General features: G+C 65.8%; 45 protein-coding genes and 1 pseudogene (2 of these 46 cut by a window edge). 35 read left to right on the top strand and 11 right to left on the bottom strand.

Going from position 1 to position 57,671, the window contains the following annotated elements; translation table 11 throughout:
• The 5 genes from ACQP1G_RS41900 to ACQP1G_RS41880 all read left to right on the top strand — a co-directional run.
• A protein-coding gene (locus ACQP1G_RS41900; RefSeq protein WP_433195616.1) for an amino acid adenylation domain-containing protein crosses the window boundary here: on the top strand, positions 1–2,922 show its 3' portion. 1,635 nt of this gene lie to the left of the window's left edge; only the last 2,922 of its 4,557 coding nucleotides appear in the window; its start codon lies beyond the left edge, outside the window; it ends in the stop codon at positions 2,920–2,922.
• A complete protein-coding gene (locus ACQP1G_RS41895; protein WP_433195614.1) occupies positions 2,919–3,878 on the top strand; it encodes an ATP-binding cassette domain-containing protein in 960 nt (319 codons plus the stop codon). The genes ACQP1G_RS41900 and ACQP1G_RS41895 overlap by 4 nt, the downstream gene beginning before the upstream one ends.
• Entirely contained in the window at positions 3,875–4,639 is a 765-nt protein-coding gene (locus ACQP1G_RS41890) for an ABC transporter permease (protein WP_433195612.1), read from the top strand. The genes ACQP1G_RS41895 and ACQP1G_RS41890 overlap by 4 nt, the downstream gene beginning before the upstream one ends.
• On the top strand, positions 4,636–5,400 hold the full coding sequence (locus tag ACQP1G_RS41885; RefSeq protein ID WP_433195610.1) for an ABC transporter permease: 765 nt from the start codon (positions 4,636–4,638) through the stop codon (positions 5,398–5,400). Before ACQP1G_RS41890 ends, ACQP1G_RS41885 begins: the two co-directional genes overlap by 4 nt.
• Before the next feature lie 86 nt (positions 5,401–5,486).
• Complete coding sequence (locus tag ACQP1G_RS41880; protein ID WP_433195608.1) at positions 5,487–7,256, top strand: MFS transporter; 1,770 nt, start codon at positions 5,487–5,489, stop codon at positions 7,254–7,256.
• 64 nt (positions 7,257–7,320) lie between these two features.
• Here the strand turns inward: ACQP1G_RS41880 and ACQP1G_RS41875 are convergent, their stop codons facing one another.
• Both ACQP1G_RS41875 and ACQP1G_RS41870 read right to left on the bottom strand, forming a co-directional pair.
• Positions 7,321–7,668 (bottom strand): hypothetical protein, encoded by a 348-nt coding sequence (locus tag ACQP1G_RS41875; protein WP_433195606.1) that lies wholly within the window; start codon positions 7,666–7,668, stop codon positions 7,321–7,323.
• 163 nt (positions 7,669–7,831) lie between these two features.
• Complete coding sequence (locus ACQP1G_RS41870; RefSeq protein WP_433195604.1) at positions 7,832–8,572, bottom strand: TauD/TfdA family dioxygenase; 741 nt, start codon at positions 8,570–8,572, stop codon at positions 7,832–7,834.
• A 99-nt stretch (positions 8,573–8,671) separates the two neighbouring features.
• Here ACQP1G_RS41870 and ACQP1G_RS41865 point away from each other — a divergent pair, with 99 nt between their 5' ends.
• From ACQP1G_RS41865 to ACQP1G_RS41850, 4 genes and pseudogenes are all read left to right on the top strand, one after another.
• Complete coding sequence (locus ACQP1G_RS41865; RefSeq protein ID WP_433195602.1) at positions 8,672–9,100, top strand: NUDIX hydrolase; 429 nt, start codon at positions 8,672–8,674, stop codon at positions 9,098–9,100.
• Between the two features lie 9 nt (positions 9,101–9,109).
• A complete protein-coding gene (locus ACQP1G_RS41860; protein ID WP_433195600.1) occupies positions 9,110–10,375 on the top strand; it encodes a helix-turn-helix domain-containing protein in 1,266 nt (421 codons plus the stop codon).
• 138 nt (positions 10,376–10,513) lie between these two features.
• Positions 10,514–11,038 (top strand): annotated as a pseudogene (locus tag ACQP1G_RS41855) (MFS transporter); the annotation flags it as partial.
• 42 nt (positions 11,039–11,080) lie between these two features.
• A complete protein-coding gene (locus tag ACQP1G_RS41850; RefSeq protein ID WP_433195598.1) occupies positions 11,081–12,181 on the top strand; it encodes a DUF6545 domain-containing protein in 1,101 nt (366 codons plus the stop codon).
• 1 nt (position 12,182) lies between these two features.
• Here ACQP1G_RS41850 and ACQP1G_RS41845 read toward each other — a convergent pair whose 3' ends face one another.
• Positions 12,183–13,166 (bottom strand): ABC transporter substrate-binding protein, encoded by a 984-nt coding sequence (locus ACQP1G_RS41845; RefSeq protein ID WP_433195596.1) that lies wholly within the window; start codon positions 13,164–13,166, stop codon positions 12,183–12,185.
• Between the two features lie 273 nt (positions 13,167–13,439).
• On the opposite strand from ACQP1G_RS41845, the gene ACQP1G_RS41840 reads away from it, so the two are divergent.
• The gene (locus ACQP1G_RS41840) at positions 13,440–13,778 is read left to right on the top strand and encodes a hypothetical protein (protein ID WP_433195594.1); all 339 of its coding nucleotides are present in this window, start codon (positions 13,440–13,442) and stop codon (positions 13,776–13,778) included.
• Between the two features lie 199 nt (positions 13,779–13,977).
• Complete coding sequence (locus tag ACQP1G_RS41835) at positions 13,978–14,559, top strand: Uma2 family endonuclease (protein WP_433195592.1); 582 nt, start codon at positions 13,978–13,980, stop codon at positions 14,557–14,559.
• A 44-nt stretch (positions 14,560–14,603) separates the two neighbouring features.
• Here the strand turns inward: ACQP1G_RS41835 and ACQP1G_RS41830 are convergent, their stop codons facing one another.
• Entirely contained in the window at positions 14,604–16,640 is a 2,037-nt protein-coding gene (locus ACQP1G_RS41830; protein ID WP_433195590.1) for a M13 family metallopeptidase, read from the bottom strand.
• A gap of 96 nt (positions 16,641–16,736) precedes the next feature.
• Entirely contained in the window at positions 16,737–18,782 is a 2,046-nt protein-coding gene (locus ACQP1G_RS41825) for a M13 family metallopeptidase (protein WP_433195588.1), read from the bottom strand.
• Positions 18,783–19,127: 345 nt separating this feature from the next.
• On the opposite strand from ACQP1G_RS41825, the gene rplN reads away from it, so the two are divergent.
• Genes rplN through ACQP1G_RS41805 form a run of 4 tightly spaced genes read left to right on the top strand, consistent with a single transcriptional unit; the run spans position 19,128 to position 20,568 of the window.
• Positions 19,128–19,496 carry a 50S ribosomal protein L14 gene (gene rplN / locus ACQP1G_RS41820; protein ID WP_209884040.1) on the top strand — a complete coding sequence of 123 codons (369 nt, stop codon included), beginning with the start codon at positions 19,128–19,130 and terminating at the stop codon, positions 19,494–19,496.
• A gap of 1 nt (position 19,497) precedes the next feature.
• Positions 19,498–19,815 (top strand): 50S ribosomal protein L24, encoded by a 318-nt coding sequence (rplX, locus tag ACQP1G_RS41815; protein ID WP_433195586.1) that lies wholly within the window; start codon positions 19,498–19,500, stop codon positions 19,813–19,815.
• 1 nt (position 19,816) lies between these two features.
• Positions 19,817–20,380 (top strand): 50S ribosomal protein L5, encoded by a 564-nt coding sequence (rplE, locus tag ACQP1G_RS41810; protein WP_433195584.1) that lies wholly within the window; start codon positions 19,817–19,819, stop codon positions 20,378–20,380.
• A 2-nt stretch (positions 20,381–20,382) separates the two neighbouring features.
• The gene (locus ACQP1G_RS41805; protein WP_188829844.1) at positions 20,383–20,568 is read left to right on the top strand and encodes a type Z 30S ribosomal protein S14; all 186 of its coding nucleotides are present in this window, start codon (positions 20,383–20,385) and stop codon (positions 20,566–20,568) included.
• Between the two features lie 203 nt (positions 20,569–20,771).
• On the opposite strand, the gene ACQP1G_RS41800 is transcribed toward ACQP1G_RS41805, so the two are convergent.
• Together ACQP1G_RS41800 and ACQP1G_RS41795 are read right to left on the bottom strand one after the other, a co-directional pair.
• The gene (locus ACQP1G_RS41800; protein WP_433195582.1) at positions 20,772–21,425 is read right to left on the bottom strand and encodes a Uma2 family endonuclease; all 654 of its coding nucleotides are present in this window, start codon (positions 21,423–21,425) and stop codon (positions 20,772–20,774) included.
• 150 nt (positions 21,426–21,575) lie between these two features.
• On the bottom strand, positions 21,576–24,383 hold the full coding sequence (locus ACQP1G_RS41795) for an AAA family ATPase (protein ID WP_433195580.1): 2,808 nt from the start codon (positions 24,381–24,383) through the stop codon (positions 21,576–21,578).
• 275 nt (positions 24,384–24,658) lie between these two features.
• Between ACQP1G_RS41795 and rpsH the strand changes: the two genes are divergently transcribed.
• The 9 genes from rpsH to map all read left to right on the top strand — a co-directional run bounded on the left by rpsH (position 24,659) and on the right by map (position 30,219).
• Entirely contained in the window at positions 24,659–25,057 is a 399-nt protein-coding gene (rpsH, locus tag ACQP1G_RS41790) for a 30S ribosomal protein S8 (RefSeq protein WP_327095437.1), read from the top strand.
• A gap of 14 nt (positions 25,058–25,071) precedes the next feature.
• A complete protein-coding gene (rplF, locus tag ACQP1G_RS41785; protein WP_433195578.1) occupies positions 25,072–25,611 on the top strand; it encodes a 50S ribosomal protein L6 in 540 nt (179 codons plus the stop codon).
• 2 nt (positions 25,612–25,613) lie between these two features.
• On the top strand, positions 25,614–26,021 hold the full coding sequence (rplR, locus tag ACQP1G_RS41780) for a 50S ribosomal protein L18 (RefSeq protein WP_433195576.1): 408 nt from the start codon (positions 25,614–25,616) through the stop codon (positions 26,019–26,021).
• 31 nt (positions 26,022–26,052) lie between these two features.
• Positions 26,053–26,715: a 30S ribosomal protein S5 gene (gene rpsE / locus ACQP1G_RS41775; protein WP_040686598.1), complete on the top strand. Its 663-nt coding sequence runs from the start codon at positions 26,053–26,055 to the stop codon at positions 26,713–26,715.
• Entirely contained in the window at positions 26,716–26,895 is a 180-nt protein-coding gene (rpmD, locus tag ACQP1G_RS41770) for a 50S ribosomal protein L30 (RefSeq protein WP_062983142.1), read from the top strand.
• Position 26,896: 1 nt separating this feature from the next.
• On the top strand, positions 26,897–27,340 hold the full coding sequence (gene rplO / locus ACQP1G_RS41765) for a 50S ribosomal protein L15 (RefSeq protein WP_354952717.1): 444 nt from the start codon (positions 26,897–26,899) through the stop codon (positions 27,338–27,340).
• 138 nt (positions 27,341–27,478) lie between these two features.
• The gene (gene secY / locus ACQP1G_RS41760; protein ID WP_433195574.1) at positions 27,479–28,801 is read left to right on the top strand and encodes a preprotein translocase subunit SecY; all 1,323 of its coding nucleotides are present in this window, start codon (positions 27,479–27,481) and stop codon (positions 28,799–28,801) included.
• The gene (locus ACQP1G_RS41755) at positions 28,798–29,343 is read left to right on the top strand and encodes an adenylate kinase (protein WP_433195572.1); all 546 of its coding nucleotides are present in this window, start codon (positions 28,798–28,800) and stop codon (positions 29,341–29,343) included. Before secY ends, ACQP1G_RS41755 begins: the two co-directional genes overlap by 4 nt.
• A gap of 78 nt (positions 29,344–29,421) precedes the next feature.
• Positions 29,422–30,219, top strand: a complete 798-nt coding sequence (gene map / locus ACQP1G_RS41750; RefSeq protein ID WP_433195570.1) for a type I methionyl aminopeptidase — start codon at positions 29,422–29,424, stop codon at positions 30,217–30,219.
• 1,317 nt (positions 30,220–31,536) lie between these two features.
• On the opposite strand, the gene ACQP1G_RS41745 is transcribed toward map, so the two are convergent.
• On the bottom strand, positions 31,537–32,355 hold the full coding sequence (locus ACQP1G_RS41745) for a class I SAM-dependent methyltransferase (RefSeq protein WP_433195568.1): 819 nt from the start codon (positions 32,353–32,355) through the stop codon (positions 31,537–31,539).
• A gap of 83 nt (positions 32,356–32,438) precedes the next feature.
• On the opposite strand from ACQP1G_RS41745, the gene ACQP1G_RS41740 reads away from it, so the two are divergent.
• The 3 genes from ACQP1G_RS41740 (at position 32,439) to ACQP1G_RS41730 (ending at position 35,673) form a co-directional block, all read left to right on the top strand.
• Positions 32,439–32,933: an alpha/beta fold hydrolase gene (locus ACQP1G_RS41740; protein ID WP_433195566.1), complete on the top strand. Its 495-nt coding sequence runs from the start codon at positions 32,439–32,441 to the stop codon at positions 32,931–32,933.
• A gap of 68 nt (positions 32,934–33,001) precedes the next feature.
• Positions 33,002–34,882, top strand: a complete 1,881-nt coding sequence (locus ACQP1G_RS41735; protein WP_433195564.1) for a hypothetical protein — start codon at positions 33,002–33,004, stop codon at positions 34,880–34,882.
• Positions 34,879–35,673, top strand: coding sequence for an ESX secretion-associated protein EspG (locus ACQP1G_RS41730; protein WP_433195562.1), 795 nt, complete (start codon positions 34,879–34,881; stop codon positions 35,671–35,673). The genes ACQP1G_RS41735 and ACQP1G_RS41730 overlap by 4 nt, the downstream gene beginning before the upstream one ends.
• A gap of 4 nt (positions 35,674–35,677) precedes the next feature.
• On the opposite strand, the gene ACQP1G_RS41725 is transcribed toward ACQP1G_RS41730, so the two are convergent.
• From ACQP1G_RS41725 to ACQP1G_RS41715, 3 genes are all read right to left on the bottom strand, one after another.
• Positions 35,678–37,180, bottom strand: coding sequence for a hypothetical protein (locus tag ACQP1G_RS41725; RefSeq protein WP_433195560.1), 1,503 nt, complete (start codon positions 37,178–37,180; stop codon positions 35,678–35,680).
• 254 nt (positions 37,181–37,434) lie between these two features.
• Positions 37,435–37,866, bottom strand: a complete 432-nt coding sequence (dtd, locus tag ACQP1G_RS41720; protein WP_433195558.1) for a D-aminoacyl-tRNA deacylase — start codon at positions 37,864–37,866, stop codon at positions 37,435–37,437.
• 59 nt (positions 37,867–37,925) lie between these two features.
• Positions 37,926–39,701, bottom strand: a complete 1,776-nt coding sequence (locus tag ACQP1G_RS41715) for a hypothetical protein (protein ID WP_433195556.1) — start codon at positions 39,699–39,701, stop codon at positions 37,926–37,928.
• 165 nt (positions 39,702–39,866) lie between these two features.
• On the opposite strand from ACQP1G_RS41715, the gene ACQP1G_RS41710 reads away from it, so the two are divergent.
• From ACQP1G_RS41710 to ACQP1G_RS41675, 8 genes are all read left to right on the top strand, one after another.
• Positions 39,867–40,661 carry a DUF6585 family protein gene (locus ACQP1G_RS41710; RefSeq protein WP_433195554.1) on the top strand — a complete coding sequence of 265 codons (795 nt, stop codon included), beginning with the start codon at positions 39,867–39,869 and terminating at the stop codon, positions 40,659–40,661.
• Between the two features lie 210 nt (positions 40,662–40,871).
• Entirely contained in the window at positions 40,872–41,171 is a 300-nt protein-coding gene (locus ACQP1G_RS41705) for a WXG100 family type VII secretion target (protein WP_433195552.1), read from the top strand.
• Between the two features lie 12 nt (positions 41,172–41,183).
• The gene (locus ACQP1G_RS41700) at positions 41,184–44,912 is read left to right on the top strand and encodes a hypothetical protein (RefSeq protein WP_433195550.1); all 3,729 of its coding nucleotides are present in this window, start codon (positions 41,184–41,186) and stop codon (positions 44,910–44,912) included.
• A gap of 26 nt (positions 44,913–44,938) precedes the next feature.
• Positions 44,939–45,355, top strand: coding sequence for a hypothetical protein (locus ACQP1G_RS41695; RefSeq protein WP_433195548.1), 417 nt, complete (start codon positions 44,939–44,941; stop codon positions 45,353–45,355).
• Complete coding sequence (locus ACQP1G_RS41690; RefSeq protein ID WP_433195546.1) at positions 45,352–45,849, top strand: YbaB/EbfC family nucleoid-associated protein; 498 nt, start codon at positions 45,352–45,354, stop codon at positions 45,847–45,849. The genes ACQP1G_RS41695 and ACQP1G_RS41690 overlap by 4 nt, the downstream gene beginning before the upstream one ends.
• Positions 45,850–45,994: 145 nt before the next feature.
• Positions 45,995–46,309 carry a hypothetical protein gene (locus ACQP1G_RS41685; protein WP_433195544.1) on the top strand — a complete coding sequence of 105 codons (315 nt, stop codon included), beginning with the start codon at positions 45,995–45,997 and terminating at the stop codon, positions 46,307–46,309.
• 18 nt (positions 46,310–46,327) lie between these two features.
• A complete protein-coding gene (locus ACQP1G_RS41680; RefSeq protein WP_433195542.1) occupies positions 46,328–46,843 on the top strand; it encodes a YbaB/EbfC family nucleoid-associated protein in 516 nt (171 codons plus the stop codon).
• Between the two features lie 17 nt (positions 46,844–46,860).
• Positions 46,861–57,671: the 5' portion of a hypothetical protein gene (locus ACQP1G_RS41675; RefSeq protein ID WP_433195540.1), read on the top strand. It continues 15,964 nt past the right edge of the window; only the first 10,811 of its 26,775 coding nucleotides appear in the window; its start codon is at positions 46,861–46,863; its stop codon lies beyond the right edge, outside the window.

Here is a 57,671-nt window from a genome sequence, read left to right as displayed (position 1 = left end):
ATCTCGGCACCGGCGGCACGTATCGAGTCCATCCTGCGTCAGGCGAGCCCGAAACTCATTCTGACGGTGCGGGAGTGCGCACAACTGCTCGGGCCGAACGAGCGCCCGCTGTTGGTACTCGACGATCCCGTCACGGCCGAGCGGATCGCGCGCCACCCCGTCACGCACTACCGACCGGTTCACCCACAGACGTCCGCCTACCTCATCTTCACCTCCGGTTCCACCGGAGAACCCAAGGGCGTCATAGGCACCCACGCCGCCCTCACCAGCTATTTCGCCGATCACCGCGACCGCGTGTACCGCCCGGCGGTGGCCCGCCTCGGCCGCCGACTGCGGATCGCGCACGCCTGGTCACTGAGCTTCGACGCCTCTTGGCAGCCCATGATCGGACTGTTCGACGGCCACGTGGTGCACCTGTTCGACGAGACCGAAATGCGTGATGCGCAGGGCCTGGTCGACGGTATCGTCCGGCACGAGATCGATATGATCGACACCTCGCCGTCGATGTTCACCCAGCTCGCCGCCGCCGGTCTGGTGGACGGCGCGCGGCTGACCGTGCTCGCCCTCGGCGGCGAGGCCATCGGTGCGCCCCTGTGGGAGCGGCTGCGCGCGCTGCCCGGCACCGCCGTCTACAACTGCTACGGCCCCACCGAGACCACGGTCGAGGCGGTGGTCGCGACGGTGAACACCGGCCGTGACGAACCCGGCACTGCGCAGCCGACCATCGGCGGACCGGTGGATCGCATGTCCGCCTACGTCTTCGACGCCATGCTGCGGCCGGTGCCGCACGGCGTTATCGGCGAACTGTATTTGTCCGGTGCTCAGGTGGCGCGCGGCTATATCGGTAAGGCCGCCAGCACGGCCGACCGCTTCGTCGCGGACCCCTTCCGACCAGGTGCGCGCATGTATCGCACCGGTGATCTGGTGCGGCAGTTGCCGAACGGCGATCTCGCCTATCTGGGTCGCGCGGACGACCAGGTCAAAATTCGCGGCTACCGGATCGAAATCGGCGATATCGAAACGGCTTTGCTACAGCTGCCGCAGGTGCGTGCGGGCGCGGTCGTTGTGGTGCAGCGGCCGAGCGGACCGAGCCTCGTCGCCTTCGCGGTGAGTGAGGCAGCCGATGCGGCCACGCTGCGCGCCGATCTGGCCGAGCGTCTGCCCGGGTATATGGTTCCGGCACGCGTCATCTTGCTGCCGGAGCTTCCGGTCACCCCCAATGCAAAGCTCGATGTCCGCGCGCTGAACGCACTCGGGCTGGCGGCACTGACGGGCTCCGCCGGTCGTACCCCGCCGAATACCGATACCGAGCGGACGCTGTGCCGGGCTCTCGCCGAGACATTGGGTGGGACGACGCCCGGTATCGATGACGACTTCATCGCGCTCGGCATGGACAGCATTGTCGCCATCTCATTGGTGAACGCGGTGCGCCGTGCCGGACTGTCCGTCAGCCCGGCCATGGTCATGTCCAACCCCACCGTCCGCGACCTGGCCGCGGCCATCGATTCCCGTGTGGTGCAACAGGAATCGGTGCCCACCCCGGCCGAAGTCGGCGAGGTGCGGCCGACGCCGATCATGTCCTGGATGTACGAGTACGGCGGCTTCCGCAGACTCGCACTCTCGACGCTGGTATCGCTGCCCGCCGAGGCGGACCGGCCGCAATTGGAATCGGTCTTGCAGGCGCTGCTCGACGGTCACGACATGCTGCGCGCCACACTGTCGACGACCGCGGACGGGCATCGGCTCGAAACCAGAGCACCGGGCACTGTTCGCGCCGCCGATATCCTGCACGAGGTCGCAGTATTCGGCGACTTCGATGCGGTGCTCGCGGAGCATGCGCGCGCAGCGATCGACCGTATCGATCCGTTGACGGGCACCATGATTCAGGCCGTCCGCTTCGAGGGCGCCGACGTACTGCTGCTGTCGGTCCACCACCTAGCGGTGGATCCTGTCTCGTGGCACATCATCCTCGCGGATCTTGCCGAGGCATGGTCGCAGCTCACCGAAGGCCGAAACCCCACCGTCGCACCGGAATTCACCGGCTACCGCGGCTGGGCCGAACTGCTGCACGAACGCAACACCGCGCCGGAAGTACTGGCCCAACGCGACTTCTGGACCGAACAGCTGGCCGGCCCCGACCCGGAACTCGGCCTACGCCGCCCGGATCCGACCCGCGACACCTGGTCCTCCTACCGGATCACCCCATCGTTCGCGCCGACCGACATCACCGGTCATATCCTCGACGGTCTCGGCGCCGACATCGGCATGCACGAATTCCTGCTCACCGCACTGACGATCGCACTCACGACCTGGCGGTCCGAGCGGAACCAGGACGCTTCGACCGGCGCACTGGTGGCCTTGGAAGGGCACGGCCGCGAAGACGCCACCGTCGGTGCTGTCGACACCTCCCGCACCGTCGGCTGGTTCACCACCGTCTACCCGCTGCGCGTCGGCGCGGGCTCGGCACTCGACATCAGCCGCGCCGAATCCGATCCGACCGAGGTTGCGAGTCTGCTGAAAGCCATTGTGGCCCAGGTGGACAACGTCCCCAACAAGGGCTTGGACTACGGCCTGCTCCGCTACCGCGATGCCGCGCCGCAGACGGATCCGCAAGTGATGCTCGACTACCTCGGCCGCATGGACCTGGCCGCCCGCACATCGGGACCATGGTCCCCGATCACCGATCTCGGCCTGCACCAACGGCTTCCGATCGCCCCCGAGCCGGATATGCCGTTGCGCTACGCATTGGACCTCGTCACCGCCGTCTACCCCGGTACCGAAGGACCCCAGCTGGCCACCCTGTTCCGGTGGAGCGACGCACTTTTCGACATTACCGATATCGACCGTTTCGCCGGCATCTGGCAGCGCTGCATCATCGCGGTCGCTGCCGCCATGCCCAACGCAGTACCGGGAGAACGATGAACGCGATTGATAACGCCATCGTGGTCGAGGACGTCCGCAAGTCCTTCGGCGACGTCCACGCCGTGCGCGGCCTCACCTTCACGGCGCCCGCCGGCAGCGTGCTCGGCGTACTCGGTCCGAACGGCGCGGGCAAGACCACCACGGTCTCCATCCTGTCCACGCTGACCAAACCCGATGCGGGCCGCGCGGTGGTGGCCGGATACGACGTGGTGCGCGCGGCCGCGGCCGTGCGGGCGTCCATCATGCTCACCGGCCAATACGCGGCGCTCGACGAGGTGCTGACCGGCCGGGAGAATCTCGTCCTGTTCGGCCGCCTGATGGGCCTGCGCCCGAAATCGGCCAAGGTCCGCGCCACCGAACTGCTCGAACAATTCGATCTGACCGAGGCCGCCGACCGTCGTGTCGGCGGCTACTCCGGCGGTATGCGCAGGCGCATTGATATCGCCTGCGGCCTGGTGCGCCCGCCCAAGGTCGTCTTCCTCGACGAACCGACCACCGGCCTGGACCCGGTGAGCAGGCAGGGCGTCTGGTCGCTCGTCCGCTCGCTCAAGGAGCAGGGCGTGACCATCCTGCTCACCACGCAGTACCTCGAGGAGGCGGATGCGTTGAGCGACAACATAATCGTCATCGATAAGGGCCGGGTGATCGCCGAGGGCACCGCCGACGAACTCAAGGCCCGTTCGGGTTCGAGCTACTGTGAGGTGGTTCCGGTTGACGCGGGTGACGTGCCCGCTGTCGTGACCGCGCTGTACGGCCTCGGCACGGTCACCGTCGCCGAATCCAAGGACCGGGTCTCGCTGCCAGCGCCCGACGGCGCGGCCACGCTGGCCGAGGCATTGCGTCGCATCACCGACGCCCGCATCGAACTCATCGATATCGCCTTGCGCAGACCATCTCTGGACGAGGTCTTCATCAAGCTCACCGTCGACGAACCGGCGGTGGTGACCACCGCATGACCGAAATATCGCCGGTACCAGCCGGAATGCAATGGAGCGCGCTGAGCGGCCGCACCGTGCGCGCCGCACTCCGCGAGGGCGATCTGGCCTTCGGATTCCTCGCCCCGATGATCTTCTTCCTCTGCTTCTATGTTCCGCTGCGCAAGTCGATGGAGCAGGCCGGTGCGGACTACGCGCAGTACCTGCTACCGGTGATCGTGCTGCAGAGCATGTTCTTCACCGCCATGTCGGCGGGTGATCGCGCGGCCCGAGACACCTTCAGCGGTATGGGAACTCGCCTGCGCTCCATGCCGGTGCGTCCCTGGATCCCGCTGGCTGCCCGGATGTCGGCGAACCTGGTCCGCGCGCTGGCGGGACTGGCCGGAGCGCTGGTGATCGGTATCGCCTTCGGCTTCCGATTCCACGGCGGGGCGGCGGCGCTCGTATTCGCCGCACTGTCCCTGGCATTCGGCGTGGCGCTGGTAATCGGCGCCGACGCGCTCGGCGCCGCCACCGGCACGCCGGAGATCGGCGCATCGGCACTGCTCGCCCCGCAACTGCTGCTGATCATGATGTCGACGGGTTTCGTTCCGGCGGACGGCTTTCCGGGGTGGATCCAGCCCTTTGTCCGCAATCAGCCGGTCTCCGAGGCGGCAGCCGCATTGCGCGATCTCGCCGGAGGCGATTACACCTCGGCCGTCGCGATCGCGCTGGCCTGGATCCTCGGTCTGATCGTGGCGTTCACCGCGATCGCGGTCTTGGTGGAAAGGCGGCGGCCGTGAAGACGCTGATCGACCAGAGTCTCGTGGAAACGGGCCGACTGCTGCGGCGCTGGCCGCGCGAGCAGGAGGTGCTGACCTCGACACTGATCCTGCCGGTGCTACTGCTGTTGATGTACCAACTGGTGCTCAACAAATTCCTCAGCGCATCCTCCGGTGTGGACGCCATCTACGGTTTCGTCCCGATGATCGCGGTCACGGGCGCGATGTACGGCGCGATGGGCACCGGACTCTCGCTCTACGCCGAGCGGGAAAGCGGGCTGCTGCGGCGCTTCTGGGTGCTGCCGGTGCACCGCGCAGCCGGACTGATCGGCCGACTGCTCGCCGAATGCGGGCGCACGCTGATCGCCACGATCATCGTGGTCGTACTCGGTGTCGCGCTCGGATTGCGTTTCCAGCAGGGCTGGCCGGGTGTGTTCGGCGCGCTCGCCGTTCCGGTGCTGCTCATCCCCGGCTTCGCCACCATGGTGATCACGGTCGGTGTCAGCAAAGCCGGAAATAAGGTCGTGCAACTGTTCTCGGCGCTCGTATTGCTCGGCATGTTCTTCAACTCCGGTTTCGTTCCGGTGCAGAACTATCCCGGCTGGTTGCAGCCGATAGTCCGGGTTCAGCCGATGAGCTGCGCCATCGAGGCGATGCGCGGCGCTACGCTCGGCGGCCCCGTCGCTACGCCGCTGCTGCAGACGATTGCCTGGTCCGTTGGGCTCGCCCTGGTCTTCGGCGCGTTCGCGGTGCGCGGCTACCGCACGGCCGCCGATAGCTGAAACATCCCAGTGGGTGGGCCCTTGACTTGTTCGTTACATCAGCTAACTATATAGTTTGCTGAGGTAACAATCAGCAAGGGGCTACCGTGACGATTCCATCCGCCGATCTCGATCTGGGTGATGTCCAGACCATCCGCCGTCGCCTGCGCTACGACCGGGATCACCCGCACTACAAGTGGATCGTCCTGACCAACACCACCCTGGGTGTGCTGCTCAGCGCGGTCAACGCCTCGATCGTGTTGATCTCGCTGCCCGCGATCTTCCGCGGCGTCGGGCTGAACCCGCTGGAAGCGGGCAATGTCGGCTACCTGCTGTGGATGCTGATGGGCTATCTGCTCGCCACCGCCGTACTCGTGGTGATGTTCGGGCGGCTCGGCGATATCTTCGGCCGCGTCAAGATCTACAACCTCGGCTTCGCGGCCTTCGCGGTGACCTCGGTCGCGCTGTCCTTCGATCCGTTCCACGGCGGATCGGGCGCGATGTGGATCATCAGCTGGCGCGTGCTGCAGGGCATCGGCGGCGCTATGCTGATGGCCAACTCGACGGCCATCCTGACCGACGCCTTCCCCGCCAAACAGCGCGGCACCGCGCTCGGCATCAATATGGTCGCCGCGGTCGCCGGCTCATTCCTCGGACTGATCATCGGTGGTGTGCTGTCGGAATGGGATTGGCGCGCGGTCTTCTGGGTCAGCGTGCCGATCGCCATAGTCGGTGCGATCTGGTCCTACCGCTCACTGCACGAGGTGGGGATGCGCACCAAGGGCAAGGTCGACTGGGCGGGCACCATCACCTTCGGACTCGGCCTCACCGCACTGCTCACCGGCATCACCTACGGTATCCAGCCCTACGGCGGACACCCCACCGGCTGGTCCAACCCCTGGGTGCTCGGCGCGGTGCTCGGCGGAATCGCCCTGCTCGCGGTGTTCTGCGTGGTGGAGACCAAGGTCGCCGAGCCGATGTTCCACCTGTCGCTATTCGCCGACCGCGCCTTCGGACTCGGCAACTTCGCCAACCTGATGGTCTCGATCGGCCGCGGCGGTATGCAGTTCATGCTGATCATCTGGCTGCAGGGCATCTGGCTGCCGCTGCACGGCTACGACTACGAATCGACGCCGCTGTGGGCCGGTATCTATCTGCTGCCGCTGACCGTGGGATTCCTTGCCGCCGGACCGGTTTCGGGTTGGCTGTCGGACCGGTACGGTTCGCGCTGGTTCACCACCGGCGGCGCGGCGCTGGCCGGGTTCACCTTCTTGCTGCTGCTCGCCATCCCCGTCGACTTCAACTACTGGGTTTTCGCCGCCATCGTGCTGCTCAACGGCATCGGCTGTGGATTGTTCTTCTCCCCGAATACCGCAGCCATCATGTCGAGCGTGCCAGCGGCCCAGCGCGGCGCGGCCTCCGGTATGCGCGGCACTCTGTTCAACGGCGGTAATGCGCTGTCGATGGGAATCTTCTTCTCGCTCATGGTCGTCGGCCTCGCCGCCAGCCTGCCCTCGGCGCTCGACAGCGGCTTGCGCGCCCAGGGCGTCTCCGCGGGCGCGGCGAGTCAGCTCGCCGATCTGCCGCCGGTGGCGAGTATGTTCGCCGCGTTCCTCGGCTTCAACCCGATCCAGGAATTGCTCGGCCCGACCGGTGAATTGGCGCAGCCGGGCGTGCACGCGGACACCCTCACCGGTCAGGAGTTCTTCCCGCATCTGCTCACCGGACCGTTCCACTCGGGTCTGGTCGTGGTGTTCGTCTCGGCTGCGGTGATGATGTTCCTGGCCGCGGCGGCCTCGTACTTCGCTGGGGATAAGTACGTCGAGGACGAACAGGCCGAGCTCGCCGAGGCCGGGGAATTGGTCGCGGTGCGCTGATCGAATCGCGTTCGGCCCTTGCGAGTTCTAGGGTCGAACGCGATGGACAGTGTGCCGCCCGTGGTCAGCCGCCCGGTTCCTCGGCTGCGTTGCTCGGCCGTATCTCGCCTCCTCTCCGCCGTTCTGGGTGTGCCGCCCAGTACCGAGCCAGTACCCCGTCGATCTCGGCTTGCATGCGCGGCTGCCCAGACTGCTGGCGTAGCTCGGTAGCGATGCGCGCCAGCGTATCCAGATCCGCCCGGCTTGCCTCCCGAAGGATCGACTCGACTTCGGCGAGTTGCTGTGAGTTGAGCTTGCTACGCCACGGGAGCCGCCGCATCGCCTCGTTCATGATGTGGCCGCCGACCGGGATGCGCGGTGCAAGCACCCGGCAGCTTCCAGCGTGCTGAGCGCTGCCTGTCGCTGCTTGCATTGGACGGAATCGTTGTGCAAGTGGATCTGCAATAGCCGGTGTGCCTGCTCGGTCGTGAGCGAGCGAGGCTCAAAGCCGCAGTGGTCGTAGTGCGGGTAGTCGTTCGGATCGTCCGAGCCGTTCTCGAAGCGGACCGTCACCCGGACGGTGTCGTAATCGACGTTCATGGCTTCACTCCGACGCTATTCGGTGCCTCGAAACCAGATGGAATCGCGAACTGCGCGTGCGGGTTCACGCTGAGCCTGTACATCACCCTGTCGCCGGTGAATCCGGTACGTCCGTGCAACCAGCGATGGTTGTGCAGCACGTAGCCCTGCCCAGGTTCCAACCCGAACCGGATCGTGCGGCGTTCCACGGCATCGGTCAGCGCGGGCAACCATCGCACGATGTCAGGCGAGAACTTCGCTAACTCGTCACTGCGATACCGAATTCGAATCCGTCCGTCCGGCGTGTGCTCGAATATCGAGCTCAGATACCCCGACGCACCACCGAACAGTACGGTTCTCGGCCGCGAAAGTGATTGTGCAGCTTCGGGATTGGTGAGAATAAGATCGGCGTACACGCATTGACCGTCGATGGCGGTGCATTCGCCGCCCTTGCCCTTGCGGCCGCATACCACCATCAGCAGCGCGGGCGGGTCCGGTGTGCCCGACCGGTCCGTGTGCGGCGGTAGCGGACCATTCCCGAAGCCCTCGAATCCGATACGGGCCGCGAGCCCACCGCGATGCATCAGTGTTGTCACGCCATCCGCCGCACTGTCCCGGTGCGGGACAGTGCGGCCGAGAGACGCCCCGAGGGCGACCAGCTGCGCCCGTGTCGTAATTCCGTCGAACCGGGCCAACCCATCCGCAACCAGCTTTGCGGCTACTCCTGCTGCCCACTCCTGCTGTAAGTCCACGAACATGCAACCAACGGTGCGTCTGGCTGTGCGGGCGCGTCCACTGACGGACTGTCACCGTGCAACCAGCTATCCCGTGGTCATGCCGGTGCTAGCGTCGCGGACATGACTGCCTCCGGTTACGTTCCGCACATGTACTCGGTCTCGATCAAAGGCGTTGTCGTTCGTGACGGTCAGGTGCTCCTGCTGAAGAACGAGCGCGAAGAGTGGGAATTGCCAGGCGGCAGAATCGAACCCACCGAGACCCCCGAGGAATGTGTAGCGCGCGAGATTACGGAGGAAACACAGTGGCCGGTAACCACCGGCCCGATCCTCGACTCGTGGGTCTACTACATCAACGAGGTCGAGCGTCACGTGTTCATCGTGACGTACGGGTGCTACCCGGACACCGATGCCGAGCCGGTGCTGTCACATGAACACAAGGAAGTCGGATTGTTCAGGGAGAACGATATCGCCGGGTTGAACATGCCCGATGGCTATAAGCGGTCCATCATGACGTGGTTCGCGCAACTCCGGGCAGCCGAGAGCGTGTAGGAGGACACCGTGGACGGCGGCGGGTGTCAGGCATGCGGCGTCACCGTGGGCCGCTACGCGACCGAGCCCGTGTGCCCTACCTGCGCGGCGACCACCCGACCGAGTTCGCGACCGATCCACACCACACCGATCGCCTCCGCTATCTGGTTGTGGGCCGCCCCGGAAGCGGCCACCGCGATAGCGACCCGCGACCTACCGACGATTCTCCGCGCGTACCGCCGGATAAACGGGCTCAATCAAATCGCACTTGCCGAGTTGCTCGGCTACGACAAGTCCTATGTGTCGATGATCGAAACCGGACGGCGAGCAATAAGCGATGTCGCATCACGTCGTCATATCGCCGCCCGATTGGGCCTGCCTCCTCATGTACTCGGCGTCACCGGAGTAGATGACGCCGAGTATCGCGCCATGCTCCAATTCGGTGACAGCACAGTCCGACTCGCAGAGATAGCGCGCCAGTCCGGTCATGCCGTCGAAGCCGTCAATGAACTTTGGCCACTGGTAGCCCGGTTGGAAGCGAGGGCAGCCGAGGGCCACATGGAGCGAGATAGCTTGATCTTGCTCGCGCAAGCTCGGGTGGCACTCGGCGTCTCGCTCGGGACAGTGCTACCCGAGGAAAGCCTGTCGTCGGCCGCCCGATGGACCGGGCAGGCCGTCAAGATAGCCGCACATCTCGACGCCCCTGCGTTCTACGCGCACACGCTCAGAATGCACGGCAACGAGCTTCGCAAGGCTGGCCATGCCGCTGCGGGTGTTGCACGGCAGGAACAGTCGTTGTCGCTGGCTGCCAATCCTGCCGACCAAGGCAGTGCGCTCGCGTTTCTCTGCCGTGCGACAGGCGAACTCGGTCACGGCGAACAATTCGACATCGCGCTACAGCGATACCGACATCTGCTGGAGCGAAATGCGTACAGTGGCTTACTCTTCCAGCCATTCGCGCTGCGTGAAATCGAGATTCGAGGATTACTCGGAACGGGTCGACTAGCCGAGGCCAGCCGACTCGTAAAGGTCACCGCCGGGACCCCTTCCGCGCCGCAGTGGAGGACTATCGAGCGCGTGACCTCGGGCGAAGTATTCGCCGCGATCAATGAGCCCGATGCTGCAGCGGACGCATTCAGAACCGCCATCGAATCCGCCGAACACCACCGACTACCGCACCAGATCCAGCGGACCATCAGGGCCACCGTCAAGACAGGTATGCATGAGCTGACGGCCGAGGCACACGAAGCCCTGCAACGCATCCGTTCCCTGCTGGCACCCCGCCGCAACCTGTAGGTTCTGCGTAATTGTCGACGGCAAGGCGCGGTTCAGGTTTGGCCGTAGTTCGTCGTGCCGGGTGCAGACGTTGGTGCGCGTATGGCCTCGAGGGCTTTGTCGCCGCAACCGCGTCTTCGGGCTCGGCAACTTCGCCAATTGTTCTTCTCTCCGAATACCGCAGCCATCATGTCGAGCGTGCCAGCGGCCCAGCGCGGCGCGGCCTCCGGTATGCGCGGCACTCTGTTCAACGGCGGTAATGCGCTGTCGATGGGAATCTTCTTCTCGCTCATGGTCGTCGGCCTCGCCGCCAGCCTGCCCTCGGCGCTCGACAGCGGCTTGCGCGCCCAGGGCGTCTCCGCGGGCGCGGCGAGTCAGCTCGCCGATCTGCCGCCGGTGGCGAGTATGTTCGCCGCGTTCCTCGGCTTCAACCCGATCCAGGAATTGCTCGGCCCGACCGGTGAATTGGCGCAGCCGGGCGTGCACGCGGACACCCTCACCGGTCAGGAGTTCTTCCCGCATCTGCTCACCGGACCGTTCCACTCGGGTCTGGTCGTGGTGTTCGTCTCGGCTGCGGTGATGATGTTCCTGGCCGCGGCGGCCTCGTACTTCGCTGGGGATAAGTACGTCGAGGACGAACAGGCCGAGCTCGCCGAGGCCGGGGAATTGGTCGCAGTGCGCTGATCGAATCGCGTTCGGCCCTTGCGAGTTCTAGGGTCGAACGCGATGGACAGTGTGCCGCCCGTGGTCGGAATATCGACCTTCGTATTCGTCGCCGTGATCACGGCGGCTCGCTGGTTTCTGCTCGACGAAGTGACCATGGATCGGCTCGTCAATCGTGCGCTCGGCTGGAATCTCGCCGGACTCCTGATGGCCGGGCCCGCCTTCTTCCTCGGACATGCCGATCTCGGGCATCGGCTGTACCTCGGTGCCGGGCTCATCGCGGTCGCGTACGTGTACGGCCTGGCCCGACTGCTCGACGGGGCACCGGTCGAGTCGGCGGTCCGCAGACAACGTCGCTACAACGCGGTCGGGGCGTCGGTCAGCGGTGGCGTGCTGGTCGCCACCGTGGCGGAGGGCCTCGGACTGTCCGTCGCGGGTGGGCTGCGCTGGGATGCCGTGATCTGGGCGGGTTCGTATCTGCCGATCCTGGCCGCCGGTGTGCTGATCGTTCGCGCCTGTATCCGGGAACTTCGGCTCCCCGGTGACACGGTGGCCGAGCGGTTGGCCTATTCGGCCTTGCTGGCGATTGCCTGCTGGTGGATCGTGACTTCGTGCATCGCGTTGGTGCGAGCCGCCATCGGTGTCTCTCCGGAACGGCCGGGAACCATCTTCGCCGTGCTGGCTTTCGTCAACTTCGCCGTCATCGCGGTACTCATCTCGTTTCCGGTCGTGGACGCGGTCCTCGTCCGCGCGCACCTGGATCGTGCGGGCCGGGCTTGCCGCGTGCTGAAGCCGCTGTGGCGGGATCTCACTGCCGCGGTACCGGAGATCGTCCTGCACGACGGCCCGGTGCGCGATGGAGAATCGGCATCGCGTCTGTATCGCATGACGGTCGAGATCTGGGACGCCATCCTGCACCTGAAGCAGTACCGGGCCGACGCTCCCTTCGACGGCGATGTCGGCGGACGCGCCCTGGCGATTGCCTATGCCGCACAGGCGAAGTCCCGCGGCGGTGTACCCGAACCGGTTCGGCACATCGATGCTGCGGTGCTGGTCGGTACTCGCGATCGGTCCGACGAACTGCGCTATTTGCTCGACCTGGCCGCGGAATGGCCGAAGGCCCGCGCTCTGGCGAGTGCGGGCCTTCGAGCTGCGGCGCGTTGAACTATTTCGCCGCGTTGGCGAAGGCGGGCTCCAGCTTGGTCAGCATGTAGGGCACCGAAAGGGCGGTCGGCTGGTTGATGGCGCTGATCTCCTGCACGGTCAGGAACACCACCGAGCCCTTGCGCACCGCGGGCAGATCGGTGTATCCCGGCAGCTGCCGGTACTTTTCGTCCATACCGGGGGAGTAGCCGGCCAGCAGCAGATCGGCGCTGAGCTCATCGACCCGCTCGGGCGAGAGCGCGAGCCTGCCCTGATTGGACGGCCTATCGGTGAGGTTCTTCGGGATGCTCAGCCCGAGCTGGGTGAAGATCTTGCTCGACCCATCGTTCGGATCGGTCAGCACCATCAGTTGCGCCGGGCTGGCCAACCAGGTGCTGGCGAAGGTCTTACCCTTCAGACCAGGATTCGCCTGGCCGATGTCCTGAACCTTCTTGTCCACGTCGGCGATCACCCGCGTCGCCGCATCCTCTTTGTGTAGCACTTTGCCGAGCGTGGTCACCTGATCCTGCCAGGGTGCGACCGTCTCCTTCGTCAGCGCGGGCAGCGTCGGCGCGACCTTGGACAACTCGTCATAGGTCTTCTGGTCGGCCAGGAATCCGTCCACCAGAATCAGATCCGGCTCCAGCGCCGCGACCTGCTCGGCGATATTGCCCGTGGTATTCAAGGCCTTCGACGATTCGAGCGCCTTCGGCTCCCATGGTGGCGTGGTCTTGGACACCGAGGCGACATTGTCGACGTACCCGACCGGCGTCACCCCCAGTGCAAGCGTGGTGTCGAGCCACTGGTTCCCCAGCGTGACAACCTTTTTCGGGGTTCCGGTCACGGTCGTGGTGCCGCGCGCGTGGGTAATGGTGACGGGCGCGCCGCCGTCGGACCCCGCATCGTCGCTCGCCGACCCACAGGCGGCAATGCCCAGGGTCAGTGCACCGGCCAGTGCGGCGACCGCCGCCCGCGCCCAACCGCGAGACATCCGAACAGTCTGCATGCTCACCCTCTCCTTCATCGAGGAATTCCCCGACCGGCTGCTCCGAACCGCAACGGCATAGGCCAGCCTAACCTACGTTGATTGCCCGAACTTCCCGGCTCGCCGCCGGAATTCGCTGTCACGTCATCTTTGTGCGACCTATTGAACGTGCCGCTAGATAGCGGTACGTTAAATGCGTCATTAACGATCCTCTCGTCCGGGAGGCATCGACGTCGAACCCGTGAGCACGTGGGTCATCGAACGACTGACGCATACCGAATTGAGGTAGTTCCGATGAATCGAAAGAGTGACGCCGGACGTGTCCGGCCCCTGATTGCCCGTATCGCCATCACCTCCGCGATGGCCCTGACCCCGATTGCCGCGGTCGCGGTCCCCGCCCTCGCCGCACCGGCCGACACCCACGACCCCGCGATCGTGCTCGTGGATCAGGCGGAAGATATCCACGGGCACCCCGGTTACGGCGGCTGGGGTCACGGCGGCTGGGGCCGAGGTGGTTGGGGCCACCGCGGCTGGCCCGGCTACCCCAGCTACCCGGGGTACCCGAGCTACCCGGGTTACCCGAGCATCTGGCCCGGCTACATCCCCATGCCCTCGACCGGCAGCGCCTTCTGACCCCACCGACCTCGAATCGCGTTGGTGACGAAAAGGGTTGCCCGGAAGGGTTTCCCCACGAAAGAAGCCCGGCTCACCAGTCGGGCTTCTTTCACGCGCACATGGCGACGCGTATCCGGCAAGCACAGCAAGGAAGATCGGCAGTCGATCATGGCCGCCGACATCAGCTCCCGTCATGACGAATGGGTAGGCTTCCGTCATGACGATCGAGCGGTCCGGCCACCTGCCGCACGAGATGACCGAGGAGCAGTACCGCCAACTGCCTGAGAAGGTGGCGCGCGAGATCGAGGTCGTGCACGGACATGTGATCGTCTGTGAGTCGCCGGTACCCGAACACAATCGCGTGGCTCGTCGGCTGGCTGGGGCCATGGAGCAACTGCCGAGTACCGAGCCGTGTATCCGAGCCGAGACCGATATCGACGTAGTGCTTTGGCGGGTCCCGAAATTCACATTCCGGCGACCGGATGTCACCGTCTATCGCTGCCTTCCGGAGCGAGGTGCGAAACCGGAGGCCGGTGATGCACTGATCGTCGTCGAGGTTTCATCGCCATCCACCGCAGCCGAGGATCTGCTCGACAAGAAGGTGCAGTACGCCCGCGCAGGCATCCCGCTCTATCTGGTCGTGGCGCTCGATACCAAGTACGACATCGAAGAGGTCCGTGAATTCCGGCTCGATGCACACGCCGCCGAATACCGCCTGCACCGCTTGCACCGCGACGGTTTCATGCGACTGGAGCACGTAGTGCTCGGCGATATCAGCTTCGCGGACTTGGTCCGATAACCAGAAGAAGCCCGGCGTTGGCCGGGCTTCTTCAGGGACGAGTGTCAGAGCGTGATGCGCTCGTTCTCGGGGAGGAAGAGTTTGTCGCCTTCCTTGACGGCGAAGCTGTTGTAGAACTGGGCGATATTGCGGACGATCTGGTTGCAGCGGAATTCGTTGGGGGCGTGGACGTCCTGGAGCAGGCCGATGGTGGATTCCTCGGTTTGCTTTTCGCGCCAGCTACGGGCGTAGGACAGGAACATCTGCTGGTAGTCGGGCTCGATGCCCGCGCGCTCGGCGGCGATGCGGTACGCCTCGACGGCGATTTGCAGGCCGCGCAGGTCGGCGAGATTTTCGCCCACGGTAAGTGCACCGTCGACGTGGTATTTGGGATCGAGGCCCTCGGGTACCAGCACATCGAATTGATCGATCAGCTGTTTGGTTTTGGCTTCGAATGCGGCCAGGTCCTCGGGTGTCCACCAGTCACTGCGGTTGCCGTTGGCGTCGTACTTGCGGCCCTGATCGTCGAAGCCGTGACCGATCTCGTGGCCGATGGTGGCGCCGACCGCGCCGTAGTTGACCGCGGTGGTGGCGTCCTTATCGAAGAACGGCGCCTGCAGATAGGCGGCGGGGAAGGTGATCTGGTTGCTGGTCGGAGAGTAGTAGGCGTTGACGGTCTGCGGTGACATACCCCATTCGGACTTGTCGACCGGGGTGCCGAGCCGGTTGAACGCCTTCTTGGATTCGAAAGCGCTGACGGCGCGTAGGGATTCGATCAATTTGCCCCTGGTGATCTTCAACCCGGAGTAGTCATCCCACTTGTCCGGGTAGCCGATCCTGGCCTCGATCTTGTCGAGTTTGACGATCGAGGCATCCCTGGTCGGCTGCGACATCCACGACGAATGGCTGAAGTTCGCCTTGTAGGCGGCCATGAGGTCGGCCACCATCTCGTTGGCCCGATCCTTGGCAGCGGGTGGAAAGTGTTTCTCGACATACAGTTTGCCGAGTTGGTCGCCGAGATTCTCGTTGACGAGGCCGACACCGGACTTCCAGATTTCGGGCCGCTCCTCGATCCCGTTGAGCACCTTGCCGACGAACTCGAAGCGTGCGTCGCGGATGGCCTTGGGCAGGAATCGGGCATACTCGGCGACCACATTGACGCGCAGGTACTCCCGCCACAGCGCGATATCGGTATCGGCCCACAGCTGCGCCACCGCGGTCACGAACGACGGCTGCGCCACCACGATCTTCTCGAACAGTGAGCGCGGCCGATCGGTATTGCCCGCCATCCACGGATCCCAATCGAATTGCGGTCCGAGCGCGACCAATTCGTGCCAGCTCAGCACGTTGTAGGTGGCGTCGGTATTGCGATTGCGCACGCTGTCCCAATGCGCCGCCGCGATCTTGGTCTCCAGATCGACCATGCGCTGCGCCAGGCCCGCCGGATCGGCGAAACCGACACCCGTGGACATCTTCTCGAGATACGTCCGGTAGCCCGCGAGCTGCTTCGTGTATTCCGACTTGCGGTAATACTGCTCGCTCAGCGCGATACCCGATTGGCTGATGGTGGGGATATACGCGTTGGAGTCCTTGCGATCGATGCCGATACCGATGCCGATCAGCCCGGAGATCGGCAGCTCCGCCATCACCTTGGCCAGATCCGGTTTGGTCGCCGCGCCGTCGATCTTGGCGATGAGATCGGCCAGCGGTGTCATGCCGAGCGTTTCGAAGGCGGACTCGTCCAGCCGCGCGTCATAGAGATCGCGAATCTGCTGTGCCTGCGAACCCGCCTTCGGATCCTTGATGCCCTCGATGATCTCGTGCAGTTGATCCAGCGTCCGGTCGCTGGCATCGCTGATCGCGCCGACCGCGGCCTTATCCGGCGGCAGCTGGTACTCGCGCAGCCACTCGCCGTTGACGTGCCGGTACAGATCGTCCTGCGGTCGGATCGCCGCATCCGCACCGCCCATATCGACCCCGGTGAGCTGCACCGAATGCTCATTCTTGGAGCAGGAGACCAAGGCGACGGCGGCGGGCACCACCCCGAGCGCCACCAGGAAGGCGCGGCGGTCCAGCTGACCGGGGCGACCGGTTGATGTCACGGGAATTCCTCTCCCGATGCGGTCCCGCCGCATCCTCGTCAGGCGCGATAGTGCTGGCCCGAGGCTACCTGTCCCCGGCCCGGCGGGCCCGTCGTATCAGAGCGAGACGCGCTGGTCCTGGGGCAGGAACAGCGCGTCACCCTGCTGTACGGCGAACGTGGTGTAGAACTCTTCGATATTGCGGACCACTTGGTTGGCGCGAAACTCGTTGGGCGCGTGAACATCCATGGCGAGCCGCAATTCCTGCTGCTGCGTGGTCGATTTATCCCGCCAGATACGCGCCCAGGACAGGAACATTGTCCGGTGGTCGGGATTATCCTTTCCGTCGCGTTTATCGGCGATCCCCAAGGCGGCCAGGGCGATGCCGAGACCGCGCAGATCGGCGAGATTCTCCCCGACCGTGAGGGCGCCGTCGACGCGCTTACTCGGATCCAGACCCGTGGGGACCAGCACGTTGTACTGCTCGATCAGCTGTTTGGTCTTGGTATCGAAGGCGGCGCGATCCTCGGGTGTCCACCAGTCGCGCAGATTGCCGTCGGCGTCGTAGCGCGATCCCTGATCATCGAACCCGTGCCCGATCTCGTGCCCGATGACCGCCCCGATCGCGCCGTAATTGACCGCGGCTTCGGCGTCCCTATCGAAGAACGGCGGCTGCAGAATGGCGGCGGGAAAGGAGATCGAGTTGGCGTTCGGGTCGTACATGGCGTTCACCAGCTGCGGCGGCATCATCCATTCGGACTTGTCGACCGGTGTGCCGAGTCGCGCGAAATGGCGTTTGGTTTCGAAGCTCTGGGCGGCACGGACGGATTCGATCAACTTGCCGCGGGTGATGGTCAGCCCCGAGTAGTCGATCCAGGTATCCGGATAGCCGATCTTCGTGACGATCTTGTCGAGTTTGGCGATGGCGGCCTGCCTGGTCGGCGGCGACATCCAGGTGGACTCGGTGAAATCGGCCCGATAGGCGGACAGGAGGTCGGTCACCATCGCCAGCGCACGCTCCTTGGCCGCGGGCGGAAAGTGTTTGCCCACATAGAGTTTCCCGAGCTGCTGGCTGAGATTCGCATTGACGGTGGCGATGCCGTCCTTCCACGGCTCTTGGCGCTCGCGCATCCCCTGCAATGTCTTGCCGACGAACTCGAATTCGGCATCGGCGATGGCCTCGGGTAGCAGCTCCGCGAAATGTTTGACCATCGCCAGGCGCAGATACTCTCGCCAGCCCGCGATATCGACTTCGGCCCAGAGCTGTCCGGCGGCCGTCACGAACGACGGCTGGCCGACCACCACCCTGTCGAATAGCGAGTGCGGTCGGTCGGTAGTGCCCGCGAGCCACGGCTCCCAGTCGAATTGCGGTGCCAGCGCGGTCAATTGAGCCCAGTCGAGCGGGTTGTAGGTGGCATCGGGATTGCGTAGCCGCACGTCCTCCCAGAAACCGGCGGCGATCCTGGTCTCCAACTCGAATACCCGCTGGGCGGTGCCCGCGGGATCGGCAAAGCTCGCACCGGCGGCGACGCGCTCCAGGTACGTCCGATAGGCCGCACGCTGCTCGGCGTATGCGGGTTTGCGGTAATACTGCTCACCCATATGGGGATCGATACCGGACTGGGAAATAGTCGCGACGTATTCGCCGGAGTTCTTCGGATCCGCCCCGACGTCCAACCCGATCAGCCCGCCGATCGGCAGCCCACCCATCACCCGGGCGAGATCCGCCTTGGTCGCCGCGCCATCGATCGCGGCGAACAGATCGGCCAGCGGGGTCAGGCCGAGCCGTTCGATCTCGGCCGCATCGAGCCGGGCGTCGTAGAGATCGCGGATCTGCTGTTCTGCCGATCCGGCCTTCGGATCGCCGATGCCCGCCACGATCTCCCGCAGCTGCAGTTCGACGCGATCGTTCACCTCGTCGAACGTGCTGTAGGACGGCTTATCCGGCGGCAGCTGATAGTCGCGCAGCCAGCTGCCGTTGACGTACCGGAACAGATCGTCCTGCGGTCGGATCGTCTGGTCCTCGCCCCGCATATCGACCCCGGTGAGCCGCACCGGCTGATCCCGCGAACACGAGACCAGCGCGGTGGTGGCCGGAATCACGCCGAGTGCGATCAGGAAGGTGCGACGATCGATCCGGGCGGAACGCGCGGACGAACTCAAGAGAACCCCTTTCCAGCGGTGATGTGGAATGTGCACAGTTCTTCTGGTGATCTTGCTGGTCCCGAGGGTAGTAACGGGACAGCCCGCCAGCACTGATCCGCGCGGGTTTCACAGCGGAAGTTCAGCCTGCGTGGATGGGGCCCGATTTGGGACCGACCTGGGCATTCACCTACACTGATGCGGTTGCCTGCGGGAGCTATGCCCGCAATCCGGCCGCGAACCCCCAGTGGTTGGGTCATCGAGATCCGCATAACCGCTGGCAGGCGCGCGTTCGGGTGGTAACGCGACCATGCCCGTCGGGTCGGCAATCCGGCGTGCGTATACATCCAGGTCAAGGAGGCTGAAGTGATTCAGCAGGAGTCGCGACTGCGCGTCGCCGACAACACGGGTGCGAAGGAAATCCTCTGCATCCGCGTTCTCGGTGGTTCGTCGCGTCGCTATGCCGGTATCGGCGACATCATCGTCGCCACCGTCAAGGACGCCGTCCCCGGTGGCAACGTCAAGAAGGGCGAGGTCGTCAAGGCTGTCGTCGTGCGCACCGTCAAGGAGCGTCGTCGCCCGGACGGTTCGTACATCAAGTTCGATGAGAACGCGGCCGTGCTGATCAAGCCGGACAACGACCCGCGTGGCACGCGTATCTTCGGCCCGGTCGGCCGCGAGCTGCGCGAGAAGAAGTTCATGAAGATCGTTTCGCTGGCCCCGGAGGTGCTCTGACATGAAGGTGCACAAGGGCGACACCGTGCTCGTCATCTCGGGTAAGGACAAGGGCGCGAAGGGCAAGGTCATCCAGGCCTACCCGGCGACCGGCAAGGTCCTGGTCGAGGGCGTGAACCGGATCAAGAAGCACGTCGCGAACTCGGCGAACCAGCGTGGCGCCTCCTCCGGTGGCATCGTCACCCAGGAAGCCCCGATCCAGGTCTCGAACGTGATGGTCGTCGATTCCGATGGCAAGCCGACCCGCGTCGGTTACCGCACCGACGAGGAGAGCGGCAAGCGCGTCCGGATCTCCCGTAAGAACGGGAAGGACATCTGACATGACCACCTCTGAGCAGACCCAGCCGCGCCTGAAGGCGCGCTACCGGGCCGAGATCAAGGACGCGCTGAACAGCGAGTTCGACTACGCCAACGTGATGCAGATCCCGGGCGTGGTCAAGGTTGTCGTGAACATGGGTGTCGGCGACGCCGCCCGTGACGCCAAGCTGATCAACGGCGCCATCAAGGACCTGGAGCTGATCACCGGTCAGAAGCCCGAGGTCCGCAAGGCCACCAAGTCGATCGCGCAGTTCAAGCTGCGTGAGGGCATGCCGATCGGCGCGAAGGTCACCCTGCGCGGCGACCGCATGTGGGAGTTCCTGGACCGCCTGGTCTCCATCGCGCTGCCCCGTATCCGCGACTTCCGCGGCCTGTCGCCGAAGCAGTTCGACGGCAACGGCAACTACACGTTCGGTCTGAGCGAGCAGTCGATGTTCCACGAGATCGACGTGGACTCCATCGACCGCCCGCGCGGTATGGACATCACCGTGGTGACCACGGCGACCAATAACGAAGAAGGCCGTGCCCTGCTCAAGCACCTCGGCTTCCCGTTCAAGGAGAACTGACGATGGCCAAGAAAGCACTGCGGATCAAGGCCGAAGCCAAGCCGAAGTTCGGTGTCCGCGCCTACACCCGTTGCCAGCGCTGTGGCCGCCCCCACGCGGTCTACCGCAAGTTCGGCCTCTGCCGCGTCTGCCTCCGCGAGATGGCGCACCGCGGCGAGCTGCCGGGCGTGCACAAGAGCTCCTGGTGAGCCCGCGCTCGTTGTGAGCGCACAACACTGAATCCCAACCGAAGGCACGGACTCACCCGAGTCCGTGCCTTCGGCTGTTTCCGTATGAGCTCGCCGAGCGTAGTCATATGGCGGTTCTCCCCGGCCGCACGAACCACCATTTCACTGCCCTCGATCAGTACCAGTCGGCGTGGCCCGTCCGGTTTCGGGGCTGGTGCTGCGGTTCAGAATTCGAGTTCGGACCAGGGGATGTTGATTCGGAACGGGAACTCGGTGTCGATCGCGACGGAATCCTTCGGGCTCCATTTGCCGGCCAGCAGGTAATTGGCCGGGTACAGCGGATGTACGCCTGCCGGGAGGTCGCCGTGTGTTGTCTCCAGCGCAAAGGCGCGAACCATAGCGATCGCGCTCTTCTCGCGTTCGAGAGTGATCTCCCAATACCAGGGGATGCCCGCTCTGGCGTAGCGTGCCCGTTTGTCGTCCATGTCGGTCTGGGTGTTCGACGGAGACAAGACCTCGCCGACAAGAAGAACATCCTTGGCCCTGATGTCCTGGTAAGGGGCATCCAGGCAGCGATAGGCCAGAAAATCGGGTGTGACGAAGTCGGATTTTCCGGTTTCGCCGAAGAACACGTTGGTTTCGAAGTCGACGCGCCTGCAGTGCTGTGGCTGCTCCGCCATCCCCGCACGCGCGCACCGCTTGAGTGCGCTGGTCAGTGCGAACGTGAACGCCTGGTGCTCGGCTGGTCCACGCCGTAGCCAGACCACCCGCCCGCCCCACAGTTCGATCTGGCTGGCAATCTCCTCGGGTAGCTGCTCGAGCTCCTCCCAGGTCATGTACTCGGGGAGGTCGGGCCGTTCGATGCGCGGAAGCGACATGATCCAATCCTAATGTCGCCCGCCAACCGCTCAGAAGCGATCGCATACCTTCGTGTTCGGGGCACAGCGTTTCGTGCGGTGAGTCGGTGTGCGAGGTGTGGGGAAGGTTAGCGTGACCAGGCGGCATTCGCTCCCTAGGGTGCTCGGGGGTCAGTGCGGTTGGGGCATGGCGGTGGCGATTTCTCGTCGGGAGTGGAGGTCGAGTTTCGCGAGGATATTCGAGACGTGGGATTGAATTGTGCGGCGGGACAAGAACATTTGGGCTGCGATGTCAGTGTTGGACAGGCCCTCGGCGGCCTGCACGGCGACTTTGCGTTCGGTGTCGGTGAGGGCTGCCCAGCCGGATTTGGGGCGGTTGCGGGGTCCGCGGACGCCGCGGCGGATTCCGTATGGCCGGACGCGTGCCACCGCGCGGGCGGAATCCCAGGATGCGCCGAGGCCGGAATACAGTCCGATCGCGGCGTCCAATGCGTTGTGGCACTCGGGTCCGCGGCCCGCGGCGGCGAGTAGGACGGCGGCGTTTTCCTGCGCCTGGGCCTCGAACAGCGGTCGGCCGGATTGTTGGAAGGCGCGCGCAGCCGCGAGGAGGCCGTCGGGATCGGAGTCGGCGAGGCCGCGGCACAGCAGGGCTGTTCCGGTTCGCGACGCGGTCGGCTGGCGGGTGGGGAGTAGATCCGCGCTGGCCGCTACCGACCGGGCCGCGTGCACGTCACCGATTTCCGCGGCCAAGCGCGCGATATCCGGGAAGATGTAATGCAGTGTGGCTGCGGCCAATCCGTCGGCAAGTCGCTGATGTGCGTCGAGGAGTAGTTCCAACGCCAGGGCAGGGTGGCCGCGGGCCTCATGGGTCAGGGCCTTGGCCCACGGATGGAAATGCGCGTAACCGATATTGCCCAGTCGATCATCCGGCGCGGGCAGGCCGTCCGGGTCCGGCAGGAAGGTGCCGCGGCGAATTCCGATGAGCGTCGCGACGGTGTGCGCGACCGTTGCATATCCGAGCACATCGGGTGTCTGCATACTCGCTGTGCATTCGGCCAGCGCGTCGTCCCAGCGCCCGCCCACCAGATACATCCGCGCCTTGGCGACCAGGTTCGAAGACAGATAGACGCCGCGGAATCGGCGGTTGCGCCCGATGGCCGTCTTCAGTACCTCTTCGGCGTCGGTCAGCCGATCGAGTTCGATCAGGCAGTGGGCGTAGAGCGCGTACGGATCGAATTGGTCGGGCCCGGTCCCGTCCTCGAAGAGGGCCGGGATCCGCGCACTCAGGTCCAGTGCCTCGTCGAGCTGGCCCTGGGTATAGCGCACCGCGCCGACCGCGGTCAGTCCGTATCCGGTGGCCAGCGAGTTCCCGGCGCTCTCGCCGAGCGATACGGCCTGCCGACCGGCCTGCTCCGCGGCCACGAACCGCTCGAGGAAGAAATTGCCGAGTCCGGACATACCCAGAAAACGGGCGGCGTCCTCGACGCCCAATTCCCTGGTCGTGCCCAGCGCACTGGCGGACAGCACCTCATCGGCGACCGCGACCGCATCGGCCAACCGGGCCTGGGCTTGATAGATCTGGGCGAGCAACCAGCGCAGTTCGATATCGTCGCCGTCCTCCGGCCGGGTGAGCAGCGCCTCACGCACCACCGATTCGGCCTCGGCGGCGTTGCCATCCCACAGCAGGGCATGAATTCTCAGCCGGATCAGTGCCGAACGCCTTGTCGCATCGAGATCCGGCGCCGTGGCGAACCGGCTCAACAACCGTTTCGCCAGTTCGGGGGCGCGAACCATCAGCTTGTCGGCGGCACCGATCAGCCAATCGAGGCTGGCCCCGTCCAACTCGCGGTCGGCGACCGACAGATAGTAGGCAACTCGTTCGATCGGCGCATCGGTCGACTGGAGCGCCTGTCCGGCCTGCTGGAGCAGATCCGACCGCAGTGAAGCAGGCAGCCGATCGGCCAGTGCGTGCCGGATCAGATCGTGCCGAAACACCAACTCGGAGTCGACGCGGATGAGCAGCCCGCCGTCCAGCGCCTCGGTGACGGCGCTCCAGGCATCCAGAATTGGGATCTTCAACACCACCGCGAGGTCCGCGACATCGATGGTCGGACCGAGGGCCGCGGCCATCGGCAGCACATCGCGTGTCGGACGGGACAGGAAGTCCAGCCGCTGCGTAATCGCCTCGGCCAATGATGCGGACGTGTTCGCGACGACAGCGCCCGCGGGATCTGCGATGTCGGCGACCACCCGGATCTGCCCGTCGCGCACCAAGGCAGCCACCAATTCCGAGACATGCAGCGGATTTCCACCGGCCTCGGCCACCTTCGCCAATAACCGTGATCCTGGTTCGGCACCGACCAGCTGACGCACCAGTTTCGCGGCGTCGGTCGCCGGCAGGGCGCCGAGCCGCAGCACCGGGGCCTGCCGTGCGACAAGTTCGGCCGACAGTGCGGCGAAGGCCGGGCCGCGCGGCAACGGCCGGGCCGCGAGCACCAGCAGCAGCGGCAGCTCGTCGATGAGGGTGCAGAGCCGGTGCAGCAGCGTCAGGCTCGAGCGATCTGCCCAGTGCACATCGTCCATGACCAGGGCGATCGGGCCCGCGGCGCACCAGGTGTCGATCTGGTCCAGAATCGCCTCAGCGATGGTGAGTTCATGGGTCGCGGCCACATCGCCCACCCGATCTCCGCTGCGCAGCGCGTCGATCGGGGATGTCGGGCCCGCGTCGTCGAGCCAGGAGCACACCCCGGCGAACGGCACGCCCTGCCGCAATTCCTCGGCGGCGCCGACTCGGATGCGCAGACCCGCCGCTGCCAATGGGATCCGGGCCGCCGCCAGCAGTGCTGATTTGCCGATCCCCGGCTCGCCCTCGACCAGCACGACGCACCCGTGTCCGGCGGCCGCACGACGTCCGTGTGCCGCCAGACTCGCTATTTCGGCATCGCGACCGACGAGTGCGGTCGCGAAGGAATCCTGCACGCGGGTGAGTGTAAGCGGCAGACCCCGGATTTTGTCCTGGTAGCGACCTTGCCTACACTAGAGCGGTTGCTTGGGCACTTCTGTGTCCGCATGTCCCTGATGCGCTGCTGCATCGACGTGTGGACGGCCCTCGCACCGAGAGCTCATATGAGAACTCAATCCGGTCGGCAAGTGTCGACCGGACCGCCGAATTGCTATAGGCCCACGGCTGGCGTGCCGATGTGTACGCCGGTGTTGCATGGGAACCGTAGCGAGAAAGGTGTCAAGGTCGAACTATGACCATGACTGATCCGATCGCAGACTTCCTGACACGTCTGCGCAACGCCAACTCGGCGTACCACGATCAGGTGAAGGCTCCGCATTCGAAGCTCAAGGCGAATATCGCCGAGATCCTCAAGCGCGAGGGCTACATCGCCGACTACCGGACCGAGGATGCGCCCGTGGGTAAGACCCTGGTCGTCGACCTCAAGTACGGCCAGAGCCGGGAGCGCAGCCTGCAGGGCCTGCGTCGCGTCTCGAAGCCGGGTCTGCGTGTGTACGCGAAGTCCACCAACCTGCCCAAGGTCCTGGGCGGCCTCGGCGTGGCGATCATCTCCACGTCGACTGGTCTGCTCACCGATCGCCAGGCGGCCAAGCAAGGTGTAGGCGGGGAAGTCCTCGCCTACGTCTGGTAAGCGGAGGTAGGACAATGTCGCGTATTGGCAAGAAGCCCATCGCAATTCCCGCGGGCGTCGAGGTGAACATCGACGGCCAGAACGTGTCGGTGAAGGGTCCCAAGGGCACCCTGACCCACGTTGTTGCCGAGCCGATCTCCATCGTCAGGGGTGAGGACGGCCAGCTCGAGGTCGCCCGTCCCGACGACCAGCGCCAGAACCGCTCGCTGCACGGCCTGACCCGCACCCTGGTTTCGAACATGATCGAGGGCGTGACCAAGGGCTACGAGAAGAAGATGGAAATCTTCGGCGTCGGTTACCGTGTCGCGGCCAAGGGCTCGAACCTGGAGTTCGCCCTCGGCTACTCGCATCCGGTGCCGATCGAGGCCCCGGAGGGCATCAGCTTCGCGGTGGAATCGCCCACCAAGTTCTCCGTGTCCGGTATCGACAAGCAGAAGGTCGGCCAGATCTCCGCTGTCATCCACGGACTGCGTAAGCCCGACCCGTACAAGGGCAAGGGCATCCGCTACGCCGGCGAGGTCGTTCGCCGCAAGGTCGGAAAGACGGGTAAGTGATCATGGCGCAAACCGAAAACCAGATTGCCAAGCGCAAGCCGCGTGGCAAGGACGTGTCGACCGCGCGTCGGCTGTCGAAGACCCGCCGTCACTTCCGTCTGCGCAAGAAGGTCGTCGGCACCACCGAGCGTCCGCGCCTGGTGGTCAACCGCTCCTCGCGTCACCTGCACGCACAGCTCATCGACGACTCGCTCGGCAAGACCATTGCCGCCGCGTCCTCGATCGAGGCCGATGTGCGCGCACTGGACGGCGACAAGTCGGCCAAGGGCAAGAAGGTCGGCGAGCTGATCGCCGAGCGTGCCAAGGCCGCCGGTGTCGAGGCCGTCGTGTTCGACCGTGGTGGCCACGACTACCACGGCCGCATCGCGGCGCTCGCCGATGCCGCTCGCGAAGGTGGGTTGAAGTTCTGATGACTGCAAACATTTACGGAAGGAACGTCTGATGCCGGGACGTCAGAGGCGTGACGGCGGCAGCGGACCCGCCGGACAGCAGAATGGTGCCGCCGGTGGCGGCGACAGCCGCGACGGCCGCGGCGGTGGCCGGGATCGTCGCGGCGGCGGTGACCGTCGTGACCAGCAGGCCGACAAGAACCAGCTCGAGCGCGTCGTCGCGATCAACCGCGTCTCCAAGGTCGTGAAGGGTGGTCGTCGCTTCAGCTTCACCGCCCTGGTGATCGTCGGTGACGGCAACGGTCTGGTCGGCGTCGGCTACGGCAAGGCCAAGGAAGTTCCCGCGGCCATCCAGAAGGGTGTCGAGGAGGCTCGCAAGGGCTTCTTCCGCGTCCCGATGATCGGCTCGACCATCACCCACCCGGTTCAGGGTGAGGCGGCGGCCGGTGTGGTCATGCTGCGTCCGGCTTCGCCCGGTACCGGTGTGATCGCCGGTGGTGCGGCGCGCGCGGTGCTGGAATGCGCGGGTATCCATGACATTCTGGCGAAGTCGCTCGGAAGCGACAACGCCATCAACGTCGTGCACGCGACGGTTGCGGCGCTCAAGATGCTGCAGCGTCCGGAAGAGGTCGCGGCTCGCCGTGGCCTGCCGCTCGAGGATGTCGCTCCGGCCGGCATGCTGCGTGCGCGCGCTCAGGCAGCAGGAGGTCGGTAAATGGCAGATCTCAAGGTGACCCAGATCAAGTCGTCGATCGGCGCCAAGGCGAACCAGCGGGAGAGCCTTCGTACGCTCGGCCTGCGCAAGATCCGCCAGACCGTGGTTCGTGAGGATAACCCTCAGAACCGTGGGCTGATCAACGTCGTGCGCCACCTCGTAACAGTTGAGGAGGTCTGACATGACCATCAAGTTGCATCACCTGCGTCCGGCTCCCGGCGCCAAGACCGAGAAGACCCGTGTGGGTCGCGGTGAGGGCTCCAAGGGCAAGACCGCGGGCCGCGGTACCAAGGGCACCAAGGCTCGCAAGAACGTTCCGGCCGCCTTCGAGGGTGGGCAGATGCCGATTCACATGCGGCTGCCCAAGCTCAAGGGCTTCACGAACCCGTTCCGCACGGAATACCAGGTCGTGAACGTCGGCTCGATCGCCAAGCTGTTCCCCGAGGGCGGCGCGGTCGGCAAGGCGGAGCTGGTGGCCGCCGGTGCGGTTCGCAAGAACCAGCTGGTGAAGGTTCTCGGCGATGGCGAGATCGGCGTCGCGGTCCAGGTGACCGTCGACAAGGTGACCGGCGCCGCCAAGGAGAAGATCACCGCGGCCGGTGGCACTGTCACCGAGCTGGGCTGACGGTACTCTGCAGATAGTGGCACTGGACGAGTGAAGAGCTCGTCCGGTGCCACTGTTAGAGTTCAATTGTTGTCTGCCAAGCCTCGTCATGGGTTTTCTATATCCGTGGCATGACCATGTCGTTCGCCAGGAGGATCTGTGCTTTCCGCCTTCGTATCGGCCTTCCGGACTCCGGACTTACGGCGGAAGATTCTCTTCACGCTGGGGTTGATCGCGTTGTACCGCTTGGGTGCCTCGCTGCCGTCCCCCGGCGTCGATTACAAGAGCGTCCAGGAATGTATAGACCTGGTTTCCGGCGGTGATTCGGCCGGTATCTACCAGCTGATCAACCTGTTCTCCGGTGGTGCGCTGCTGCAGCTGTCGGTCTTCGCGATCGGCATCATGCCCTACATCACCGCGAGCATCATTATTCAGCTGCTCACCGTAGTCATCCCGCGCTTCGAAGAACTGCGCAAAGAAGGCCAATCGGGCCAGAACAAGATGACGCAGTACACCCGGTACCTCTCGATCGCGCTGGCGGTCCTGCAGGCCACCGGTCTCGTCGCGCTCGCGGCCCGCGGTCAGCTCCTGCAAGGCTGCCAGAAGGACATTCTGGCCGATACCAGCATCTTCGGCATGATCATCATCGTGCTCGTGATGACCGCCGGTGCCGCACTGGTCATGTGGTTCGGCGAGCAGATCACCGAGCGCGGCGTCGGCAACGGCATGTCGCTGCTGATCTTCGGCGGTATCGCCGCGCGCATCCCGAACGAGGGCAACAACATTCTGCAGAACCGCGGCGGACTGGTATTCGGTCTGGTCTGTGTCGCCGCGCTGGCGATCGTCACCGGTGTCATCTTCGTCGAGCAGGGCCAGCGCCGAATTCCGGTGCAATACGCCAAGCGCGTAGTCGGCCGCAAGATGTACGGCGGTTCCTCGACCTATCTGCCGCTGAAGGTCAACCAGGCGGGCGTCATCCCCGTGATCTTCGCGTCCTCGCTGCTGTACCTGCCGAACTTGGTCGCGCAGCTGACCTCGTCGAAGGGTGCCACCAACCAGAGTTGGTGGCAGGAGACGATCCAGAAATACTTGGTGAACCCCGGCAACCCGGTGTATATCGCGATCTACTTCAGTTTGATCGTGTTCTTCACCTACTTCTACGTCGCGATCACCTTCAATCCGGAGGAACGCGCCGACGAGATGAAGAAGTTCGGTGGCTTCATCCCGGGGTACCGCCCCGGTAGGCCGACCGCCGACTACCTCAATTTCGTATTGAGCCGCATCACCCTCCCCGGCTCGATCTACCTCGGTCTCGTGGCCGTCCTCCCGAATCTGTTCCTCGATATCGGCGCCTCCGGTGGCACCCAGAACCTTCCGTTCGGTGGCACCTCGGTGCTGATCATGGTGAGTGTCGGCTTGGACACCGTGAAGCAGATCGAAAGCCAGCTGATGAATCGAAATTACGAAGGGTTCCTCAAGTGAGACTTGTACTGCTCGGACCGCCGGGAGCTGGTAAAGGTACCCAGGCCGATCTCCTGTCGGACAAGCTGGGCGTCCCGCACATCTCCACCGGGGACCTGTTCCGCACGAATATCTCTGCCCAGACCCCGCTGGGGCGTGAGGCACAGAAGTACATCGACGCAGGTGATCTCGTGCCGAGCGATGTGACCAACCGCATGGTCGAGGCCAGGGTCGCCGAGCCGGATGCCGCGAACGGCTTTGTACTCGACGGCTACCCGCGCACGGTCGACCAGGCCGATGCGCTGGAGAAGATCCTCGCGGATATGGACAAGAAGCTCGACGCGGTGCTGTGCTTCGTCGTGCCCGAGGAGACCGTGGTCTCTCGGATGATGGCGCGCGGTCGCGCCGACGACAATGAGGATGTGATCCGCAACCGGCTCCGGGTGTACCGCGAGGAGACCGAACCGCTGCTGGAGCACTACGACGGTCTGGTCGTCTCGGTCGACGGTGTCGGTGAGGTCGACGAGGTCAACAGCCGCGCCTTGGGCGCTCTTGGTCACTGAATGCTGCCCCCTGCGGAGCGAATGATGTTGCCCCCTGCGGAGCAAATGATGCTGCTCGGAATGGAGCACTGAGGCCGGATGGTCTTCAACCGCAAGAAGAAGGTCGTGCCGTTCCGTACGGCAGGCGAACTGGATGCGATGGCGGCGGCGGGCGCGGTCGTCGGCCGCGCGCTCGTCGCGGTGCGTGCGGCCGCCAAGCCCGGGGTCTCCACTCTGGAGTTGGACGAGGTCGCCGAGCAGGTGATCCGCGATGCGGGTGCCGTACCGTCCTTCAAGGGCTACCACGGCTTTCCCGGTTCGATCTGCGCGTCGGTGAACGACCGTGTGGTGCACGGGATTCCGACCGCCGCGGAGATCCTGAGCGATGGCGACCTGGTGTCGATCGACTGCGGCGCGATTCTCGAAGGCTGGCACGGTGATTCGGCGTGGACCTTCGGGGTCGGTTCGATTATCGAGGCCGATCAGCTGCTCAGCGCGGCCACCAAGATGTCGATGGAAGCCGGAATCGCGGCAATGTTGCCCGGTAATCGGCTGACCGATGTCTCCCATGCCATCGAAATGGGTACGCGCGCGGCCGAAAAGGAACACGGCCGGTCCTACGGGATCGTCGACGGTTACGGTGGGCACGCCATCGGCCGGGAGATGCATATGGATCCGTTCCTGGCCAACGAGGGTGCGCCGGGTAAGGGCCCGAAACTCGTTGTCGGATCGGTGCTCGCGATCGAGCCCATGCTGACCTTGGGTACCACCCAGACCAAGGTGCTCGACGACGACTGGACCGTAGTGACGCTCGATGGCAGCCGTGCCGCGCACTGGGAACATTCGGTCGCGGTCACCGAAGACGGGCCGCGGATTCTTACGCTGCGTCCGGAATAGGCGAAGGTACCGGACATTGCTCCGGGACGGATCCTGCTCCATGCCGAACGTTGGGTGGCATCGGACGATCGTCGACACGGGACGTTATCGGTGCCGGACGTTGCTCGGCGTGGATATTCGCAGCTACCAGATGTTGCTCGGTGCTGGCTGTCGGTCGGTATAGAGCCTGCTGGGCGCCGGAGTTCATTGCTGCCGGACATCGGCTGGTACAGGACTTTGGTCCGCGCCGGACAGGTATGCCACCGGACATTGTCGGTGCCGGATGGTGGTTGGCAGGGGGTGTTGTTCGGCGCGGGGCCTTGTTGGTGCCGGAAGGGGGTTGGCACGGGACGTTGTTCGGCGCGGAAACGTGTCGGTACCGGACGTTGGTCGGTACCGAGCCATTCTCGGTACCGAGCCATTCTCGGTACCGAGCCATTCTCGGTACCGAACATTGCTTCGGTGCCGGGGTGCTCTTGGTGCCGTACATGTCTCGGCACCGTGGTTCGGCGGTATACATTCGTCGTGCCGAACATTTGCGGCACCGTACTTTTGAGCGGCACCGTACTTTTGAGCGGCACCGTACTTTTGGGCGACACCGTACATTTGAGCGACACCGTACATTAAGCACGGCGTACATTGAGCGGCACCGTACTTTTGGCGGTACCGTGTGTAAGGTCGCGCCGCACATTCAACGGCGCTGAATGGTCGCTTGCGCGAACGACTTTCGCGGTCGCAGGGTTCCGGATCCCGCGGACATTACGTTTCACGTATCGGGCGGGGCGTCGGTCATGGTATTCGACTCCGGGTTCGGTGACGCCGCGCGGCGAGGAGCCGAGCCGCACCGACGCCCGCAGGTCGTAAACGTCCGGTGGACAACGGCTTCGGACACAATGCGTCCGCTGCCAGCCCTGACGTTACCCAGCTCACGCTGGATCGGTGACGTCGTTCCTTGCACCCGCGCCTGTGCGTTCAGCCGCACCACCGGGGTCGTGTAGGGGATCGACCGCTACCGCAATGGCGATGATTTCCTCCGATTCGTTCTGAACTTCAATGTTGGAAAAAGCGTATGTCCGGGGGAGGGGTGCTCACCCGAGTAGATAGCTACTCGAATTCCCTTGTGGGATTGCGTAGTTCCGCAGCGAAGTGCGGTCGGCTGGTCGGCTCGGCCGGCTGACCGATCGGCTCTCCGCACAGCTCAGGGCCGGTGTGGCGGGATGCGCGGCGCAGCGAGCAGGTAGCGGCTTCCGCTGGACGCCTCGGTTCTGCGGCGGTGCGGGTATCGGCCGGACCGATAGGTGATCGAAGGATCGGTATCGGCCGAGCGGTGGATTCTGCTCAATCCCGCTGCGGCGATGGCATATCGACGCGGCGCACCGCTCGGATAACTTTGGTCCGGAGCGGGAAATCGAATTCACCTTCGGCGGTTTCCGGTCGGCTGCGCAGGTAGGTCCGTATTCGACCGAGCAGTTCGGCCCGCTGTTGTGCCGATATCACCACTGTGTGCGAATGCGTACCGATGGTCGCGGTGAGGGATTCGGCGGTCCTTCGATGGGTGTGAGCGAACTCGGACTGTTCGAAGTCGGTGAACAATGGATGCGACGGCAGCTTCTGCTCCGGCCCTGCCGGTGGAAACGACGCGTCCGATCGCACAACCCGTTGTAGCTCGGCGACCCACTCGACGCTGCCGTCGTCGGTGTTCCAGAATGCCGCGAAGACCCCATTCGGGCGCAGTACGCGTGCGATCTCCGGGAAGGCTCGCGTCTGGTCGAACCAATGGAACGCCTGCCCGGCCACCACCGCGTCCACCGATCCGGCGGGCAGCGGAATCGCCTCTGCCGCTCCGGAAAGCGCCGTCATATCGGGGAACCGGGTGCTCAGTTCGGCGCGCATCGCGTCATCGGGTTCGACGGCGATGACCTCGGCGCCGATGGCCAGCAGCCCCTCGGTGAGTTTGCCGGTACCGGCACCCAGATCGAGTACGACAGGTGCTTGTTCATCGTCGATCGGTGCCAATGCCCAGCGGATGCCCGCGGCCGGATAGTCCGGTCGATGCGTCGCGTAGACCTCGGCCTGCGCGCCGAACGAACTCGCCCGCTGTGCCCAGCGTGCTGCCTGGTCCATTACCTGATCAGTCGAATCCCCGGTTTCCGGCACAGCGACGACGGTACCCGGCATACGCGTGCCGGTGCAGCCGCTTTATGGTTCGTCGGCATCCTCGGGTACTGCGCTTCGATAAGGTGACCTGCGCGCACGCTGAAAAGGTCGCGGCGACAACGGAATTCACGATGTGTGAGGAGTATCTGACGCACGCCTTCGCGGAAATCGAAATGCTTTGTGCGGCAACGACTGTCGATGCCGGACCCGTCTTCGTGGTGGGACACGGCATGGGCGGCACAGTGGCCCCGCGGGTGGCCGCGGCCACCCTGGCAGGCATGGTGTTGCTCGCCGCGGATAGGCAGCCCATGCAGTGGGCCGCGGTAGGGGTGCTGCGGCACCTTGCCGAGATCGATCCCGCGTCCGTCGCGGCGTTCCCGTCCATCGAGACCATCATCGAACAGGCGAAACTGCCGGTCCATCCATGCCAACGGATTTCCGATGGTTGCAACACGTGGACGCCGAAGTCGTCGCGGATATCGCCGATTGGATGGAGTCGATCTTGTTGGGGGCGAACGGATGAACCCGAGCATAAGGTTCGGTTAAGACGCTCGGATCCGCTCGGATCGGTGACCTAGACTCGTGATTTGCCCTGCGTCCGAGGTGAGGGCGGGTGCGGGCTTTGCGGGTGCTGGAGGAGCGGTCAGTGGGAAACGAGACGGCATGGTCGGGGCTGCGGGATCAGGCCAAGGCCGGCAATATCAAGGTGGATCCGGATGTGGCGTTGGCGTGTGCGCAGGCATGCCACGACATGCTCACCCACCTGTCGGCATCCAAGGGTCTGCTGCAGGACGCCAGGATCAAGAATGTGAAGGATTTCGGGGGCTTCCGGTCCGGGAATCAGCTCGCGGGCAAGTTCAACGATAAGACGACGCAATTGAACGACAATCTGGTCGACCATATGCGGACGCTGCAGGACTTCATCGAACTGTTCAAGGCCGCGGGGGCCGCATACAAGGACGCGGAAGGGGTGTCGAAGGAAACCTTCGACAATCTCGCGAAGGTGAGCACCTCCGCGAGCGCGCTCGACCTGCAGTACCATAAGCCGAAATACGAGGAGCCGAGCGGGGATAAGCCGGACTTCCCGAAGGCGCTGCAGCATGATCCCAAGGGCGGGGAGAAGTCGGGGTGGGACGGCGCCGATATAGTCGTCGAGAACTCGGATTACCTGGGCTATCCCCAATTCTACGATCTCGGGCAGAATATCCAGCCGCAGACGCCATCGGAGGCGGGCAAGATCTGGGACTTCCTGGCGACCGAAATCGACGGGGCCGGAACAAAACTGAAGGATTCGCTGCACAAACTGACCGCCGCCAGCTGGCACGGCTACGGTGCCGACCAAGCCGTCGGTGCGATCGGCAAGTACAGCGACAACGTCAGGCAGCTGACCAACGAGATGGGGCTCGTATTCCAGAATTACGAATACACCTACCGATGGCTGTATACGACGAAGGACAATATGCCTTCGAACGGCAGTGACAGTTGCTGGGATCATTTGTGGGCCATCGAGGTGTATCGGGAGAACTTCGACAAGTACTACGCCGAAGGTCTGAACAACTCCGACAAGGGATTTCCGGTTCTCACCGCGCCACCGACACCAGCCAAACCGCCCGCGCCTACGACCGACGATCCGAAGGGCGATGGCAAGGGGGACGGGAAGGGCGACGGGAAGGGTGATGGCAAAGGTGACGGCCGCGGTAATGGCGGGGGCGACGGACGGGGCGGATCCGGGGCCGGGGCGGGGTCCGGTTCGGGCGGATCGGGTACCGGCGGCGGCACCGGTGCGGGGAAGGCGTCGATACCTGGCGGCGATAAGACGACCGGCGATGGCACGGGCACTGGCGCGGGGACAGGAACGGGAACAGGAACCGGCACCGGAACAGATACCGGCACGGGAACGGGAACAGGGACCGGCGCCTCGGGCACGTCGCAGGGCCAGGACATCATTTCCCCGCTGATGAACGCGTTGTCGCAAGGAATGCAGACGATCCCGGGCTTGCTGCAGTCGCTCGGGCAATATCTGGCCCAGCATCCGGTCGCGGCTCCGATCGACTTCGACAGCTTCTTCGAAAAGTTCCCGCAGATCAAGGAATTGATCGCCACGAACCCGGAGTTGAAGCCGCTGGCCGATCTGCTGCACGTCCCGACGCAGGACAGCGCGACACCCGCCGCGGGTGCGGTCGAACCCGCTGTGAGCAGCGCGGTGCAGCCCGCGTCCATGACGCGGCTGTTTCCGCGCGCCGCGCTACCCACTGTCGGGGGCTTTACCTTTCCCGGGATCGGTAATGTGGAAAAGCAGTTGGAGACCGCGATTCGCCGTTTCGCCGACGGCGTCAGGCTGGAGATTCCCGGTATGCCATCCGGTGCGGGTGTGCCCGGTGCCGCCGAGTCCGGAGCCGGTTGGACACTCGGCATACCCGGCGTGGCCGCCCAGGATTCCGCGGCACCCGTTGCGGCTCAGGCGGAGTCGAGTGAGGCTCGGACCTCGGAGCAGTTCGTGCCCGCGCTGCCGGTGGATCAGTTGTGACATCGACCTGGGAGTTCACCGACCTGGAATTCAAGGTGCTGTGGGAGCGGTGGCTGCATAGCCGGTATATGCCGGAGCCGCTCACCTACACCAGTCGAACGCCATGGCGCGACGACTACGACCGGGAGAAGTTCCAGACCTGGGAACGGCTACAGGACACCCTCGACGGCGCGCTGCGCGAAGTCTTCGAAATCCTTGCTCGGCCCGATGTTTTGGTGAAGGTGCTCGGCTGGAACGATGCAGACAAGGACGACCCGAAACTGTGGGTACGGGCGCGCGCCGTCCGAACCGGTGCTCGCGGATTTCTGCTGACCCAGGTGCCCGGTGAAACTACTTCGCACAGTGGTGGTTACGTCATTACCGAATGCGGTCCATGGGGTGTGGCCGATGCGGTCGTGCGGACACTGCCCAAGGCCGATCCGGGGCGGATCGGGAGCATTCCGATCCTGACCGATCGGATCGATGACCACGAGCGGTTGGATTTCGGTGGCTCGCGAGTCATCGAAACCGTCACCGCGGCAACGGTGAGTCGAAGTGATCAGTTCTTCGCCGTCCCGGCCACACGGACCGGCGTGATCACCATTCACCAGGGCCATTCGAAGTTCGGCCCGCGCGGCATTCTGGAGCGGATTCTGTTGTGGCGTGATCTGCCCGACGACGGACGCTACGTGATCGAACTCGACCAGGCGCCGGTCGCCACCGGCATCGGCCATGAACGACTGGCCATCAAGATCGATGATCGGATCGCGGAAATGCTCCAGCGCGTCGAGACGCACTGGGAGTCGGGTTAGTTCGTCAGCTCGCGCTCGATTTGCGGAAGAACAGGACGTTGTCGCCGTAGTCGGCGAGCGGGATCGCGAGTGCGGCTTGCCGGATGCCGCTCGCGGGTAGGTGGGTGAGCTTCGCGAACATGGCGGTGTTGCCGAATGCGGCCCGGACCTGGGTTTCGGAAGCGTAATCGGCGCCGTAGTCGGCCAGGGCGGCGAAGTCCAACGGTGCCAGTGGCGTGTCGAGTGGGGCTTGGCCGCTCGGGCGACCGAGCGCGGCGTATTGGGTGGCCGCGCCGTCCTCGTAGCGGCACAGCTCGTAGGACATCTTTTCGTTCGCGGTGACGCTGATCACCGGCCAGCGGTTGGAAAGGTGCTGTGCCAGTGGATGTTTGCCGACCGGTGCCATCTCCCAGTTCAGGCTCATGACGACGACCGAACCGCCGTGGGGCTGTTCGACGAGCACTACGTCATCGCCGAGGGATTCCACCGAGTTCAGTTCGGGATCGAAGGTGTGCCAGTGGGTTTCGTGCGCGCCGCGCACCGCCGAGCGGTCGACTTGGCGTGCGCTATCGGCGGCGTAGGCCGCGATAATGGCCGCACGGACCTGGGCGAGGGCGTCCCGGGAACTGCAGCGCACGCTCAATGCGCCGAATGTCGCACCGATCTCCACCGGCCGCGATGGCGGATCCGGTAGTGCACCCGCGGCCAACGGCTTCAAGCCGACCAGCGCGAGCTTCCAGTTGATCTCCTCGATCGTCGACAGGTCACCGGAGGTTTGGTACAGGATCTGCTGCTGCGTGAGGTGTCCCGCGCGCTGCAGGGTCCGGCATTCGAGTTTGGTGAGCGCCGTGAAGGTCTTGTTGGTGAGGTCGATGTCCTCGATCCGGGTTTCGCGCAGCCGCGACGTCATCTCCGGTGTGGTGAGTGCCGCATACCGTTCGCGGTACATCGCGACGGCCTGTTTGCGCTGCCTGCCGACCATCAGCGTCCGCAGCAGCATGTTCAAGCTGGCCAGATACTTACCGGCCTGGTCCGGATTCGCCGCGAACAGCGCACTGCGGATCCGCACGGCGTCCTCGCTGGCGGCGACGGCGGCGTTCGGGTCGAGACGGCACAGCCACACGCCGCATTTGGACAAGCCGTCGGCGCATACCGCGGCCACCTGCGGATGTGTTCGCGCCACTTGACGGTAGGTATGGCAGGCATTGCGGATGGTGCTGGCCGCCAGTTCCCGGTGACCGATGTGGCGGGTCGCCTGCTCGAATACGCGCAGCGCGTCTTGCACTTCACCGGCGAACTCCGCGGTGACCCGTCCGGCGGCGAGCCAGTGCAGCCGGATGCCGACGGACTCCTGGGATGGCGCCAACGCCTCGGCCGTGCGGTCACGTCCCTCGCCGTTCTTGGTGGCGATCAAACCCTTGGCGAGATCGCACAGTGACGTGGCCAAACGCAACTCGTTCTCGACCGTTCGGTCGACGGCTGCCCGGCGATCCTCGGCTACCCGACGCTCGAGTGCACTCAGATCCATCGCGACCTCAACTCCCGCATTACCTTCCGCGCCACGGTCGTCGAGCGGCCGCATTCTGCTCGACCGAGTTTGCCATACAAATGGCCGGAACGAGCAGGCAATCCCCCGGCGACCGCCCCCGCCGCGATCGACCGGTTGACAGGCCCGTGACCCGCTCCCGGGCGCTGGGGCCGTTCTGCGCAGACCACACGGTGTGCGGAGGTGGCGCCGAGCAAAACGAACTTGTCCGGGGTGGTTGCGGCCAGGGTTGGTGCTCAGCTCTCGAGCAGCAGCGTCACCGGTCCGTCGTTGACGAGTTCGACGTGCATATGCGCGCCGAACCGTCCGGTGGCGACGGTCGCGCCGAGGTCGCGCAGCGCTTGTGCGAATACCTCGACCAGCGGTTCGGCGACGGAGCCCGGCGCGGCCGCCGACCAGGACGGCCGCCGCCCCTTCCCGGTATCGGCGTAGAGCGTGAACTGACTGACCACCAGGATCGGCGCATCCAGATCAGCGGCGGAGCGTTCCCCGTCCAGAATCCGCAGCCGCCACACCTTGTCCGCCAAACTCTTCGCGGTCGCCGCGGTGTCGTCATGCGTCACCCCGACCAGGGTCACCAGCCCCTGCGGTTTCGGGTCGATCCGCCCGACGGTTTCCCCGGCCACGGTCACCTGCGCGGCGGATACGCGCTGCACCAGTACTCGCATGCCCCGATCCTCGCATCCGGATATTCGCGCGCCGTGGGTGCATCGGATCCGCTGTCGAGCTAGGGCTCCTCGTCCGGCTCGTTCGAAGTTTCGACCGTTTCGGCTGTCTCGGCCTCAGCGGTCGGCAGTGCTTCGGCAGTGTGTGCGGATGTCAGGTCGCGCAATACGGACGGGTCGATCTCGAGGTCCATCCAGGATGTGAGATCCGGCGCGGAAATCGGCGTATCTCGCACTGCCAGAAAGGTATCGAGGAGGGCGCGCGTATCGGGGGTCATGACGGAGTTCATGGACGACAGTTCGTCCTGCAGGATTTCCAGCCCGGATGCGGCCTCGATTCCGGGGGATTCGGGATCGACGTGCCGCCATGGCACGGCGGCCGTCCACGACGGGTCGCCGCAGGCCCAGGCCCAGATGACATCGCGAACGACCGTGTGCTGCAACGTATACACGCGGAAATGGTCCGCGGCGGATCCGGCGCGGTGTTCTATTTCGTAGACCCACTCGTGGCGGCGCGTTTGGATATAGGTCTCGTCCGCGCGCGAGACGACCACAAACGGATCGTCCGGGTCGGCGGCGGCCACCACGAAGTCCTCGAGCAGCGCGGTGGTGAGATAGGGAATTGTCCGTCCGTCACCGACGCTCACGCGGACATCGACATGCCCGCGCGGATCGTACAGGTGCCCGGTCTCGACGTCGAGCACGGCCAGGTCGCGGTCCTTGGTCAGCTTCAATACGGCGAGTAGGTGCTGTTCCCGGTTCGGCCCCCAGGTGCGCAATACCGCTCCGCGCGAATCTGCAACGGTCGCAACGAATCCGACCGCGCCACCGTTGCGATTGATCTCGGCGACCAGGTCGTCGACGGCAGGTGGTGCCACGCTGTGGTTCGGGTAGTCGCACATCTGCTGGTACCGCTCCAGGGCGTCGAGTGCGCTGTCGACCGCACCGGCCGATACCACCGCGAACTCGCACGTCACCGCCAAGCTGGTCAGCAGTGTCTCGAACTCCGGTGTGGGGCGCACCTCGACGTTGTCGTCGTCATCGATCCGGGTTGCGGCGGCCAGGCTGATCTCGCCGTCGTTCCACCAGTAGACCGCCGGGCTGATGGGCCGCGGTTCGTTGCGATAGGTGTTGGCGGCCACCTTGCCGAGCAGCATCATGGCCGTCAGCGCGTGCGGTCCGGCGATCGGATGCGCGTAAACGTTGCCCTCGTGTGATGTGACGAAAAGTGCTCCGTGCGTGCCGATTACCGGATAGTCGCCGAGCCACTTCGGATGGGTGCTCGCGCAGTCCGAGCCGGTCAGGATGGCGAAGTAGGCATCGTTGTAGCCCCGCCACTCGATATCGAGGCGGTCCGCACGCGTATTCGCCTCGGCCAGGTCGAAGAGTTCGGCGGCGTCGATCTCCCAGTGGGCGAGCAGGGCGGGTGTGACGGGCTCGGCGGTGAGCAGGTTATTGATCACCGCCACCTGGATGATTCCCGGCGCGATGGAGCGGGCGATGGTGTCGATGCCGGGGGCGGTGTCGGCCGGTGCGAATCTCGTCCTGAGCAGGCTGCGCACGACGGCGAATTCGTTGGTATGCAGTGGATCCGAATATTCCATATCCACGTGGGCGAGGAACGTTCCGACGTGGTCGGTGATGAGCGCAGGCCACTGGTCGAATGGCAGCTCGTTCAGTCTGCGGCGCAGGTCGTGTAGCCGCAGGATGTGCGGGCCGTCGCCACGCGGCCCCATCAACCGCACCTCGTCGGCTTCGGTCGCCCGGCAGGAGTACCCCAAATGCTCGGCTGCCACGGTTATCAGCGAAATCAGCGGGTCCGAAGGCACGTCGGCCACTATGTCTCCTGAAGATCGGCGTCACACCGACATTAGGTGAATTGATACGCACCAGTTGTCGCCGTTCTTGGGAGGCGATCAGGGGGAGCGACGGCTGGGCGGGAGTCCGCATGGGATCCGTTAACGCCGGTAGCCGCCGTGTCTGTGCGCTGGCAGCATGCGCCCATGGAGTTGGGTGCGGATCGGTCGACGGTGAACGAGCACAGCGGGCCGGATCCAGCTCCCGGGCTCGGTCGGCATCGCGCGACGTATCTCCCGGTGGCGGTGCGGTGGCGGCGGTATCGGACGATGGGGATCGTCACCGCGGTGGGGTGGGGGCTGCTGCTGGTTTCCGTGATCGGCGGGTTCGTGGTCGGGCAGATCTTCGCCGGAGTGTTCGCGGTGATGTTCTCGGCGCGGCTGCTGTGGGATCTGGGGCGGTTGTGGCATTTCGAGAAACGCAATCGTGGATCGCGGCTCGAGTTGTATCAGCACGGGCTCACCGTCGCCTTTCGCGGCGAGGTGCGGGTCTGCCGTTACGACATGACGTCGGTGCTGCAGAACATCGTGCGGCACACCGAATATGGGTCGACCACCCACATCAGCTATGCCTATACCTGCGTCGATATCACGGGTGCGAAGGTCATCGTGCGCAGTGGGTTCGAGCGTTCGAACGAATGGGGTCCGGCGATCCAGCGTGCAGTCACCGATGCCCAATTGCCCCGTGCCGCAGCCGCACTCGACGCCGGGCAGCGACTCGATTTCGGCGATATCTGGATGACCGCGGACCTGGTCGGTTCCGGCGGCAAATCCATGCCATGGTCCCGGATCGAAGAGACCAGGGTTCGTGATGGTCTGGTCGGTCTGCGGGTCGCCGGGCAGTGGCGGGCGCTGACGACGACGCCGCTACGGTACGTTCCGAACTTCTTCGTATTCCTTGCGCTTGCGGAGGATCTGCGGCGGCGAAATCTATCCGGCTGAGCGCGTCAATAAGTCGTAAATCGGCGCCGCGATGTGTTCCGGCGGCATCGGATCGAACGTCGGAGCCCGACCAGCGCGGATTGTTGGTCGCCGAGTTCCGTTGCCCCGCAACCGCATATCAGAACAGCGTAAATTCGTGGTCCGCGTGCTGGCTGTTCGATCGCCGTTCATGTCACTGTCGAATGTCGGTTTGTCGGTGGAAGGGTCAGCGTGGCGGAGAAGGTGCGGGTCACCCCGGAACAACTGCGCAGTGCCGCACGGGATATGGGTATCCTGCGTGACCGGGTCGGTGCGATTCTGACGAATCTGGAGACATCGCTGGCGGCCAAGGGGGCGGCCTGGGGCAATGACAGCTATGGCAGCAACTTCGCCGACGGACCCGAGGGGTACACGCTCACGCACGCCGACATCGAGAAGGGTATGGGCGATCTGCGGACGACCCTCGACTCGTACTCCGACGGCCAGTACAAGGCCGCGACGGCGCTGGCCAATGACCACTTCGGGAACTAGCGCGGGGTCGAGTTGTCCCTGTACTTGCCGCCGTGGCTGCATTGGCTCGGCTTCATCGCCGGTTCGTATTGGCCGGCGGGTGACGAGGACGATATCTGGGCGATCCGCGACGACTGGCAGGCCGCCAGCGACGCGATTCGCGATCTGCTGCCCGAACTGAAGGCCGCGGCGAAGGCGACCGAAGACGCCTATCCGTGGGGCGATGGCATCGAGGCCATGCGGGCGCGGTTGCACGAGCTCCAGGTGGGCGATAAGTCTGTCGCCCACCTCGCCGATGTCCTTGCGGCGATGGCCGATTCGGCGGATGCGCTCGGCACCGAGATCGAGTACACCAAACTGCTCATCTACACCGGGCTGGCCATGCTGGCCACCGAGATCGCCCTGGTCTGGATTCCGCCGACACCGATGTCGCCGGGGTTGGAGGCGGCAGCGATGGCGGCCCAGCGACTCGCCATTCGCCTGATCGGCGAGAAGGCGATCGAGACGATAGGCAAGATTCTGGCCAGGTCGGGCATCGGCTGGATGCTGAAATTCACGGTCCGGCACGTGGTTTTGAGCACCCTGCTCGGTGCGGGTCAGGATTTCGCCATTCAGGGTTGGCAGATCGGCAAGGGCAGCCGGCAGGATTTCGACTGGGAACGGCTGCGGACGACCGCGGTCACCGCGGCCGTCGCGGGCGCGTTCGGCGGTCCTGCCGGTGGCGCATTCGGCAAACTCGCCAACAAGATTCCACTGCCGACCAACTACCTGACCGGGATCACCAAGGGCGCGGTGGTCGGTGCGGGCGCGGGGGTGGTCGGCGGATATGGGGCGTGGGCCAGCGGTTCGATTCTGAACGACCCCGATGCGAAGGTCTGGGATCCGCGGACTTGGAATTACGGGGCTATTGATCCTCGGAAGATCGATCCGCTGGTGTTGACGAGTACGTCGGCGTACGGCGTGCTCGTCGGTGGTAATCGGGGGGCCGAACACGTTGACGACATGCGCCGGGCCGCGGCCGCGGCGAATCGAGGGGCGACATCCGGGGGATATCGAGCGCCGGAGGCCGGCCGGTACGGTGGCGATGGGAGTGCCGCACATTCACCGGAAACTGGTGTGGGGCAACGAGATCCGGCGGGTAGTGGTTCGCGTGGTGTGGATCCGGCGGCGAGTGGTGCCAACTCCGCTGAAAGCCGTCCCACATCCGGTAAGGCAAAACCTATAGGGACAGAAGGGCATTCGCAGTCGACAACTCCAGCAAAGGCGTCCGAGGGTACCGGCGCGGAACCCCGTCCCCAGCGGCCGATCAGCACAGAGCCTCGCGCAACCGGCAACGGATCCCGTGCAGGTATCCCGCAACACCTCGGCGGAACTGGCGGCCCCGATGCCCACCAGCCGATACAAGCACACCCCGGAGAGTCGCAGGCCCCGAGGTCGGTTGGCGATAGCAAGGCCGCGAGCAGCAGTGACGGCAGTGCACCGCACCGGACACCTGCCGAACCGCAGGTCCGTGCCGAGGACTCGTCCGCGGAGCATCAGCCGAAACTCGCGGGCGAGCAGCCGACGCGGGAGCATTTGACGTCGGACGGGCAGCAGTCGCGTTCAGGGGGTGAGCAGTCGCGTCTGGAGAGGCAGGCGCCGCGACCAGAGGGGGAGTCGCCGGACAATGCGCGACCGGAATCCGAGGCGGCGCAGCCAAAGACGGAAGGCGAGCAGGCGCGCGAGAACGGACGGTCCGAGCAGGAGTCCGGGGCGCAGCCGTGGCGATTGCGGCAGGTGGATCGCCAAGTGCCGCATGAGTTGTCGCCGTCGGTGCGCGGTGAGGTCGAGGTGTTGGCGCGTGATCGGGCGGCGTTGACGGAGCGGTTGCCAGAGTTGCGGGCCGCGCGGGATTCGGCGGTGGAGGCGGTGTATCGGGAGCGGCTGCCGCTGGAGGAGCGGAATTTGTCTACTCCGGAGGGCGTAGCTGCCGAGGTGCACCGGTTGCGCGATCGGACGATGAGCACTGAGGAGGCGCCACGGAAGTTGGCGGCGATCGATGCGCTGGAACAGGCGGCCAACAGGCACAACGAGGTTCGTGATCAGATGTTGGCGAAAGCCGATGAGATCACCGCTGCCGCGAGTAGCGACTACCTGAAATCGCAGGGTGCGGACGAGGTTTCGGATCGAGTTGGGTTGGTCGAGGGTCATCCGCCGCGTGTGATCGTGGTCGGTCGCAGTTCTGAGGGCGGCGCGGGTTCGCCGCATGATCGGTTACTGGCGCAGGCATTGCGTGCGGAGGCGGCGCGGGGTGAGTCCCGACTGGCCGATGCGTTGGCTCACCCGGGCGCGGACATCAATTACGTTCGCCTGGCCACGGATTCGTCCGGCCAGACGCATACGTCCAACCTGGAATCGCCATCTCCGCGACAGTTCGTGCCGGAGCGCCCGACCCCGCCCGAGGTGGTAGCGGCGGCCCGCGAGCACGCCGCGCGCGTGCAGCTGTTGCGCGAGCTGAACTCCGCACGTGATGCGGCGGTGGCGGCGGTATACCGCGAGAAGCTACCTCTCGATGAGAACAACCTGTCCACTCCGGAGGAGGTAGCGGCCGAAGCGCACCATTTGCGCGATCGGACGATGAGCTCCGAGGAGGCGCCGCGAAAGTTGGCCGCGATCGCCGCGCTCGAGCGCGCCGCCAATGACTACAACGAGGTCAAGGCCGAAACGCAAAGGGCAGCGAATGAATTGGCCGCTGCCGAGGAGGCCGCAGCCACACCAGGGAACTCGACCGGAACGCCGATGCGCTCCCCCGATTCGGGCGCGGCCGCCGCCCTCGGACCGCACACCCCAGAAGGCAAGCAGACCAGCGAAGGACAACCGCCGACCCACCCACGTCCCGAAGCGGATGCCGGAGCCACCGAGCCGTCGGAACCACCCGAGATGACCTCCAGGATCCCCTATACACCAAGGTATTTCGACCCACCAGGTGCCGAGCGCTACGACGCCCCGGAGGCTCCGGACGACAGCGTGTGGGAGGGGCCGGAGCCCGAGCCGGAGCCGGAACCTGAGCCCGAGCCGGAACCGGAGCCGGAGCCGGAGCCCGAACCGGAGCCGGAGCCCGAGCCGGAGCCCGAGCCGGAGCCCGAGCCCGAACCGGAGCCCGAGCCTGAACCGGAGCCCGAGCCCGAACCGGAGCCGGAGCCCGAGCCCGAGCCCGAGCCCGAGCCCGAGCCTGAACCGGAGCCCGAGCCTGAACCGGAGCCCGAGCCCGAACCGGAGCCCGAACCCGAGCCCGAGCCCGAGCCCGAGCCCGAGCCCGAGCCCGAGCCCGAGCCCGAGCCGGAACCGGAGCCCGAACCGGAGCCCGAACCCGAGCCGGAACCGGAGCTGGAGCCCGAGCCCGAACCGGAGCCCGAGCCCGAACCGGAGCCCGAACCGGAGCCGGAGCCGGAGCCGGAACATGCGTACCGGGCGTTGACCGAGTTGTCGGATCACCCTGTGCCCGAGGGCAATCGGTCGCTGGATGCGGGTGGCGTCGATGATTTCGGCGGTGATCGGGACTGGGTGCGGCGGGATGGGTTTTCGTTGGTGCCATCGGTCGGTGCGGGGCGGATATGGCGGTCGCTTCCGCACAGGCGTATGCCGTGCCGGTGGCGACCGCGGTGCCGATATCCGAGATGGCCGACGCGGGTGGTTCGTCAGGTAGCCCCGGCGTCGGATCGGTCGGGTCGGCACACATGGTTTCGGCGAGCCGGGTGGTCGGTAACCCCGAGCTGTCGGTGAATGGTAGGAGGCGCGGTGGTGATGTTGTGTTCGTGCGGTCGCTGAGCGGTTATGGCGAACTCGCCGTCCTGGACCCGGTGTCCGGGGCGCTGCGCGAAGTCGGGACCGGGTCGTCGGCGGTCACCCAGTTGGGTGGTGTCTTCGGCGATCTCGGTGGTGTGCCGGTGGTGCTCTATCGAGACGGGTCCGGTCTCATGCTGCGAGTCGGCACACAGATCGTGCCGACCGATGAGCCGGGTCTGCACGTCGAGTGGCATCGCGTGGTGATGGCACCGGGTGGCGGTGTTCACGCGCGCCTGACGGTGTCGGTCCGCGATGAAGTGATGTGCGTACTTCGCTACCCGAATCTGCCCGCCGACAACGATCTCGGGCGCTTCGTCCGCGACGTGCTGGCCGATCCGCAGCGTCGCAGCCGGGTATTCGAATCAAGGGAGGTCCTATGACGCGCGAGCACTCCAACGCCGAGATATTCGCCCTCATCGACGATTTCGAGAAGCAGATGGGCGAGATCGCGCGGCTGCAACGCGAGCGCAATCTGATCGTCGGTCGAGCTACGGTGCAGGGCAAGCGCATAACCGTCACAGTCAATGCCGACGGTGTCATCATCAGCGTCGAATTCGGTCCGAAGATCGACGAACTGCGCTATAGCGAGATCGCGATGGCGGTGGTCGCCGCCGCGCAGCAGGCGGCCGCCGACGCCACCCGCCGAGCCCAGGAGCTGATGGCACCCCTGCTCACGCATCGGGCTCAGTTGCCGAAGCTGTCCGATCTGGTCGAGGGCATCCCCGACTTGACCGCCATGATGCCGCGGCCGGTGCCTGCCCCGACTGAACCGCCCCGGCTCGAATCGGAGCGCGCCACTATGGCTTTCACCGATGTCGAGGCCTTCGACCACGACCGGACCGAGCGACGCGGGGTCACCGACTCCAGCTGGTGACCCACCCGGGGAAAGCGCTGTAACTGCCACGGCACTTTCCGTTCACGTTCGAGCTACTGACGAGTCGCCGAGCGCTGTCATCGTCGAATCAGAGGATCCGATGGTGCAGGGTGCGGGGGACCGCAGGAGCTCGAGGAGTAGTGCGATGTCGGACAAGTTGAGGCACGACGCGGACCTGTTCGAGAAGGCCGCGGAGCGGACCAGCGCGGTCCGGGATCGGGTCAATTCCGTGCTGAGCACCCTCGATAGTGCGCTGACCGGTCGCGGCGCCCCGTGGGGTAACGATAAGCTCGGCGCCCAGTTCGCCGAGGGCGACCAGGGTTATCTGGTGGCGCGCGAGAAGATGAGCGCGAATATCAAGACCACGGCGACGAATTTCGACAACTTCTACTCCGGCCAGACCAAGACGGCAAAAGAGTTGCGGCGCATGGACACGTCCAATGGCGACGGCTTCCGGTAGTCGAGGTCGGCGCAGCGCATGACGAATGAATTCGCCAAGGCCGAGATGGCTGCCGTACTCGATGAAGTCCAGCAACAGTTTCGGGCGATCGCACAGGTACAGCGGCAGCGCGCCGAACTGACCGCCAGCGCGACGGTACGCAAGCGGATCACGGTGACGGTGAATGCCGACGGCACCATCATCGAAACCAAATTCGCTGCCGGTGTGGAGGAATTGAGCTACAGCGAGATCGCCAAGGCGGTGACCGAAGCGGCGCAGAAGGCTACCGCCGAGGTGATGCGTAAGGCGCAGGAGTTGATGATGCCGCTGCACGATCGTCGTGCCCGGCTGCCCAAACTCTCGGATCTGATCGAAGGCATGCCCGATCTGAGCGCCGAAATGCCGAAGGCGCCAAGGGTTTCCCTCGCGCCGCCGAATGCCGAAGAGCGGCGCACCGTCGCGGACGACGACAGCGCGCCCATGGAATTCAGCAATGTCGAGGTCGTTTCTCGGCAGGTGGGCGCGGACCGCGGGGTCACCGATTCCAGTTGGTGACCCGGGGGTGAGCACAGATGGCTGAGCTGCCCGGATATCTCAAATGGCTGGAGTGGGTGGCGGGCTCCGATTGGCCCGCTGGCGACCCGGACGGCATGTGGGGCCTGGCCGACGACTGGCGTGCCGCCGCAGCGGGACTGCGAGACATCCTGCCCGACATCAGAGATGCGAAAACGGCGTCGTTGAAGGCGTATCAAGACGGCGACGGCATCGCGGCGATCATCGCGAACTTCGACAGCTATCTCGAGGGTCCGCAGTCGCTCGAGAATCTGGCCAAGGATTTCGAAAAGCTCGCTGAATCGGCGACCAGTGTCGGCACCGAAATCGAATACGGCCAGCTGATGTTGATCACCTCATTGGCGCTGCTTGCGGCCGAAATCGCGATCGCGTGGATTTTTCCGCCGACCGCGCCGGCCGATGAGGCCTTGGCGATCGCCGGCACTCGAGTGGCGATCCGGATAATCGCCAAGCGGATCATGGACAAGATCGTCGATATCGTCGCCAAATTCCTGGGGCGTCGATTGGCGAATTTTCTGATCCGCCATATTGCCATCGACACCGCCCTCGGCGCGGTTCAGGACTGGGGTATTCAGCAGTACCAGGTGAGTTCCGGGCACCGGAAGGAAGTCAACTGGGAGCAGGTTGTGATCACCACCGTCAGCTCGGCGGTGGGTGCGGGTGTTGCCAGCCCGATAGGTGAGCGGCTCGGTCACAAACTGGCCGAGACCGAGATGAAGGCGTGGCTACGCGGGCTGATCACCGGCTCGGCGGCGGGTACCGTGGGCGCGCTCGCGGGATTCGGCGGCAGTGTCGCAACGCAATTCGGCATCACCTGGGCCAAAGACGGTAAGGAAGGCGGCTGGGATAAGGCCGTCGAGGGCCTGAAGAACACCGAGTTCGACCTGCGCATGTTGACTGCGGGTGCGACCAACGGCGCGATGTCCGGCGCGAACCGGGCCTTGGCCGATGAGTTCTATCGGAGCCGACATCCGGAGTGGTATCGGCCGAGCGGTTCGCCGGTAAATCCAGATAGCCTGTCCCGCATCGGATTTCGTCCCGATGCAGGTTCGATGGGTGACGGTGCCGATGTCAACGGACATGCGCGTGCCGGTGATGGTTCAGGAGCCGGGCAGACCGGTGAAGGTGCGCCGCATGCGGGGCATTCGGGGGAGGCGGCACCTGGCCGTGCCGAAGGTTCAGGCGCTGATGGCGGCGCCGACGGTTCGACCGCGCATGCCGTCGATGGCGGTTCGGCGGCTGGGACCGACGGGGCATCGAATGGTCATGGTGCTGGGGATGATTCGGCGCATGCGCGTGGCGCTGACGGCGGTATGTCGAAGGCGGGCGCTGGTGATGATGGTGCGACTGCGCGTGCGGGTGATGACGGTGCGACTGCGCGTGCCGGTGGTGACGGTGCGACTGCGCGTGCCGGTGGTGACGGTGCGACTGCACATGCCGGTGGTGACGGTGCGGGGGCGCGTGCTGATGGTGCTGGCGCGGGCGCGCGTGCCGGCGATGATGGCGCGGGCGCGCGTGCCGGCGATGATGGCGCGGGCGCGCGTGCGGGGCATGACGGCGTGGGTAACGACGGTGCGGCTGCGCGATCCGGTGACGACGGTGCGGCTGCGCACGCCGCAGATGACGGTTCCTCGACTGCGCGGGCTGGTGACCAGGGCTCCGCGAATACGCAAGGCGAGGGCAACGCGACCACGGATCGGCAGGTGTCCGCGGACAGTGGAGTCGACCAGTCCGGCGCGCGGAATTCGGAAGGCGATGGTGCGGTCCGGCCAGCGGGCGACGCCGTGCATTCGGATCCGGCTGCGGCACCGGCGAGCTCGTCGGCCGCTGAGTCGAGTGGCGGCTCGGGCGAGCGCACCGGTTCGGGCGAACATGCCGGATCGCCGTCGCATGAGTCGGGCCAGAGCAGGCTCGACGCCGGTACCCGAGCCGAACTGACTCCCGCAGGCGCAGCACACACTTCGACGTCGACCGCCGACGGATCGCGCGCCGCCGGTGACAACGCGGCCGCGCAGACAGCCGCCGCCGCAGCGGCGACACCCGTCCAGACCGGCGCTGCCCCACCCCACACCGGAATATCCCCGACGCACGCCGGGCCGGACACACGCACCGGCACACCAACATCCACGCTTCGCGCAAGCGCCGAGATACGCCCGCAGCCCAGCACATCCAGCACCGACGCACAACGCGGCGACCCGGCGCGTCCACAGTCGAGCCCCGAATCGCGCACCGGAGAACCACGGCCGACGTCAACGTCCAGCACGGATGCGCGCCCCACCACCGACGGCCGCACCGGAGCAGACCGATTCCGTCCGGGTACCGGAGATACTCCCGAAGCCCGCCCGTCGGCAAGCCGCGCATTAACCGAAAACCGCGCGGGTGCACCGGAATCCGCACCACGCCCGATCGGTGCCGAACCGGTCGCCGGACCCCGAGCAGACGCCGCACCAGTGCGTCCTGAAGCGCACGCCGACACCGGCGTCACTGCCCGAGCCGACACCGACGCAGGACTGCACCCCGATCCCGATCCTGCCGCGCACCCCAACGACGCGGGTGCACTGCGGCCTGACGGTGACAATTCCGTACGCCCGGAGGGCGATAGTCCAGTGCGCTCGGAGGACGAGCGGGTAGCGCATCCCGACGACGAGAGTGCGGTGCGCCTCGATAGCGAGCGTGCCCTTCGCCCCGACGGCGGAGATGCCGCGCACCCTGCGGGTGAGATCCCGACGCGCTCGGACGGCGAGCGCGTCGGGCGTCCGGACGGTGCGGGTGCGCTGCGGTCCGACGGTCACGGTGCCGTTCGCCCTGAGGGTGAGGGTCCGGTTGAGCGGACTGTACGCCCCGATAGTGAGGGCGCGGTGCGACCCGAGGGCCAACGTTCGGTGGGCCGTGACGGTGAGGGGGCTCCTCGCCACGACGGCGAGAGCGTCGTGCGGACCGCGGGCGACAGCGGTCCGGCGCATCGTGCGGATGGGGAGTCGCCCACGTCGCGTCGTGCGGATAGTACGGATGGAGAATCGCCAGCGCCGCGTCGTGTGGACGGTGGAGACGCCGAGTCGCCTGCAACGCGTCGTGTGGACGGTGCGGATGCCGAGTCGCCAGCGCCGCGTCGTGTGGACGGTGGAGACGCCGAGTCGCCTGCAACGCGTCGTGTGGACGGTGCGGATGCCGAGTCGCCAGCGCCGCGTCGTGTGGACGGTGGAGACGCCGAGTCGCCTGCAACGCGTCGTGCCGACCGTGCGGATGCCGAGTCGCCCACAACGCATCGTGCGGATGGTGCGGATGCCGATCCGCCCACAACGCATCGTGCCGATGGTGCAGACGCCGATCCGCCGACAACGCATCGCGCGGATAGCTCGGATACGGAGCGGGCGAGTCGAGGTGAAGATGTCGAGGCGCGGCGGGCGGCGGCGCGTGAGCGGGCTGAATCCACTGATCCTTCGGTGCTTTTCGTGCCTCAGCCGGGTGGCGCGGCGGAACCGTCGGTGCATCGGGCGGCGGGGGTTGCGGCGACCGACAGCTCCGCGCGGGATGGTGCGGATGCGCAGCATCGACCAAGGGCGGGTAATGAGACGCGGGCGATTCCGGAGCGCAATCGGGGGCGCTGTGCCGAGCTGTCGCTGCGGCTGATCAAGGCGCTGACCGGCAGTTCGGCGATCGAGTTGCCGAGGCGGGTGATCGGCCTCGACGGTATGACGGCCGCGGAGGTGCAGACGGCCTCGGGTGGGCAGTTGCGGTCGTACAAAGATCATGCGGAGATCGCAAGGCTGCTGGGCTCCATGCCGGAGGGGGCCTCGGCGTTGATCGTCGACGAGTACAGCGGGCCGGTCGACACCTATAAGGTCGGCGCGCACGCGTATGTGCTGGTGCACGAGAACGGCGCGATCGTGGTGCGCGATCCCGGTGCGGGCCGGGTGGAGGGCTTCCCGCCGACGGTGCCGCGCGAACTTCGTGGTACATACGCGATTGTCTTCGACGCGGCGGGAAATCCACTGCACCCCCTCGGTTCCGAACATCCGCACGCCAGCGATCCGCGGGCCCGTATCGGACGCTCCCTGGACGCGCAGCCCGATCAGGTCCGGGAACTGCTGCGGCAGACCGAGATCGGTCGGCAGATGATGGCGGGCTTCGACAACGGTCCCGTGCGTGACACCTTTGAATCGACCGCCGCCGATGGCAGGGCCGGTGAGTTCCGGCGCCGCGAGCTCACCGCGGTCGCGTACACCTCCGGTGCCGACCATGTGCAGCAGGCGCTCACGCTGGCCCATGAATCGGTGCACGCCGAACGCTATGTCGAGGGCCGTACCGGCGATGTCAGGTCGATGTCGCGGGACGAATTCGTCCGGACCATGGTCGACGAGGAAGCGGCGGCGACCGGCCGACGTTTTCAATTGGCCGAGGAATTCCGGGATCTCGGCCATGACATCAAGGTGCACCCACTCGAACAGACCTACACCGCCGCCCGTGATCACGCCGCGGCGGAGTTGGACGGAACCGGGTTGAGCCCGGCCGAGATCCGGCAGGCCGCGCACGACGTCGGTGTCAACAAACTGCGCCAGGAGATCGCCACCCACGAATGGCGAAACGGCAAGAATTACACCGACTTTTACGGCGATGCCTGGGATCGGGCCCACGAACCATCGGCCGATCCGCCACCGGACACCCGCATGCACCAACCCGATTCGCCGGATCGAGTCGCGGAAATGCGCAATGCGGCTATCGATCGCGAGGCGGCGCTGCGGCATCTGGGCGAGATTTCCGGGGAGGTGACCCGGCGGGCCGCGGACCTCCACCTGGATCCGACCCTCGCCAGAGAGCCGCTGCAGCGCCAGATCACCGACCGCCTGCAACGGATCACGAATGAACTTGCCGAGCCGGATGTTTCGCCGCAGCGCCGGGCCCAGCTGCGCGGTGACGCGCACGATCTGCGCACACTCGCCGATCTCGCGGATGAACGCCAGCATGCACAAGCGATCTACGATCACCGTGCCGATCAATTGGCCAGGACAGCATTCGCGGAGGTGCTCGGGGAGCAGCTGCGCGACAACCCGAGCGCCCGAATGCTCAACGAGCACATCGTCCATATCCCAGGCGAACCCGACCGGCTCGTCATCGCCTCCGGCACCGACGACCACCTGCGGGTACTGCACGAGGCGCAGCAGAATGCCGAGATCCGGGACCTACTGGCGCGACCGGATGTCGTGCGTGAACACCTGAACGTCGATACCGATCAGGTCGGTCGAATCCGGGTCGAATCGATCGACGAACCATCGGCGCGCCAGTTCGATCGAGCTGCCGACCTCACCCCGCTCGATCGCGCGGGCGAGGCCGCCAGGGAGCGCATACAACGCATTCGGGAACGGTTGGTGGACACCGAAATCGGCCGTTGGGCCGATGCGGTCCTCACCCGCCACGACGTCCGCATCGTGCACGAATCCGGCGCCGACGACCGCTACTACCCGAGTCGGCGCACCCTTGTGCTGGATGTGGGCGCCTCCGATGCGGCGCAGATGGCCGCGCTCGTACACGGTGCCATCCATGTCGAACTGGCCCATGCCCGTGAGACGCCCGGCGGCGCACAGGAGCGCATGCGGTTGCCGCGCGAGGAATACGTCGCCCGAATGCTCGACGAGGAGACCAGGGCACACGCCTTGGAAATCATTGCGGCCGAGCAACTCCGGGCGACCGGCCACGATCTGGCGGAGACTCCGCTCGAGCGCACCTATACCAGCGCCTACGACGATGCCCGAGCCAGGGCGCATGACGAGAATCCGGAAACGCCCGCTGCCGAGTTCGATCGGATCGCCAACGAGGCGGGCCTGGACGCCATCCGCCCGGAGGTCGCCCAACATCGTCCGGAGCATTCGGCCGAAACTCATGCCGAGTTCTATGGCAACGCTTGGGATGACGCACACGGCATTCGCTCGTTCGACGACATCGTCAGATCGGCGATCGCTTCCGGCGAGCGTAGGGTCACCGTGCTCAGCGAGGGTGCTTCGGTGCATGCCGCGAGGAAGGTCGAGCTGGTCACCTTCAATGACGGCACCGAGCTGATCCGCAAGACGGTCATGAATCCGCGCCATGCCGTCGCCGAGCGACTGGCATCGCTGCTCGGCCGGACCATCGGCGCGAATGTGCCCGAGGTGTTCCACGCCAAATCCAATGTCGTGTACATGGAGAAGCTGTCGGGCCGCGTGGCGGCGCAACGGCATCCGCAGTTCGTGGATGTCCACGAGCTCGGCTACGCCGATACTGTCGCTGGCCGCGCGCTCGGTCTGCTGGACACCCTGATCCGGCTTCCGGACCGTGATGCGCAGGGCTGGATGATCGGCCCGCAGCGCGAGGTGCTCGGTATCGATCACAGCCGTGGCTTCGAGGTGAGCGACGCGGCGCGAAATGCGTTGAGTCCGTTCGCCGAACACTTCTTGCGTCGCAATGGCGACAGCGTCGAGTTCATCGATCACCATCTGCCGCGTTCGGTGGTCGACGCGATCACCGAACGCGTCGCCGCGCTGCGCCCGGAATTCGACAAACACGGCCGGGGCGACTGGCACGACACCGTCATGTCGCGCCTTGCCGAGATCCGCGAGCATGCCAGTGACGTGCCGCCTGAGCACGATGCAGGCGATATCGCACTGCGGCCGGAGGATTCGAGCAGGCACGACGATTTCGACGACCGCCCGAACGCGTACACCAACCGGTACGGCGGGGACAATCAGCACGGCATCCACGGCCGCGTCGATGCGGACGGCGTGCTGCGCGCGACGGTGCGGGTCGGCGATGGCACGCCGACCGGACGCGAGATGTTCCGGGACATGATGCGCGAGCTCGGACATCAGGTGACCGAGATCCGCGCCGAATGGAATGCCGACGACCGGGTCCGCGACAACCTCGACACCTTCAATGCCGGAATGCAGGACCTGTTCCTCACCCCGGAAGACGCGGCGCGCGGCACTTTTACCGGCAAGCTGGCGGTCGAACTCGGCTTCACCGAGGTGAGCTTCGACCACGACGGGATGCGCGGCCGACCGGGCGAGTACGAGAAGGTCGTCGCGCACTTCAGCAGACCGGAGGCCCCCGAATCGGTGCACCGGCCCGAGGCGTCGGGCGACAGCTCGATCTCGCCGGAATTCCGCCCCGCGAACAATGACCCTGCCGACTCGACAGATGCGTGGCAATCGCGACCCCGCGATCTGACCGGTGCTCCGGTGTGGGAAGTGTTGGGGCGCACCGAGGTAGGCCAGGAGGCGGCCGCCGCGCTGCGTGCGGCGGGTGCGGGAGTGCGATTCGGCGAGGCGGGCGAGTCCGGCACCCGGGATTCGTTCAACGGCCGGACCATGGATATCTCCGTCGACACCCACGACCGCAGCCAACCCGCGCAGGCGGAGGCGCTGGTGCGCGCGGCGGTGCTCGCCGATGCCGTGCTCTCGGGTCGGGTGCCGGTCGATCCGGCCGGTATCCGCGCCACCGATCGCTCGGATTATGTTGCGGCACAGCTGCGTACGGAGGCCGAGGCGCTCGGCAGACAGGCCGAATTCGGTCGCGAGCTGCGCGCGGCCGGATATCCGGAGTCGACGCCGATGCACGACCTCGCGGATGCGGCGTACACCCGGCAGTTGCATGAGCAGTATCTGGATGCCCACGACGCCGCCGTGCGGGCCGCGGATCCGGCGCTGGGAACCGAAGAACTGCGCCGACTCGGCCGCGAAGCGGGCATCGAGGCGCTGCTGTCCGGCGATATGTTCGACTCGCCGATATATCCGAGCGAGGGCGCGAGCCTGCGCGATATCCACGGCGCCACCTGGGATGCCCATCAGCATCCGGACGGAGTTCCGGAGCATGTGCCGTCCACACCGACGCAGGCACGGGAACTGCAGCGCCTGGTCCGCGAACACGCCGCGCTCACCAGGGAACTGCGCGCGTCCGCGCGCGATTGGGAGCGTGCCGTCCGACGATTCGGCGGCTTCGATCCCGAGACCAATAGAGCCGATCGCGACCTCATGGAACGCGGTCGAGGGGCGGTGGCGGAGAGCAGGATCCGACGTCACGATCCCGATTCGGGCCGCACCGACCACCAGAACGCGCTCGCCGAGGCGACCCGGCGGCACGCCGAGCTCGAGGCGCGGCGCAACCGACTCGTCGATGAGATCGCCGCACGCGTCGGCCGCGACGTCCTCGACGCGGAAGTCCGTGCGGGCAACGGCAAGTGGCTGCACGACCGGGTCGCCGTGCTGCCGGGCGAGCCGCTGCGGGTGCTCGTGGTCGACGCCCGCGGCGATCACGGTGCGATTTCGCGTGCGGCGGGCGATCGCGGCAGCGATCTGCACCGCGCGATCCGCTATGGCGAGGCCGCCGCGGAGCGGCTGCGGGTCAGCGTCGACGATTCCGGGGCCGTACGGGCGCGCCGGGAATCGGTCGATCTGCGGGCCGCCTGGGTCGAGGACGGTGCCGCGGCGGTCCGCCGGGAGGCCGCCGAGAGCGTGGTCGCGCCGCGACCGCCGGACGAACCCGCCGGAGTACCAGCAGATCTCGACGCATCGATGGCCGAGATCACGCAGGCGGCGCTGAACCGGCTGCAGCGCATCCTCGGCGGCAACGACCTCGGACGTTGGGCTATGGAAGTCCTTGCGCGGCACGAGGTTCAGATCCGCTTCGCCCTCGATGTGGATTCCGCCCTGTACGACGGCAGGCAGCATCGTGGTCGCGATGTCGGCTACGACCCGGCCTCGAACACCCTGCTGCTGGCCCTCGCCCCGACACCCGTGGCGCACGCCGAGGCGGCAATCCGGGCGGCCCACCTAGCCGAACAACTGGGCGCGCCGCACGGTCCGCTCGAGCGGTTCACCCTGGGGCGCGACGAGTACGTCAACTTGATGCTGGACCGCGAGGCGGTGGCACACGCCAGGGCCTTCGAATTCGACCGGTGGCGGCAATTCGGCACCGAAGCCAGCGCGGCCCCGGACACTTTGCTGTCCAAGGCCTACAAAGACGCCTTCAAACAGGCACAGCAACACGCCGAGCGGGCGTATCGCGACAACCGCGAGATCGCAAACACCATGATCGATGCCGCCGCCCATCAGGCTGCCGCACGCGAGGTGCGCAACCGGCTGGTCGAGTTGGGTCCGCGCGTCGACGGCGGTGACCTCGCCGCGTTCTATCGCGCGCAATGGGACAGCGCGCACGGGATCACCGGCGCGCACAGCGAAGCCCCACCAGTGCGGCGCACCGATTCCGAGGCCATCAGGGACCAGCGTGCCCGTCAGTACGCAGCCGAGATCGAATCCCTTCGCCTGCTGCGTGATTCGGGCCGATTCGTCCCCGTCGGCCCCGCCGAACGCGTCTACACCGACGCCTACGACCGGGCCTACCGGCGTGCCGAGCGTGCTGCGGCGCGCTCGAACGACCCGACCGCGATCCGGCCGGAGCGGGCGGGGTACGAAGCTGGGCGCGATGCCCTGCGGAAGTACCTCGACAAGACCGGACCGGAAGAGGCCGAGGTTGCTTTCGATGTCGCGCGTTATGCCGACGACAACGTCGACACCTATCGGCCGTGGGATACCGACCCCCCTGATCCGGCGGCTGGACGGCCCGCCGATGCGGATGCGGCGCCGCGCCAACTCACCGATAGTCAGTCCGCCGACCTGGTGCGCCACGCACTCGATCACGAACTCACCGAGGATCCGGGCGGCACGCGCCTGACCGATCGGGTCGCCGAGTTCCCCGGCCACAAGCCGGTGGGGCGCGGGCGGCTGGTGGTCGTCGCACCCGAGGGCCAGCATATGGATGCGCTGCGCGAGTTGGCGGCGACGCGGCCGGAGTATGCGACCGTGCTGTGGGACGGTACGCAACGGATCGAATACCTGCAGGTAGGGCCGGGGTCCGATGGTCTGCACGACGTCAGATCGATCCCGGACCACATTGCCGAGGGACCATATCGTCGCCCGAGCGAAGACGAGGCGGCGGCCGAAATGCTGGCGCACTACCTGCGTTTCCGCGCCGCCGGGCAGACCGATCTCGGCTTCGACGCCTGGGTGCGTCAACTCGGCCCGGACTCCTTCAACACCCGGGAGAATGCGTCTGCGGCCCTCGAAGGTCGGTTGCGGCTCGACTTCATGGCCCGCGGCTATGCGGTGGCCGAGGCGGACCCGTCGGTGGCGGAGCCGCATCCCGCCGAGGTGGCCCGCCGGCTCATGACCCGGCAGGTCCCGATGCCGGTGGCCGCCGACGCTGCCGGCGAGGCACGGGCCCGGCGCTGGCCGCAGTTCACCATGGTCGCGGTCAATACGCGCACGTGGGGTTTCCCGATCACCTTGCAATCCGATGGCAACGGCGGCTGGCGGGTCGCGCCGCCGGGTGGGGACGGCCGCTCCGCCGATGTGCTCGGCAGGCAGTTCCAGGGCATGTCGGATACCGATTCGGCGCGGCTTGCGGACCGGATCGGCAAGATCCTGCTCGACGGTTCGGCGGACCTGAACGACCACAGTGCCCCGAAGGGGCTGCTGCGCAGGATCACCGACCGGCTGCCGTTCGGTTCCCGCTCGGACCAGGGCGATTCCGGGAACCGACCGATCGATCGGCCTCGGCCAGTGGATGATTCGTTCGACGCGCCGGAGTTCCCACCCGCGGATCCGGACGAGGGTGCGCAGGACCGCGAGGCCGCGCTGCGCCGCCAAGACGTGCTGGATCGGCTGGCGGCCGAGCACGCGCAGGCCATACGCGAACTCCACGAGGCAAGGCTTGCGGGGGATCCCGAGCGGATCACGGCGGCCGAGGCGCACGTCGAGCGGCTCGATGCGACCTTGGCAGCGGC

The sequence above is a fragment of the Nocardia sp. CA-107356 genome, from assembly GCF_050946365.1.
Lineage (GTDB): Bacteria > Actinomycetota > Actinomycetes > Mycobacteriales > Mycobacteriaceae > Nocardia.
The sequence above is the reverse complement of the archived record's forward strand: the minus strand, read 5'-3'. Positions and strand labels throughout refer to the sequence as shown.

Coding starts and splice junctions, on each gene's coding strand:
- rplO (WP_354952717.1), top strand. CDS start 26,897: ATGACCATCAAGTTGCATCACCTGCGTCCGGCTCCCGGCGCCAAGACC.
- ACQP1G_RS41845 (WP_433195596.1), bottom strand. CDS start 13,166: ATGCAGACTGTTCGGATGTCTCGCGGTTGGGCGCGGGCGGCGGTCGCC.
- ACQP1G_RS41870 (WP_433195604.1), bottom strand. CDS start 8,572: ATGTTCGTGGACTTACAGCAGGAGTGGGCAGCAGGAGTAGCCGCAAAG.
- ACQP1G_RS41685 (WP_433195544.1), top strand. CDS start 45,995: ATGTCGGACAAGTTGAGGCACGACGCGGACCTGTTCGAGAAGGCCGCG.
- rplX (WP_433195586.1), top strand. CDS start 19,498: ATGAAGGTGCACAAGGGCGACACCGTGCTCGTCATCTCGGGTAAGGAC.
- ACQP1G_RS41690 (WP_433195546.1), top strand. CDS start 45,352: ATGACGCGCGAGCACTCCAACGCCGAGATATTCGCCCTCATCGACGAT.
- ACQP1G_RS41710 (WP_433195554.1), top strand. CDS start 39,867: ATGGAGTTGGGTGCGGATCGGTCGACGGTGAACGAGCACAGCGGGCCG.
- ACQP1G_RS41840 (WP_433195594.1), top strand. CDS start 13,440: ATGAATCGAAAGAGTGACGCCGGACGTGTCCGGCCCCTGATTGCCCGT.
- rplE (WP_433195584.1), top strand. CDS start 19,817: ATGACCACCTCTGAGCAGACCCAGCCGCGCCTGAAGGCGCGCTACCGG.
- rpsE (WP_040686598.1), top strand. CDS start 26,053: ATGCCGGGACGTCAGAGGCGTGACGGCGGCAGCGGACCCGCCGGACAG.
- ACQP1G_RS41875 (WP_433195606.1), bottom strand. CDS start 7,668: ATGCAAGCAGCGACAGGCAGCGCTCAGCACGCTGGAAGCTGCCGGGTG.
- rpsH (WP_327095437.1), top strand. CDS start 24,659: ATGACCATGACTGATCCGATCGCAGACTTCCTGACACGTCTGCGCAAC.
- ACQP1G_RS41895 (WP_433195614.1), top strand. CDS start 2,919: ATGAACGCGATTGATAACGCCATCGTGGTCGAGGACGTCCGCAAGTCC.
- rplF (WP_433195578.1), top strand. CDS start 25,072: ATGTCGCGTATTGGCAAGAAGCCCATCGCAATTCCCGCGGGCGTCGAG.
- rplR (WP_433195576.1), top strand. CDS start 25,614: ATGGCGCAAACCGAAAACCAGATTGCCAAGCGCAAGCCGCGTGGCAAG.
- ACQP1G_RS41805 (WP_188829844.1), top strand. CDS start 20,383: ATGGCCAAGAAAGCACTGCGGATCAAGGCCGAAGCCAAGCCGAAGTTC.
- dtd (WP_433195558.1), bottom strand. CDS start 37,866: ATGCGAGTACTGGTGCAGCGCGTATCCGCCGCGCAGGTGACCGTGGCC.
- map (WP_433195570.1), top strand. CDS start 29,422: ATGGTCTTCAACCGCAAGAAGAAGGTCGTGCCGTTCCGTACGGCAGGC.
- ACQP1G_RS41800 (WP_433195582.1), bottom strand. CDS start 21,425: ATGTCGCTTCCGCGCATCGAACGGCCCGACCTCCCCGAGTACATGACC.
- ACQP1G_RS41680 (WP_433195542.1), top strand. CDS start 46,328: ATGACGAATGAATTCGCCAAGGCCGAGATGGCTGCCGTACTCGATGAA.
- ACQP1G_RS41725 (WP_433195560.1), bottom strand. CDS start 37,180: ATGGATCTGAGTGCACTCGAGCGTCGGGTAGCCGAGGATCGCCGGGCA.
- ACQP1G_RS41850 (WP_433195598.1), top strand. CDS start 11,081: ATGGACAGTGTGCCGCCCGTGGTCGGAATATCGACCTTCGTATTCGTC.
- ACQP1G_RS41835 (WP_433195592.1), top strand. CDS start 13,978: ATGACGATCGAGCGGTCCGGCCACCTGCCGCACGAGATGACCGAGGAG.
- ACQP1G_RS41865 (WP_433195602.1), top strand. CDS start 8,672: ATGACTGCCTCCGGTTACGTTCCGCACATGTACTCGGTCTCGATCAAA.
- rpmD (WP_062983142.1), top strand. CDS start 26,716: ATGGCAGATCTCAAGGTGACCCAGATCAAGTCGTCGATCGGCGCCAAG.
- ACQP1G_RS41890 (WP_433195612.1), top strand. CDS start 3,875: ATGACCGAAATATCGCCGGTACCAGCCGGAATGCAATGGAGCGCGCTG.